Consider the following 57671-nt stretch of genomic DNA (forward strand, 5'->3'; position numbering starts at 1 on the left):
TCACCGTCAGCTCCCGGAACCTCACTCCCCACGAGGTATCCTCCCCCTCCAGGAACTTGACGGTGAGCAGGTAGACACCGTAGCAGGCAAGGCCCGCCGAGACCGCGGTGGCGAAGTTTATCCTGAAGGCGATGCTGCCGATGGGGAGGAAAGTGAAGGGCTTGGCGTAGTTGATGAACAGCGGGTACCCCGGGGAGTGCGCGGCGCCGAGGGACGCGATGGCGGTCAGGAACTCGCCGCTGTCGAAGAAGGTCACCGTGGGGGCGAGTGTCAAAAGGTAGATGAACAAGGGGATGCTGAAGGACAGGATGGCGAAGTGGTCCAGCCTGCCGAGGATTCCGTTATTGTTCACGCAGTTGCTCCTGGGAGGTATTTTCGACGTTCCTGATGGAAAGCTTGTCCCGCCAAAGGCAGCAGAGTCCGGCGACGGTGACCGGGAAAAAGCCCATGGCGTGGAGGACGATGGCTATGCTCAAGGCACGCTCGCTCCCGATCTGAAAGGCCGACAGGGCGGTGACGCAGGCAAGGTGATAGGTCCCGATGAACCCCGGGGAGGCCGGCACCATGACCGCGAAGACGAGGAACACCATGATGAACATGGACGCCGTCGCCGGGAGGAAGACGCCGAAGGCGCGCAGCATCAGGTCCACCGGCCAGATGGCGGTGAACCAGACCAAAAGCGAGCTGACCAGGATGCCGACCACCCCGCGGACGTCGCCGGGCAAGCGGATGCCGGAGATGAAGGAGCGAAGCACGGCCTCCATCTTCTCCCCAAGGCGCGGCGCGACCGGGCGCAAAAGACGCGCGATCAGACCGAGGGTGAACTCCGTGTGCCGCCTGAGCAGGAAGAGAAAGGTGAGCACGGCCAGGTACAGGGCGAAGGTGACGTAGCCGCCGGTGACCAGCCCGCGCTGGATCCCTTCCATCCCGGCCGGAAGTTTGATGGTGAAGAAGGTGACCAGAAGGACCAAAAGGACGGTGAAGCCGTCGCAGAGCCGTTCCAGGACCAGGGAGGCGAAGACGGCGCTGGTGCCGATCCCTTCCTTGTTTCCCAGGGAGTAGGCGCGCACGAGCTCCCCCAGCCGCGCCGGCAACAGGTTGTTGGCCATGTAGCCGATCAGGGTGGACGTGAACAGGTTGCCCATGCCGGTTTTCTTGATGGGGAGCAGCAGGAATTTCCAGCGCACGGCGCGCAGGTAGTAGCTGACGAAGGTGAGTAGCAGCGCCGGCACCAGGTAGGCGTACTCCAGCCCGGCAAAGGCCTCGGCCATCTTGTGGAAATCGATCTTCCGGAAGAGGAAGAAGAGGCAGAGTGCGCTGATGGCGAGGCCGAGCAAGAGCTTTTTATCTAGTTTTCCTGTGAACATATCTGGCTCCTGTCTCCGGGTCTTGCCGGTTATTGCGGGGTGCCCGCGCTCGGCCGGGCGATGCAGTCCCAGTCGCCGCCGCTCTCCGACGCCACCGGCCGGGCCTCCCGGAGTATCTCGCGGCAACGCTCCACGTCGGCCGCGATGGCGGTTTTCAGTTCGTCGAGGCTGGCAAACCTCTTCTCGCCGCGCAGCCGCTCGATGAAGAACAGCGTGATCTCTCGCTCATACAGGTCCCCGTCGAAATCGAGCAGGAACACCTCGATGGAGAGGCGGTCGTTGCCGAAGGTCGGGTTCGGGCCGACGTTGCAGGCGCCGTCCAGGAGCCGGTCTCCCAGGCAGACCTTGACCGCGTAGACACCGACCGACGGGATCAGGTCCTTCTCGGTCTCGATGTTGGCGGTGGGAAAGCCCAGGCTGCGCCCGCGCTCGTGGCCGTGCACCACCTTTCCGGTCACCGAGAAGTGCCGCCCCAAAAGGAGCGAGGCGCCGGAGACGTCGCCGGCACTCACCAGCCTGCGCACCCCGGTGGAACTGTAGACCGTGGAGCCGTCGGAGATGGGCTGCAGTTCCTCGACGCTGTAGCCAAAGCGCGTCCCGAGTTCCCTCAGAAGTCCCACGTCCCCTTCCCTGCCCCGCCCGAAGGCGTAGTCGTAGCCGATAACCAGCCGTTCCAGGCCGATAGCGTCGACCAGGACCCGTTGCACGAACTCGGCCGCGGGTATCGAGGCGAAGGCCTTGTCGAACGGGATCTCCAGCAGGTAGTCGATGCCTGAGCCCTCGATGAGAGCCTCCTTCTCCCTGCTGGTGGTGATGAGGCGCACCTCCCTGTGGGCCGCCACCACCTTCAGGGGGTGCGGCACGAAGGTGATCACCACGGAGACGCCGCCGATCTCGCGGGCGAGCTCCCTCACCCTGCGAAAGATCTCGCGATGCCCGAGATGCACGCCGTCGAAGTTGCCGATGGTCACCACCGGGCGGCGCAGTTTTCCCTTTATGTCGGAAACGTTTTTAAAAATGACCATGAACGGCTTCGATCCTCAGGCCTCGACCGGCTCGACGTCCGCCTTGGGAACCTTCTTCTTCCCGAAAAGGAGTGCGACCCAGATGCTGATCTCGTACATGAGATAGAGCGGGATCATGATGACGAACATGGTCACCAGGTCCGCATGGAAGGCGGCGACGATGGCGCTGGCCAGAAGCGCGTATTTCCTGCGGGTGGCGAGCATCCGGTAGTTGACGATGCCGAAGCGGGCCAAAAGAAGCGCGAGGATCGGCAGCTCGAAGATGAGCCCGAACATGAGGATCAGGCGCAGACAGAAGTTGATGTAGGCGGAGATGTTGTACCAGCTTTGCAGCCCGCTCGCCTCGTAGGAGAGAGAGAAGTTGATGATCACCGGCCAGATGATGATCAAAAAGAACATCGCCCCGGTGCAGAAGGCGAGGGAGGCCGTGGTTACGAAGGGAACCACCAGCCGCCGCTCCTTGCGCGTCAACCCCGGCGCCACGAAGAGCCATAACTGGTGGAAGAGGACCGGGAGCACGATGACCAGGCCGGCCAGCATGGAGATCTTGCACTGCACGAAGAACGGCTCCAGCGGCGCGCTGTAGTTCAGCATGCGAGGCTTTTCCGCGACCGGGTGCTCCTCGCCCAGCTTCATGCGCTGGTACGCCTCAGGGTAGCTCTGCTTCACCTTTTCGTAGAGGGATTTCTTGATGTCGGACAGGTAGGTCTTGCCGGTGAGCGGCTGCTCCACGAACTTCAATAGGTCGGTGGAAAAGTTCCAGGCGACCCCCATACCTATGATAATGGCGAACACGCAGACGATAAGCCGCTTCCTGAGTTCAACCAGGTGCTCCATGAACGGCAGTACCTTTTCTTCAACCATAAAACGCGTTTCTCCTAATTAATGCCGGGGTAGAGCCAAACTAATTCTATACCACAGCGAAGAAAGGCAGCGCAACAGCTTTCAGCGCCGTCTGGATTTGGGGCGTTTACCCTTGATCGGGATGCGCTGGTAGGCGTTGCGCACGTCGGCGATCGGCTCGATGGGACGCTTTTCCAGGGTGCCGACCAGCGCGAATTCCACCTGCTTGCGCGGCTCGTTAACCGCGGCCACCTTCACCCTGATCTTGTCGGCGATGCGGTACATGGCCCGGCTTCGTTCCCCCACCAGGGCATGGCTCTTCTCAAGGTGCACGTAATAGTCCTGGGGGAGCGTGGCGACCGGGACCATCCCCTCGACGAAGAGATCGACGAGTTCGACGAAGAGGCCGAAGGGGGCGACGCCGGTGATGTAGCCGTCGTACTCCTCCCCGATCTTGTCGCGCATGAACTGCATCTTCTTCAGGTCGACCATCTCGCGCTCCGCCTCCATGGCGACGCGCTCCCGCTTGCTGGTGTGCAGGGCTGTCTCCGGGAGTCGCGCCTCCAGGCGGTCCTTGTCCACCCCCTTCATCTTCCCGGAGAGCACCCGCTTGAGGATGCGGTGCACCACGAGGTCCGGGTAGCGCCTTATGGGGGAGGTGAAATGGGTGTAGGACGAGGCGGCCAGGCCGAAGTGGCCGAGATTCTCGGCGCTGTAGCGGGCCTGCTTCATGCAGCGCAAAAGCACCTCGTTGATGAGCCGCTCCTCCGGTTTTCCCGCCACCTCGGCCAGCAGCTTCTGCAGGGCGGCCGGGTTCACCTTCTCGTCCAGCACCGCGAGGGTGTAACCGAAGCCGAAGACGAACTCGGAGAGGTCCTGCAGCTTGACCGGGTCGGGGTTCTCGTGCACCCGGTACAGCGAGGGGACCGGCGTCGACTCGAGGAAGTGCGCGACGGCCTCGTTGGCCGCAAGCATGAACTCCTCGATGATCCGATGCGCGAGGTTCCTCTCCGCGCGCACGATGGCCGTGGTCTCCCCCTGCAGGTCCAGAATGATCTGCGGTTCCGGGAGGTCGAAGTCGATGCTCCCCCTCCCCGCCCGCACCGCGTTAAGCCGGAGCGACAGCTCCTCCATCACCTTGAGATCGGCGACCAGGTGCCGGTTCGCCTCGATCGCCTCGGCGTCCTGGTCCACCAGTATCTTCTTCACCGTGGTATAGGTGAGCCGCGCCGCGCTCTTGATCACGCTGGTGTAGAACTTCTGGTCCACCCGGGCCCCGGCCGAGTCGAAGAGCATCTCGGCGGTCATGGTGAGGCGCTCCACCTGGGGGTTAAGCGAGCAGATGCCGTTGGAGAGCTGTTCGGGGAGCATGGGGATGCAGCGGTCCGGGAAATAGACCGAGGTCCCGCGCAGGTATGCCTCGGTATCCAGTCGAGAGCCTTCGGCGACGTAGTGCGACACGTCGGCGATGGAGACCCAGAGCCGGATCTTGTCCCCCTCGCGCGCAACGGAAACCGCGTCGTCGAAGTCGCGCGCGGTCTCGCCGTCTATGGTAACCGTCAGCCGGTCGCGCAGGTCGACGCGTCCCTGCCGCGCCTCCTCGGTCACCTCCTGGGGCTGATTTTCCGCCTCGGCCATCACCTTCTCGTCGAAGACGTGGGGGAGTTCGTACTTCTTGATCACGGTGAGGGCTTCCACCTCCGGGTCGTTGGCCTCGCCCAAGACCTCGACGATGCGCCCCTCGAGGGGACGGGCACCCGAAGGGTACGAGGTGATCTGGGCCAGAACGATCTGGCCGTCCTTCGCCTTGGAGGCGCCGCCGGACGGTCCCGGGGTGACGAACAGGTCGCGCCCGAGCTTTGGATCGTCCGGGATCACCCGTCCCGCCTTGCCGACCGCCTCGAAGCGCCCGACGATCTCGGTGACGCCGCGCTGCACGAGCGCCGTGATGCGCCCTTCCCTCTTGCCGTCGCGCCTGGTCGACACGACCTGCGCCTCGACGATGTCCCCGTTCATGTATTCCGAGAGGTAGCGCGCCGGGACGAAGAGGTCCTCGCCGCCATCCACGGGCATGACGAAGCCGTAGCCGTCCCGGTGGGTGGAAAGCTTGCCGCGCAGGGTGTCACTGGCACCGGCCACGGTGTAGATGCGGCCGGGAAGCTTGGCGATCTCCCCGGTCTCGACCAGGTAATCGAGCATGTCGTCCAGGCGCCCTCGCTCGTGCCGGGATACGTTGAGGGCCTTGAGCATCTGCCGGTAGGGTACCGGCTCCCCCTTGCCGAGCAGCCTCAGGATCGCGTCTTTACCTTTGCGCATAGAAGAACCTTTTCGGGAACAATAGTGATATCAACATCGTTGGATAATGCAGAAGGGTCGATAGAAAGTCAAGGAGAGGCGGGAAAAGCAATGAATCAATTACTTCCCTGAAGACAGAGTATTCCGCCAAGCGGGTCCACATCCCCTCTCGCGTGGGGAGAGGGATTACCGGGGTCCACATCCCCTCTCCCGTCGGGAGAGGGTCAGGGTGAGGGAGCCGCCAGGGGCGACATGACAGCAGCCGGCACGACCCCTCACCCGCCCTCCGGGCACCCTCTCCCAAGGGGAGAGGGACTAACCCGGGGAAAGGGACTACCCCAGCGGGAGAGGGACTGGAGTGGGATTGACCCGGGGAGAGGGGATTACCGGAAGATCATGCATTGCAACGGTTGCTTTTGAATTGCCTTTTGCGCTCCGGTTCGGTACAAATACGGGGTTAGCCTTTGCAACGACAGGGAGTAGCCATGTTTTGCCGTACCATTGCAGCAGCAGCGATCGTGTTGTACGCCACCCTTCCCGCCTCAGCCGTCAACCTCAACAAGCCCGACGTCTCGCTCAGCGCAGCAGCCCAGCGCATGCAAGTCAAGGATTTCCGTGGCGCCCGCGAGGCTGCCCTTTCCATCAACGACCCGGCGCTTCGCTCCTTCATGGCCGGGATGGCCGCCGCCAAGATGGAACAGTGGGAAGAGGCAGCAGCGCAGCTCCCCGCCGCAGCCGAGGGATACCCGCTGCTGGCCGATTATGCGCTCTACTACCAGGGGCTCGCACTTTCCAAACTGCAGCGCCACGACCAGGCTCTCCCCCCCCTGTACAAACTGCTCAAGGAGCACGCCGACAGCCGCCTGGCGCGCCAGGCCCTTATCCTCTACGCCGACACCCTTGCGGCGGCAGGCTACCCCAAAGAAGCGCAGCAAAGCTACGCCACCTTCGTCGAGCGCTACCCCTCCGGCAACGACTCCATCTCGGCCATCTTCGGTTCCGCACTCTGCAGGATGAAGCTCGGCGACACAACAGCTGCCGCGGCCGTGCTGCGCAACATCTACCTGGTCTACCCCGCCTCCCCCTACGCCGACAAGGCAGCGATCGAGCTTCAGAACCTCGCTGCGGCGGGCATCAAGGCCGAACCCTACAGCGGCGCCGAGCTCTTCAAGCGTGCCGGCACCCTCTACGACCTGGGTCGCCACCTGAAGGCGGCGGAGGCCCTGGCCGAGATTCCGTTGAGCGGCGAAAGCGAGGAGTTCGTCCGCAAGGTGAAGTTCAAGAAGGGGCAGGCACTGTACAAGTCGAAGCGGTACCAGCAGGCCCAAAGCACCTTCAGCTCGTTACCGGCAAACGCCGAGGCCGATCTCTGGCTGGCGCGGACCTTGGACAAATCGGGCAAGGGCGACGAGGCCTTCCAGCTCTTCCTGAAGCTGGCCCAGGACCCCAAGGGGGGCGTCGTGGCCCAGGAGGCGATGCTCGAGGCCGCCTACCTGAAACGCTTCCAAAGACTCTGGAGCGAGGCGGTGCCGCTGTTCAAGAAGTACCTTGTCATGGCGCCCAGCCAGAAAAACGGCAACGTCGTGTGGGAGGCCGCCTGGTGCAGCTACCAGGCCCGTGACTACCAGGAGGCGGCCGCACAGTTCAGGAAGCTGGCCGAGCGGGAGGACCTCCGAGACAAGGCCCTGTACTGGCTGGCGAAGACTCTCACCCTGACCGGCGACGACAAAGGGGCGCAAGCGGCATTGACCGCCCTGGCCTCAGAATTCCCGACCGGATACTATGCGTTGATCAGCAACCAGTTCCAAGCGGGAGACGCGCTGCCGCAGCCCCCGAAGAACATGGCGGAGCTGCTCCCCCTGCCGTCCGGCTTCGAGCGCGAAAAGGCGCTGATCACCCTTGGGCTCTACGAGGAGGCCGCCCGCGAACTTTCTCTTTCTAAGAAGGGGAAGAACCCGGCTGGGATCGCCAGGCTGTACCTGGAGATGGGCAACTACAACGGCGCCTACCATACCATGGCCAACGAAAAGCCCAGGCGCGGCGACAAGGACAGCGCCACCCTCCTCGGCGTGACCTACCCGCTCGCCTTCCGCGACGATGTCGCCAAGAATGCGGCAGCGCACGCGGTCCCGGAGAGCCTGGTGTACGCGGTGATGCGTACCGAGAGCAACTATTTCCCGGCCGCCCTCTCGCCCGTGGGCGCCGTCGGCCTGATGCAGATCATGCCCTCCACCGCCGAGGCGATGTCCAAGGGTGATTCCAAGCGGCTCACCACCCCCGACCTGAACATCAAGCTGGGGACGCAGCATCTGAAGGACCTGCTTGAGCTGTACGGCAGGAACCTCACCCTGGCCGTCGCTGCCTACAACGCGGGCTCGGGGAACGTGAAGCGCTGGCAGAAAGGCTACGGCGACCTTCCCGAGGACGAGTTCGTGGAAAGCATCCCCTTCAGGGAAACACGCGAATACGTGAAGAAAGTGGTGAGCAGCATGCAGATGTACCAGAGACTGTATCGCCTCCCCCCTTTCAAACAGCCCCCCCAGCAGAAGGTGGCGCCGAGGGAAAATCAGGGGAGCAGTCGGCAAAAGATTGCCATGCGCTAGGCTGGACAATAATGAAGGGTGGCAGGTAGTGCCACGCAAGGTAAGTATCAAAAGGGGCGCCTACCGCGGAAGGCGTGATCACGCAGGCGGGGCGACTTCAGCGAGGCTTCTCTTCATGGGCTGGCAGTAGCATAGGAAGAGTGAAATAGAAGGTGCTTCCTGCGCCTTCGCAACTTTCAGCCCAGATCCGTCCCCCCAGTTTTTCGACGATCTGGCGGGTAAGAGCAAGCCCAAGCCCGGTCCCCCCGTGCCGCCGGGTCAGGGACGAATCGACCTGGGTGAACCTGCCGAAGATCCTCTCCAGCTGGTCATCCGGAATGCCGATCCCGGTATCGCGCACCGAGAAAAGGATCATCCCCTCCTCCCCCGCCGCTCCCGCGGGGCTCACCTTCAGCTCTATCTCGCCCTGCTCCGTAAACTTCAGCGCGTTTCCCAGCAGATTCACCAGCACCTGCCGCAGCCTCCCCTCGTCGCCGGTTATCACTTCAGGCAGCGTCGGGGTGATCTCTGAAATCAGGCGCAGCCTCTTTTCTTCAGCCACCACGCAGACAACTTCCAGCGCCGACTTCACTACTCCCTGAAGCGAAAAATGTTTGTGCTCGAAGGTCATCATGCCGGCTTCCATACGCGAAAAGTCGAGGACGTCCGAGATGATCCTCACCAGCGAATCTGCAGAGCGCTTCGCCATCTCGAGCAGGTTTCGCTCCTCAGCTCCGATATCCATGTCCAGAACCAGCTTCATCATCCCCAGCGCCCCCGCAAGCGGCGTACGCATCTCGTGGCTCATGTTGGCCAGAAACTCGGTCTTGGCCCGGTTGGCGGCCTCCGCGTTTTTCTGAGCGACGGCCAGGCGCTTCCCGGTCTCCAGCAGGGCAGCCTCGTACTGTTTCCTCTCCTCGATCTCAAGCAGCAACAGCTCGTTGCTCTCTCTCAGGGCCGCGGTCCTGTCCTTCACCTCTTGTTCGAGCTGTTCCTGTTGACTCCTGAGCTCCTCCTCGGCGATGCGCCTGGCGGCGATCTCGCCAATCAGTTGCACGTTCAGTTGCTCCACCTGTTCCTTGGAGCGCTCCAGCGTCTCTATAACCTCCCTGTTCTCGTATCGAAGCAGCAGCGAAGTGCGGTTGATCCCGTAGTTATGCAATGAAATCCGCCACAGCAACGCGCCGAACAGGACGACCATGGCGGCCATGACAAAGTGGAAGGTGTCGTTCATCAGGACGAAGTGCAGGGCCAGAGGCGTGAGGGTCGGGACCGCGAACGCGGGGAAAGCAAGCCGCACCGTTGCGAAAGTCGACGATGCCCCGGCAGCCATGCCACCGAGCACGAAGGCGAGGAATACCTGGTGCGCCAGTTCCCCGTTGGTATAGGGAAGCGCCCCGATGCTCCCCCAGCACCCGCCTGTCATCAAAAGCCCGACCAGGAACCTGTTGGCCCAAAGACGAGCCTGCGACGGCTCGCGTCTACTTTTCAGGTAGCCGAAGATGAGAAAGGCTCGCGAGAGCGTGACCGCGAGGATCATCGTCAACCAGATGACCAGGTGGCCTAGCCGCATAACGTCCTTCAGCACGAAAAAAACCAGCACTGAGTTCACGGCCGTCGCCAGCAGTCCAGCAGGCGCAAGCCGGTACAGTTGCTGAACCTGTTCGGGGAAGATCTGCTCCTGGAGCCGATCAAAGTTTTGCAAGCGACTGGAATCCATGTCATTCGCGCCATCTTTACTCATGCGAATTACCTCTGTGCCCTGCAAGAAACCACGAGTATCAAGCCACGTTAACATACCATAATGAACGGCAAATTAAACCGCGGTGACATGGAACCTTGTCGCCCGAAGCCGGAGACACACCTCACGGAGTCCCTGTCGGACAAAAACCAGGTGCGGCGAAAGAGTATGCTTTCCAGGTGATTTGCCGAGGCGTCCCTCCCCCGGAGAGTCGAGGGGCGCCGACCGCCACTTTAGCGCCTGGAATACGACGCGTTACGGACTGTGCCGCTGAAGAGGAAGTGAATGAAAGTTGGTGAGTAACGTGGTGGAGGTAACTTGGGAGGGTCACTTCGTTTGCGGCGGGTAGTCCTGTTCCAGAAATGACAGCAGTAAATCGAGGTTTAACGGCTTGGAGAGGTAGTTGTCCATCCCGGCATCAAGGCATTGCTGCCTGTCTTCCTCAAGGGCATGGGCAGTGAGGGCGATGATCGGGATATGCCCTCCTTTTACCGCTTCCTTCCCTCTGATGATCTTTGTGGCGCTCAGTCCGTCCATCCCGGGCATCTGTACATCCATGAAAATAAAATCGAAACCGTCCTGCTCCCACTTTCCCACGGCTTCGCGCCCGTTGTCGACACCCAGACAGTCGTGGCCCAGCCGCGACAGCAGTGTAACCATCATCTGCCGTATGGTCGGGTCGTCTTCTGCGATCAATATCCGCATGCCGACCTCCTGAACAGGAGCAGAAATGAAGATTTCCAGCCCGTTACAAGATAACATCGGCGCCGCAAAAGTAAAGAACGCTAATTAAGCCCAGCAGGCGGGCAGTAGTCGACTGAAGCAGGCAGGGCTATCTCTGTCACTTCTGATTTTTCGTGAACACCACGGTCATTTCGTCCTTCAGCTCCAACTTGATACCAGGGATCGCCTTCACTGCTTCCCTTATTTCATCGAGAGACTCGAAGCGCATCTGACGCAGTTTTTCCAGGTCGGACGGTTCAGTGCTGCCAAGCCGGGCCATATCCATCTCGAAAACGGTGAGACGGTTGCCGTCGCGATGAGTCGCGTCCGTGCTGAGTATAGTGCCATTCACCTCGACCGCGAGACTGAACTTCATCCCCATGAACATTTCAACAAGCTCCCTCGTCTTCTCGTCTGGTTGACCGGGGGGAGAGTAGATTTCCGGGGCATCCTCCACATCCGAAGCGGTCTGCAAGGGGGGAGTGAAAACTTCAGGAGGATTTTCAGCAACGACGGTCACTTTTTCGGATTGGGCCGGGGACGGCGCTGCATGGACAATGGCAGAGTTTTGTGACTTGGCGAAAACCATGGTCAGAGTCGACGTCGCTCCCTTCTTGAAGTGGAAGCTGACGAAGGGGGTGCCCGGCTCACTGCCGGCTCCGCCTGCACCGAAACCGCTGTTCTTTCGGTGCGGAAGCTTCAGGGCGTTGATATCCCTGAAATTATAGGTTGCCTGGTATCCCTTGTACTCAGGGGTCTCCACACTCTTACCGGAATGGTACGTTACCCCCTTCCCCATAGCTTGCGCCTGTTTCCTGAGGGCGTCGGGTTGGAACACATCGAAGGGGTTGCTCTTGCCGGCGCCGCCACCCAGGCCGCGCATGGCTTCGTCAAGCTTGGCGAGCACCTTTTTGCTCAGCAGCATGGTTTCTTCAACCGTGCCGCTCCCGTCGGGATTAACGCGAACCACCGTACTGACCTGAAAGCAGCCGGTTAACAGAAACAGCATCACTGCTACGATCAGCCGCTGAAATACTTTCATACTTCCCTCCGCTTCAGAAACTGGCTTTACTTCACCTTCCATCATGCCATCGGCTGCCTGACGATCGTTTTCCATTTCTCCGGCGCAGCCCGGCGCATGTCGCTGAGATAAATCTCGTGGTGCTTGCCCACCCTCCTACTGCCACAACTCTCGATAAAGGCATGAACCTTCTCGATGGTAGGCCCTTCTTCAGAGAACGGGCCGACGTGCATGATCTGAGCGACTCTCCCCTCTTCGAGGGCCTCAAGCCGCACCCGAGGCAGGGCTGCAACCTTCTTCTTCCGCTGCACCTCTTGCGCGGCCTCTTCTACCGATGTCGGGGTGACAAGCTCGGGCTGCATGATCATTGCAGTCCATTTCCAGGCTCCCTTGTCCCCCGTGATGAATGCAGACATATCGTCTGCCCACCAGAGAGCCTGGAGCGGCAGCACTCGGTAATCAATGGCACGGGGTCCCTTCTTGACCATGAACTTGAGCGTGTAGGAAAGCGTGAACAGCGCTTCCACTGCCTCCTTGAAAGCCAGCGAGGTATTCGGGTCGCCTGCACCGTCGACCATGAGGTAGTTCAGGGCCGGTACCTCGACAATCTCCACCTGCTTTGCGGAAGGGGCGTAGAGATGCTTTAACTGTTTCAGGTAGTCGATCTTTGGCATTGCGATCTCCGTTGTCACAGTTGTTCCGGCTCGGCAAAAGAAGAGCCGTGCGACGGCTGTAATGGTATCAGACTTTTTAACCGAACATCACACCGCTCTGCTAAAAAACCACTAAGATAAGAGGCATATTTATCAGTATGCTGAAACACCGTGCAGCAGCCTCGACCACGGTCTTGGTCCGGCTGTGCAGGCCCGGTTTGGGTTATTGACAGCATACTGATTATATGCATAATGATCACCCTGCCGCAGGTTCATTTTGCACGGCAAATCATGCCGTTAAGCAGCAACCGTTACGAGGGAAGAGCCATGGACGAAACGAAGTCCCCCCCCATCGATATCGAAAAGACGGTCGGATTCCTGTTGGCGAAGGCATACCAGCGTGCCTGCCTCATCTTCAAGGAACACTTCGAGGAACACGACCTTACCCCGCAGCAGTTCGGCCTTCTTGGCTTTCTCTGGCGGGAGGACGGCCTCAGCCAGGCGCTGCTTTCAGCAAAAAGCCAGATAGACCGTACCACTATGGGCGGTCTCATCGACCGGCTCGAAAAGGAGGGGTTGGTGGTCCGAAAGACCGACCCGGTCGACCGCCGCGCCTACCGTATCTGCCTCACCGAAAAGGGGAAGGCACTGGAACCGCTCCTGGCCCCCCTCGCCTTGCGGGCCCAGGAGATGTTCATCGCCAAGCTCGAGCCGCAGGAGGTGGAGACCTTGAAATCCCTGCTGGAAAAGATCCGCAATTAGATTTTGGAGCTTTCATGCATTTAGTCATTGTTCTGCTGGCTCTGCTCTGCTGTGGGGAAGCCAACACGGCCCATGCCCAGACCCTCACCCTCAGGGAGGCCCTCGACCGCGCCGCCGCCACCAGCCAAGGGCTCAAATCGGCCTCGCACGAGGTGGAGATCGCCCGCGAGCAGGTGAACGTGGCCCGCTCCACGAGACTGCCACGCATCGACCTGCAAGGGGGCTACGTCGCCCAGGCCAAGGCCCAGGCTTTCAAGTTCGGGACCAACTCCCAGGAGACCCAGGACCCTCGCTATCCCTTCTTCAACTTCAGCGTCTACCAGACCCTGTACGACTTCGGCCGCACCAGGGCCAACGAGGGTATCGCCAGGATGCGCGGCGAGGCAGCGCGTTACTCCTATTCGGGGAACGAGCAGGAGCTCTTCCTGCAGGTCGTGCAGGCGTACTACGGGATCATGACCGCGCAGAAACTGGTGCAGGCCGCCTCAGACGAGGTGGTGCAGATGGAATCGCACCAGAAGACGGCCCAGGCGCTCTTCGACGAGGGGGTGGTCACCAGGAACGACCTGCTGCAGGCGGAGGTGCGCGTCGCCTCCAGCCGCCAGAACGTCCTTAGTGCGCAGAACGAGGTGGAGAACGGTTGGCTGCTCCTGAACTACCTCACCGGCGCGGCACCCGGTTTCCGGGCCGAACTGAAGGACGAGTCGCAACTCCCGCAACTGCCGAGTACGAGCGCTCAACCCGACCTCTCCAGTCGGGGGGAAATCGCCGCGCAGAAGGCTCTCCTCGGCGCAGACGAGTTCGCCGTCACGGAGGCCAAGACCAGCCACTACCCCGAATTCTTCGCCAAGCTGGGCGTGGACTACCTCTCCAACAGCAAGGTACGCGAACAGGCCATCACAGCGGTGACCGTCGGCTTCAAGGTGAACCTCTTCGATGGCCCCGCTTCCGCAGCAAGGGTGAGGCAGGCGGTCCAGGCCCGTTCCAGGGATGAGGAGAGACTGAGGGATCTGGAGGATAGGACGAGGCTCGAATACGCCATGGCAGTGAACGATCTGAAGGTCGCCGACGCCCGGATCAAGGTCGCCGAGAAGGCCATCACCCAGGGGGTTGAGAACCTGCGCATCACCAAGGACCGCTACCAGGAGCACGTCGGCACTGCGACCGAAGTGGTGGATGCCCAGACGCTGCTGACCAAAACCAGGACCGACTACTACCGCAGCGTGTTCGACCTCCAGGTCGCCGCAGCCAGGGTCAAGAGGGCGACTGGCGAGCTGTAACCGCCCCACCAACACCATCGACGGGACTGCGACCCGATGCTCGGCCGCACCCGGTACCGGAGATACGCACATGGCAGATGAAACAACTGAACCGACAACGGCACCCGCAAAGGGCGGACTGAGCAAGAAGCAGCGCGGCGGCATCGTCCTTTTGATACTCATACTGGTCGGCTCCCTCTTCGGCGTCCGCCAGTGGGTGCGCAGCAAAACCCACATAGAGACCGACAACGCCTTCGTAGAGGCCCACGTCCACTCGGTCGCCAGCCGGGTCCCGGCCCTTGTGCAGCGGATCGCCGTGGTGGACAACCAGTTCGTGCACAAGGGGGATCTCCTGGTCGAACTGGACCCGGGCGACTACCAGGCACGACTGAAGAGCGCTGCCGCCTCCCTGGAGATGGCCAAGAACGAAACCTCCGGCGACTACGCGGAGGTGGAGAGTGCGCGCGCCAACGTGGGGCTCGCCGCTGCCCGCCTGGACCAGGCGAACCTCGACCTGAAGCGCGCCGAGGCGCTCTACGCGAAGGAAGTCATTCCCAGGGAGCAGTTGGACCGCGCCCGGACCGCGCAGAAGGTGGCCCAGGCCCAGGTCAGGGAAGCGCAGGAATCGGAGAATCGCGCCAAGGCCATGATCGGCATGTCCGGCAGCGGTTCAAAGGACGCCCGGGTCGCGCAGAAGCAGGGGGATTTGGAGACCGCGAAGCTCAATCTCTCCTACACCCGGATCGTGGCTCCCAGCGACGGCTACGTGACCAGGAAAGGGGTGGAGGTGGGGAACTACGTGCAGCCCGGGCAGGCGCTCATGGCAATCGTCCCCCTGGAGGACGCCTGGATCACGGCGAACTACAAGGAGAGCCAGTTGACCAACGTGCGTCCGGGACAGGAGGTCGACTTCACCGTGGACGGCTGTCCCGGCCGCCACTTCACCGGGAAGGTCGAGAGCCTCATGGCGGGTACCGGAGCGGCCTTCTCACTGCTCCCCCCTGAAAACGCCACCGGCAACTACGTGAAGGTGACCCAGAGGATACCGGTGCGCATCGCCATCGACAGGAAGAGCGACCCCGAGCATCTGCTGCGCGTCGGCATGAGCGTCGTCCCGACCATTCTCACCGGGAAGACCTTCGGGCAGGTGGTCGGGTTCGGGCAGTAGGGGCATGAACAGGGTGAACATCCTCTGGCGGTTAGATGAAGACTTCTGAAGAAAAAAACATCAACAAGTGGCTGATCACCATCACGGTGATGCTTCCCGCCATCATGGAGATCGTCGACACCTCGGTGGCCAACGTTGCGCTCCCGCACATGCAGGGAAGCCTCAACGCCGGGACCGACGAGATCACCTGGGTGCTCACCTCCTACCTGGTGAGCAACGCCGTCGTGCTCCCCATGACCGGGTGGCTGGCGCGCATGTTCGGCCGCAAGCGCTTCCTGATAACCTGCATCACCCTCTTCACCCTCGCTTCCCTCATGTGCGGCGCCGCTCCCTCGCTTGGGCTGCTCATCTTCTTCAGGGTGCTCCAGGGAGCAGCCGGCGGCGCGCTGATCCCGATGAGCCAGGCGATCATGATGGAAACCTTCCCCCCCTACCAGCAGGGGATGGCGATGGCGATCTTCGGCGTCGGCGCCATGTTCGGCCCCATCATCGGCCCGGCCCTTGGGGGGTGGATCACCGACAACATGAGCTGGCGCTGGATCTTCTACATCAACATCCCGATCGGCATCATCGCCGTGGTCATGGCCACCTTCTTCATCTACGACCCGAGCTACCTGAAGCGGGGCAAGGTCAGCATCGACTATTGGGGCCTGGCGCTTTTGACGGTGGGGCTCGGAGCGCTGCAGATCGTGCTGGACAAGGGACAGCAGGATGACTGGTTCAATTCCGGCTTCATCGTCGCCTGCTCGGTGCTCACCGCCGTCTCGCTGGCGGCGCTGGTCTACGTCGAACTCACCCACCCGCATCCGATCGTGAACCTGCGCCTGTTCAAGAACGTCTCCTTCTCCGCCGGCAACCTGGTGATGTTCGCCGTCGGCTTCTGCCTGTACAGCTCGATCATGCTGATACCCCTCTTCCTGCAGACGCTCATGGGGTACAACGCCACCATGGCCGGCATGGTCCTCGCGCCGGGGGGGATCGCCACCCTCATCTGCATGCCGTTTGTAGGGGCGATCATCCAGCGCTACGACGGCAGGAAGGTCGTCTTCACCGGGCTTATCATCGCCGCCTACTCCATGCACATCATGCAGGGGTTCACCCTGGAGGCCGCCTACCCGGACTTCGTCTGGCCGCGCGTGGTGCTCGGCATCGGGCTGGCCATGATCTTCGTGCCGCTCACCACGGTGACCCTGGCCACCATTTCCAAGGAGGAGATGGGGAACGCTACCGGGATTTTCAGCCTGCTGAGGAATATCGGCGGCAGCGTCGGCATCGCCATTTCCGCCACGCTGCTGGCGCGCTACTCGCAGTTCTACCAGACCAGCCTGGTTGCCCACGTGAATCCGTACAACCCGCAGGCGCAGTCGCAGATCGCCATGCTGAAGGGGGCCCTGATGGGGCGCGGCATGGACCAGATGGCAGCGGAAAAGGGAGCCTTCGCCATCATCTACGGCAAGGTCGTCAGGCAGGCCTACATGCTCTCCTACAACCGTATCTTTTTCATCGTCGGGATCGCCTTCGTCGTGATCATTCCGCTGCTGCTTCTGTTGAAGAAGCCGCAGAAGCACCTTCCCCCCGGCGCGGCGCATTAAAGCAGGATAGCGCTCTATCCCTCACCCCTACCCTCTCCCAGAGGGAGAGGGAGGATGGACAGCCCCCCTCACATCACACGCTCCATAGCTTCTATCCCCTCTCTCCCGGGAGAGGGAGGATGGGCACCGGGAGAGGGAGGATGGGCACCCCTCACACGCTTCCTTGCTTCTATCCCCTCTCCCTCCGGGAGAGGGTGCCCGAAGGGCGGGTGAGGGAGATGCCACCACGCGTGCGGAAACAACTACCGATCGGCAACCATAAAAAAAGGCGGGGGAACGCATCCCCCGCCTTTTCTATTTTCACCTGGCCTTGCGGCCGCTATTTCTTCTTATCCGCCTCTTCGGCCAGCCGTTTCTCCTGGGCCTGCCTGGCCTGATCCATCTCGGCCCAATGCGCGTCCCAGTCCTTTTTCCTGATGAAGTACAGACCGACGCTACCCAGCACGATGCAGACCCCGAAGAAGAACTGCATGACCTTGAACCCTTCGGCCACTCCGTAGACCATGCACCCCACGCCGACCAGGCCGAGCAGGAAAGGAGCACTGAAGATGAGGCTGACCAGGGACTGCTTGTCTTTGTTTTCCGCCATTGCTTCCCCTTTTACGTTCTTTGGGCGAGGTTTCTAGTCCTTGCGGCTCATCACCTCGATCAGGTGGTAGCCGAACTGGGTCTTCACCGGGCCGAGCACCTTGCCGACCTCGCCGCTGAAAACCACCTTGTCGAACTCGGCGACCATCTGGCCGGGGCCGAACTCGCCCAGACGTCCCCCCTGGTTCCCCGAAGGGCAGAGGGAATTGGCGCGCGCCACCTCCCCGAACTCCTCTCCCGCTTCGATACGGCTCTTCAAGGCAACGCAGGCTTCCTCGGTCGCCACCAATATGTGACGTGCTGTAGCTCTCGCCATCTCCATCTCCTTTAGTTGATCTGTTGGGGACCGGCTCCTCAGGTGCCTGTCCCCTTAGGTTGCCTTAGGCGTAGCGTACCAGTTCGGACATGTCGCGCACGGCGCGGTCAAGGCCGACCAGGATGGCCCGGGACATGATGGAGTGGCCGATGTTGAACTCCTCGATGCCGCCAATGGCCGCCACTTTCTTCACGTTGGTGTAATTCAGGCCGTGCCCGGCATTGACCCCGATGTCGAGCTTCCTGGCCAGTTTCACCGCGTTCTCGATCTTGATCAGCTCCAGGTTCTCTTCCTTCCAGGTGGGGGCGTCGGAGAAGGAACCGGTGTGGATCTCGATGTAATCGGTGCCGATCTTGTTGGCCGCCTTGATCTGGTCCGGGTCCGGATCGATGAACAGACTGACGATGATCCCCCCCGCCTGCAGCTTCTCGATGGCGACCTTGAGCGCTTCCTGGTGGATCCTGACGTCGAGTCCCCCCTCCGTGGTCAGCTCCGCCCTCTTCTCCGGGACCAGGGTGCAGCATTCCGGCTTAACCGCCAACGCGATGGCGACCATCTCGTCGGTGGCAGCCATCTCCAGGTTCAGCCTGGTCTTCACGGTCTGGCGCAGGATCTTCAGGTCGCGGTCCTGGATGTGCCTGCGGTCCTCGCGTAGGTGAATGGTGATCTGGTCGGCACCGGCCAGTTCGGCGATGGCGGCGGCAGCCACCGGATCCGGCTCGACCCCACCGCGCGCATTGCGCAGGGTTGCCACATGGTCGATATTGACTCCCAGTCTAGCCACGGTTCTCACCTCCCAGGGCATCGGACGCGGTCTGCGCGATCTCGTTGGCCCAATTGCGGATAGTCGCCTCGTCGTTGCCTTCCAGCATGATGCGCAGGAGCGGTTCGGTGCCGGACCAGCGGATCAGCACCCTCCCCTCCCCTTTCAACTTCTCCTCGACGTCGTTGATCACCTTGGCTACCTCGGGGATCTGCATCACGTCGGTCTTCTGCGGCAGACGCACGTTGACCAGCACCTGCGGCAGGGAGTGCATCACCAGGGCGAGCTCGGAGAGGCGCTTTTGGCGGCGCTGCATGATGGCGAGCACCTGCAGCGCGGAGAGGATGCCGTCTCCGGTAGTGTTGTGGTCCAGGAAGATCATGTGCCCGGACTGCTCGCCCCCGAGGTTGTAGCCCCCCTTCAGCATCTCTTCGACGACGTAGCGGTCACCAACGGCGGTCTTGATCACCTCGCCGCCGGCACGCTTCATGGCGATGTCGAGCCCCATGTTGCTCATCACCGTGGCGACCAGGGTGTTCTTGTTCAGAGTCCCCTGCCGCAGCATCTCGGTGGCGCAAATGGCCATGATCTTGTCGCCGTCCACCACGTTGCCGTACTCGTCCACGAATATGACGCGGTCGGCGTCACCGTCGAGGGCGACCCCCAGGTCGGCGCCGTGCTGCTTCACCGCCTCGCTCATCACCTCGGGGTGCAGCGAACCGCAATCCGCGTTGATGTTGGTGCCGTTGGGCTTGACGCCGAGAGAAATCACCTCGGCCCCGAGCTCCTCGAACACCGCCGGTGCCACCTTGTAGGCGGCGCCGTTGGCGCAGTCGAGCACGATCTTCAGCCCGGAGAGGTCGAGGTCCTTGGGGAAGGTGCTCTTCAAAAAGACGACGAAACGCCCCTGGGCATCGTCGATGCGGTAGGCCTTCCCCACCTCCTTCGCGGTAGGGCGCAGGGAGTCGATGCGCTTTGAGAAGATCAGTTCCTCGATCATCAGCTCGGTCTCGTCGGGGAGTTTGAAGCCGTCGCGCGAGAAGAACTTGATGCCGTTGTCCTCGAAGGGGTTGTGCGAGGCGGAGATGACCACGCCGGCGTCGGCGCGCATCGAGGAGGTGATGTTGGCGATGCCGGGGGTCGGCAGCGGGCCGACCAGGAGGACGTCCACTCCCATGGAGCAGATGCCGGCCATGAGGGCGCTCTCCAGCATGTAGCCGGAGAGGCGGGTGTCCTTGCCGATCACGATGCGGTGACGCTTCTTGCCGTTTTTGAATATGTACGCGGCGGCGCGCCCGATCTGCATGGCCATCTCCGCCGTCATCGGGTAGACGTTGGCCACTCCGCGGACACCGTCGGTACCGAAAAGCTTCTTCATCAGTTTCACCTCTAATTGATTTGTTTGCAGTTACTCGTCTCCCCTCTCCCGTAGCGGGAGGGAGAGCCGGTAGAGAAGCAAGTGACTATTTCTCCCTGGCGGCCAGCACGAAGCTCGCCGTGGCCGGCGCCACGTGTACCACCTTGATCTCCGGGTCCAGGTTGAACTCGGCCTCTTTCAGCAACACCTGCTGCAGCCCCGGCTGCGCACCCGCCAGGTCTATGTCGCAGCGGGTCTGATGGAAGGGAAGCAGGAACAGCAGAATGCGCGGCCCGGCCACCACCACCTCGACCTCGGCGGGGGCCGCCCCGTCCAGCTTCAGCCCGGCCGGCATCCGGTGCAGATTGACGGGCAGCACGAGCAGCATCTCGCCCGGACGCTCCAGGATCACGCTGAGCCAGATCAGCACGGACAGGAGCACCGAGAGGACCTTCACCCCCTTGAGCCATTCGCGTCCCTTGACATGCGCCGTCATTTAAGCCACCTCGGCTCGACCAGCCTGCGCAGGGTCTTGCCCAGCGAGGGCATGTCGATCACATCGGTCTTCTTGCCAGCCACGATCACCGAGGCGGTGCCGGTCTCCTCGGAAACGACCACGACCACGGCGTCGACCAGTTCGGTGAGCCCGATGGCGGCGCGGTGGCGGGTCCCGAGGCTCTTGCTCACCTCGAGGTTCTGGGTGAGCGGCAGGAAACACCCCGCCTTGGTCAGCTTGCCGTGCTGTATGATCACCGCGCCGTCGTGGATGGGCGAATACGGCAGGAAGATCGAAGAGATCAGCTCGCTGGTCACCTTGGCGTCGATATCGGTGCCGACCGCCAGGTAGCTGTCCACGGAGATGGCCCGCTCGATCACGATGAGCGCCCCGATCTTCTTCTGGGCCAGTCCCGCCACCGCGAACACCAGCTCGTCGATCACGTCGGACATCTCGACGTCCTTCTCGGTGCGGCTTCTGGCCAGCGTAGCGAACGCCCTGCGGATGTCGGTCTGGAAGATGACCGCGAGCCCCACGACGGACGATGCGAGGATGAGGTCGACGATGAGCCGGACGGTCTGCAGGGAGAAGAAGCGCGCCAGAAGATGCAGGGCGACGAGGCCCGAAAGGATGGCGAGGATGCGCAGCGCGAGCACCCCCTTGAGCAGTCGCGCCAGCCTGGAGACGATCAGTATCGCTAGCGACAGGTCCAGAAGGTCCCGCAGTATGCCTATGTTTTGCAGGAAAGAATTCATCCGCACCGGTCGGGAAGCTGAGCTTCCGGTTTCCGGGTGCGGCTACATGAGCGCCCGCGTCATCAAGGCGACGTCCCTCATGGCAGCCACGTCATGCACCCGTACGATGGTGGCCCCGTGCACGATCGACATAGCGACCGCTGCAGCGGTGCCAAATACCCTCTCTACCCCGTCCCTGCCGGTGACGGCCCCGATGAACGACTTACGGGAAGGACCGACCAGTATGGGACGTCCCAGCGGCAGGAACTCCTCGAGCCGCTTGATCAGTTCCAGGTTCCCCTGGACGCTCTTGCCGAAACCAAGCCCCGGGTCGATCACTATCCGCGCCTCGGGAACTCCCGCTTTCCTCGCCAGGGCGATCGACTCTTCCAGGTACGCCCTGACATCGGCGATCAGGTCGTCGTAGCCCGTGTCCTTCTGCATGGTGTCGGGCATGCCCCGGGTGTGCATCACCACGACTCCGGCATCGGCTGCCGCCACCACGGCGGCCATCTCGGGATCGAACATGAGACCGGTGACGTCGTTGACGATCTCCGCCCCGGCGGCGCAGGCCGCCTCAGCAACCCCGGCCTTGTAGGTATCGATGGAGATCGGAGCGGTGATCCGGCCCTTCAGCGCCTCTATAACGGGAAGCACCCGGTCCAGTTCCTCCTGCAGGGTGACGGCGGGAGCGTTGGGCCGGGTGCTTTCGCCCCCGATATCTATGATGTCGGCACCCGCCCGCTCAAGCTCGCAGGCACGCTCCACGGCGGCCTCGAGGGAGAAGAAGCGCCCCCCGTCCGAGAAGGAGTCCGGAGTCACGTTCAAAATGCCCATGATCTGCGGACGCTCCAGGGACAGGGTGCGGCGGGACAGTTCCCACTCCTGCGCCTTGATCATCAGTCGGCTGCGACAGGCTCGGAAGCGATCTCTTTGCCCTCGATGATGCGGTCGACCTCCTCGCCGGTCAGGTTTTCCTTCTCGATGAGCGCGTGGGAGATGCGGTGCAGGGAGTCAAGGTTCCCCTTCAACAGTTCCTGCACTCGCGCGTAGTTCTGCTCGACGATGAGCCTGATCTCGTGGTCGATCTCGATGGCGGTCGCCTCGGAGTAGTTCTTCTGGTGTGCCATGTCGCGGCCGAGGAAGATCTGCTCGTCCTTCTTGCCGAAGGAAACCGGGCCGAGCTTCTCGCTCATCCCCCACTCGCACACCATCTTGCGGGCGATGTCGGTGGCGCGCTCGATGTCGTTGCCGGCGCCGGTGGTCATGGAGTTGAAGATGATCTCCTCGGCAACGCGGCCTCCCAGGAGGACGGCGATGCGGTCCAGCAGCGACTCGCGGGAGTAGCTGTGCTTGTCCTCGATCGGGAGCTGCATGGTGACGCCCAGGGCGCGACCGCGCGGGATGATGGAGACCTTGTGCACCGGGTCGGCGCCCGGGATCAGTTTCGCGACCAGGGTGTGACCCGCCTCGTGGTAGGCCGTATTCTTCTTCTCCTCGTCGGAGATGACCATGGAGCGACGCTCGACCCCCATGAGGACCTTGTCCTTGGCGTCGTCGAAGTCGATCATCTCGACCATGCTCTTCTCCTTGCGGGCGGCGAGGAGTGCTGCCTCGTTGACCACGTTGGAGAGGTCGGCGCCGGAGAAGCCCGGTGTGCCGCGAGCGATCACGCCGAGGTCGACGTCCGGTGCGAGCGGGGTCTTCTTGGTGTGCACCTTGAGGATCATCTCGCGCCCCTTCACGTCGGGACGCGGTACCACTACCTGGCGGTCGAAGCGGCCCGGGCGGAGCAGCGCCGGGTCGAGGACGTCGGGGCGGTTGGTCGCCGCGATCAGGATGACCCCCTCGTTGGATTCGAAGCCGTCCATCTCCACCAGGAGCTGGTTCAGGGTCTGCTCGCGCTCGTCGTGACCGCCGCCAAGCCCTGCGCCGCGGTGACGGCCGACTGCGTCGATCTCGTCGATGAAGATGATGCACGGTGCGCTCTTCTTGCCCTGCACGAAGAGGTCACGCACGCGGGAGGCCCCCACGCCGACGAACATCTCGACGAAGTCGGAACCGGAGATGGAGAAGAAGGGAACCCCGGCCTCACCCGCGATGGCGCGGGCCAGGAGGGTCTTGCCGGTGCCCGGAGGGCCCATGAGCAGGACCCCTTTCGGGATGCGGCCCCCGAGCTTGGTGAACTTCTTGGGATCCTTCAGGAAGGAGATGATCTCCTCCAGCTCGTCCTTGGCCTCCTCGATGCCGGCCACGTCCTCGAAGGTGATGCGACCCTGGGCCTCGGTGAGGAGCTTCGCACGGCTCTTGCCAAAGGCCATCGCCTTGCCGCCGCCTCCCTGCATCTGGCGCATGAAGAAGATCCAGACCGCGACCAGGAAGATGATGGGGAACCAGGAGACCAGCAGCGAGAACCAGGAGAAATGCTCCTCCTCGGGGCGGGCGGAGACCGCGATCTTCTTCTCGATCAGCTTGTCGGTCAGGTTGGCGTCGGCCGGCTTGAAGGTCCTGAACTCCTTGCCGTCGGCGAACTTGCCGAGGATCTCGTTACCTTGGATGACCACGGAGGCCACGGGGCGGTTCACGTTCTTCACCTTGCCGGTTTCCACCGCTTCGATGAAGTCGCTGTAGTCCAGTTTTTCCTGGGTCGGCTTGGGCTTGTTGAACAGGTTGAACAACAGGATCATCATCAGACTGATAACAAGCCAGAGCGCCAAGTTCTTATAAAATTGATTCAAGTTTCCTCCCGATCAATCGGTATGCTGCAAAGACACGATCTGACGCTGGTTTACCACGACATAGAGCGCGCGTTGCTTGGTTGAACGGTCGCCATTGCCGGCTTCCTTATGAGAACGAAGAAAAAAGCGTTCAAATGAGTAAAAAGGATTACCATAAAGGGTGCAGGTTGACAAGAGCTTTAAGGTGTAATATCAAGAATTTCGACTCGTAAAACCGCGCCAGTCGTGGAGGTTACCCGTCCCTTCTGTGCGACTCTCACCCCTGCCACCCAGACGATCTCCCCCTCGCTGAAAACGAGCGGCACCCGGCTGCGCTCATGAAGGGGGAGCTTTTCATTGATGAAAAGCTCCTTCACCTTCTGCGAGCCAGTCATGCCAAGCGGCGTGAAACGGTCGCCGGGGGTGAAGGGGCGCACGAGCCAGGGAAACGGCGCCGCGTCCGCCGAGAGGTGGACGATCCTTTTCGACCCGGTTGCCAGGTCGTCGGGACGCTCCACCCGGCGCACCGTAAGCGTCATCCCGTTTTCCAGTCGGTAGCTCCCCTCGCCCGGCACGTCCTGTTCCCATTGCATTGGAGCCGACGGTGCGGCACAGGTGAAGCTGAGCCTGTCGTAGCAACGCTCGACGCGGAGGTCGCCGGGGAGCTTCAAGCCGGCGTTGGGTCGACATGAACAAGCGAGGCGATCGATCGCCTCGAGGTGCGTGAGCGCGATGCACATCAGGTCCCCGCGCAGCTCGTGCAGCCCGTGGCGATACAGGCGCAGTCGCAGCCCCCGGTGCTCCTGAAGCAGCGCCTCGATGCCGAAAACCACCTCATCGTTTGCCGAGGAGGCGAGCCGGTCGAAGGAGCTGACGGTGAGGTGATCCAGGAGTTCCTCGTCAGCGGCGAGTATCTCCGCGGTGGCGGCCAGCCGTTCGGTGACCCTCGGGTTGTACTTTTTGAGGACGGGAACCAGTTCGTGGCGGATGCTGTTGCGCAGGATCGCGGTGTCGGAGTTAGTTTCGTCGGTACGCCAGGTTAAGCCGCGGCCGTTCAAGTACAGCTCAAGCTCCTCGCGGCTCACCTTGAGCAGCGGACGCTTTACCAGGTTGGCCCCACTGGGCTTCATGGCGCTCAGGCCGGTGGCACCTGCGCCCCGCAGCAGGCGGATCAGGACCGTCTCCGCCTGGTCGTCCAGGTGATGGGCAACCGCGATACCGGTGGCGCCACGGCGCCTTGCCACCTCGTGGAAGAAGGCGTAGCGCGCCTGGCGCCCGGCGTCCTCGAGCGAAAGTCCTTCGGCGGCGGCAAACGATGCGACGTCGACCCGGATGGCAACGAAGGGGAGACGGTAGCGGGTGGCGAGGTCAGCCACGAATTTCTCGTCCGTATCCGACTCGGCGCCGCGCAGGCAGTGGTTCAGGTGGGCGACGATCAGCTTGAGGCGCTCGTCCGCGAGCCGGGTCATGATATCGAGGAGGGCCACCGAATCAGCCCCCCCCGAGACCGCCACAACCACGGTCTCGCCGGGAGCAAAGAGATGTTGGTTACGGACGATGGCGACGAGGTCTTTCAAGCAGTTCGGGCTCCTGGAATCGAAGTGGCGAGTGCAGTCATGGTGGCGGGTTGGGCAGGGCGAATGATTATTCGCCCCTACAGGGGCGGAGGTTGTTTGGTGTCTCGGGAGATGGTAAGGAGAGCCCCCCCACATCACGGCGCCTATATCGGGGAGTCGTCGGCGCTGCCGGGCGACTGTAGGGGCGAATAATATTCGCCCAGCCCAAGGCGGCACCTACTGATATTGCCACTCCCGGCCACCCAACTGCCGCACCGTCGCCACCCAAAGAACGTAGAACGTAGAGTTCGTGGTTGGCGGCGCTGCCGGGCGACTGTAGGGGCGAATAATATTCGCCCAGCCCAAGGCGGCACCTACTGACATTGCCACTCCCGGTCACCCAACTGCCGCACCGGCACCCCCAAAGAACGTAGGACGTAGAGTTCGTGGTTGGCAACGCTGCCGGGCGACTGTAGGGGCGAATAATATTCGCCCAGCCCAAGCGGCACCTACTGACACTGCCACTCCCCGTCACCCAACTGCCGCACCGGCACCCCCAAAGAACGTAGAACGTAGAGTTCGTGGTTGGCGACGCTACCGGGCGACTGTAGGGGCGAATAATATTCGCCCAACCCAAGCGGCACCTACTGACATTGCCACTCCCGGTCACCCAACTGCCGCACCGGCACCCCCAAAGAACGTAGAACGTAGAGTTCGTGGTTGGCGACACTGCCGGGCGACTGTAGGGGCGAATAATATTCGCCCAGCCCAAGCGGCACCTACTGACATTGCCACTCCCGGTCACCCAACTGCCGCACCGGCACCCCCAAAGAACGTAGAACGTAGAGTTCGTGGTTGGCGACGCTGCCGGGCGACTGTAGGGGCGAATAATATTCGCCCAGCCCAAGCGACACCTACTGACATTGCCACTCCCCGTCACCCAACTGCCGCACCGTCGCCCCCCCCAAGAACGTAGAACGTAGAACGCGTTTCAGTCCTTGAGCGTGCACTCCCGCTCCCAGGTGTTGTACCCGTCCCCCACGATGTCCCAGAAGGACTCGATGCGCCCGGCGTAGTAGTCGAGTTCCGAGCACTCCGCCTCGATGGCCTGGAGGAACTTGAGCGAGATGAGCTGGTGGCCGAACAGGAAGCGGTAGAATTCGCGGACCCCCGCCAGGTACCCCTCAATTTCGCTGGCCAGCGGTTCCATGGTGTTGACGATGTACCAGTTGCCGGCGAACTGGCGCACGATCCCGGGGCGTTCGTCGAAGATGCTGCGTCCCTTGATGGAGACCACGAAGTCGCGGGTGAAGTAGTCCGCCGCGCCCGCGAGAGCCGTCGCCTGCTCCGGCGTCATGCCCGTTTGTTGTATCTCCTCGTAGAAGCGGTGCAGCAGGTCGCTCACCAGCTTATCCACCCGCACCTCGTCCTCGAGGGTCGTCGGCACGAAGTCCCTTTTATCAACCTTCAATACGTCGAATGCTTCTTCGCAAAGCTCGGCCATGTGCTCCTCTTGTCTTAAACATGTTCTACGTTCTATGTTCTACGTTCTGCGTCAACGGCTCCGACGTTCAGCATCCTGCCGCAGCGGCCCTACGGAATCAGGCTGCAGCCGGCACGAGATCGAAAAACGTAGAAAGCAGAACGTTTTCTAGCCTTGTTGCCTTCTCGGGTCGAGCGCGTCGCGGATCCCCTCCCCTACCAGATTGTAGGAAAGCACGGTGACCAGGATGGCCACACCGGGAAACAGCGACAACCACCAGGCGAACTCGATGTAGTCCTTGCCCGAGGTCAGGATGTTGCCCCAGCTCGGCGTCGGCGGCTGCACGCCTATCCCCAGGAAAGAGAGGGCCGACTCGGTCAGGATGGCCCCGGCCACGCCGAGGGTCGCGGAAACCAGCACCGGCGACAGGGCGTTGGGAAGGATGTGCCGGAAGATGATGCGCGAATCCGACGCACCCAGCACCCGCGCAGCCAGGATGAAGTCGCGGCTCTTCAGCGAGAGCACCTCAGCGCGCACCAGGCGCGCCACCCCCATCCAGCCCGTGAGCCCGATGATCACCATGATGTACCAGATGGAAGGCTCCAGCATGGCGATCACGGCGAGGATCAGGAAAAAGGTCGGGAAGCAGAGCATGATGTCGACCAGCCGCATCAGCACCGAGTCGACCCAGCCGCCGTAAAAGCCGGCGAAGAGGCCGATCACCGTGCCGATGACCACCGCGATGCCGACCGCGACGAAGCCGACCTTAAGCGATACCCGGGCGCCGTACACGACGCGGGTGAAGACGTCGCGCCCCAACTCGTCGGTGCCGAACCAGTGGCTCCCGGAGGGGGGGAGCAGCACGTGCCATGCGTCGATGGTGTCGGGGCTGTACGGGGTCACCAGGCCTGCCGCCACGGACAGCAGAAACAGGACCGCGATCACGACCAGCCCCGCAGTCGCGAAACGATTGCTGGCGAAGCGTTGCCAGAACTCCCGGTATGGGCTGCTCACCTGGTCACGCATGGCACCCCCGGCCACCGAACGTGGTTGCCGTTCTCAATCTTAATCTTAATCTCAATCTGCCGTTCAGCCTCATCATCCCCTCCCGTGCCTGATGCGGGGATCCGCCAGGGCGTAGCAGAGGTCGGCCAAGAGGTTGCCGATCAGGGTAAGGCAGGCGCCGATCACCAGGATTCCCATCACCAGCGGGTAATCGCGCGCCATGACACCCTGGTAGAAAAGCTGCCCCATCCCGGGGATCGAGAAGATGGTTTCGAAGATGACGCTGCCGCCGATCAAGGCCGGAAGCGAGAAGCCGAGCAGCGTGATCACCGGGAGGAGCGCGTTCTTCAAGGCATGGCGGTAGATCACCACCCGCTCCCGCACTCCCTTGGCCCGGGCCGTGGTGATGTAGTCCTGCGACAGCACCTCTATCATGGTGGAGCGCATGTAGCGCGACAGCCCGGCCAGGCTGCCGAAGGTGGCGATGGCGATGGGGAGCACCAGGTGCCTGGCCAGGTCCAGGGTGCGCCACCACCAGGACCACTGGTCGCTCCCAAGCGAGTGGATGCCGGAGATGGGCAGCCAGGAGAGCTTGACGCCGAAGAGGTACATGCATAGAAGTGCCAGCCAGAAGGTGGGCACGGCGAAGCCGACAAAGACGAACACGGAGATGGCCCGGTCCAGCAGCGTGTCCCGGTGCACCGCGGCCATGATCCCGATCGGGAGCGCCAGGCCGAACTCGAGGATCAGGGCGATCACGTTGAGCGAGATGGTGATCGGGATCCTTTCCTTGATCTTGTCCAGCACCGGACGGTTGTCCGGCGCGAAGGAGCGGCCGAAGTCAAGCCGCGAGAGGTTGGAAAGCCACATGCCGTACTGTACGTGCAGCGGCTTGTCCAGCCCGTAGAACTCGCGCAGCCGTGCCCTGGACGCGGCGGAAGCCTTGGGGCTCATGGCGGTCTGCATCTCCACCGGCTCGCCCGGCGCGAGATGAATCACCGTGAAGGTGATCAGCGTGATCCCCAGCAGCAGCGGGATCAGCATCAGTATCCTTTTGATCAGGTAGTTGGCCATAGGTGTCTGAAGTGTTGGATGAGCCCGTCGAGTTCCGGTTGGCCGCTCCACAGCGGCACGTTATGTCACCGTTTCGGTTGTCGTCGATCGTGCACCGCTCAGGCGGTGCTGCCGCCAAATAATATCCTCGTCAAACCCGCGAGAGCATGTCTATTCCGGTTCCGAGAACCGGTCAGTCCACATACCACTTGATGAAGTTGTGCATGATCCCGGCAGGAGCCGGCTCGATCCCCTTGATCCTGGAAGTCACCACCGGCAGCGCGTCAGGCACGTAGAGGAAGGTATAGGGCTGGTCCTTGGCCAGGATCTCCTGGATCTGGTAGTAGCAGTCGCGCCGCTTGCCCATGTCGAAGGTGCCCCGACCCTCTACGATGAGCCGGTCGAGTTCCGGGTTCAGGTAGTGGATGAAGTTCAGTTCCTTGGGCCCGGTCTTGGAGGAGTGCCAGACGTCGTACAGGTCGGGGTCCTGGGAGATGGTCCACCCCATGAGCACCACCTCGAACTTTCCTTTGTCGATGAAGTTGGTGAGGAAGGAGGCCCACTCCATGACCCGGATCTTCACGTCGATCCCCACCTTTTTCAGGCGCATCTGGATGATCTGGGCGCATTTAAGACGCTGATCGTTCCCCTGGTTGGTCATGATGGTGAAGCTGAGCGGCTTGCCGTCCTTCTCAAGGATGCCCCCCGCCCCCATGCGGTACCCCGCCTCCTGCAAAAGCGCCTTGGCGCGCGCCGGGTCGTACGCCGGATCGTTCTCCACCTTGGATTTGTAGGCCCAGGTGCCGGGCTTGTAGGGGCCATGCGCGATCTGCCCCATGCCGAGCAGCACACCCTGGATGATCTCTTCCTTGTTGATGGCGCAGGTAATGGCCCGGCGCACCCTGACGTCCTGGAACATCGGCAGGCGCAGGTTATAGCCCATGTAGGTGTAGGCCGACGCCGGGTAGCGGTACTTGTTGAAGCGCGCCAGGAACTCCTTGCCGGTGGTCTGGCGCTGGTACTGCACCGGGGAGAGCCCCATCATGTCGACCCCGCCCGCCTTCAGTTCCATGTACATGGTGGAGTTGTCGGGGATGATGCGGTAGACGTAGCGGGCCAGGCGCGGCGCCCCCTCCCAGTAGTTCGGGTTCGCCTCCAGCACGAGCCTCTGCCCGGGGACCCACTCCTTGAAGATGTAGGGGCCGGTACCGACCGGGTTGCGCGAGAGCGGGCTTTTGGTGATGTCCTTCCCCTCGAGGAGGTGCGCCGGCAGGATCGGCATCCCCCACGAGGCGAGCGCAGGGGCGAACGGCTTCGCATAGGTGACCTGGAAGGTGTACTGGTCCGGGGCCTGGGCGCTTTGCACCTGCTTGAAGTCCTCGGCGTAAGCGGTCGGGGTCTTGGGATCGACGGTGACGCGGTAGGTGTAGAGCACGTCGCGCGAGGTGAAGTCGTGGCCGTCGTGCCACTTCACCCCGCGCCGCAGGTGGAAGGTGATCCGGAGGCCGTCAGGGGAAACCTCCCACGACTCGGCCAGGTCCCCTTCGAGCTTCAGATTCTTGTCGTAGCGCACCAGCCCGTTGTACACAAGCCCCGAGATGTCGCTGGAGGAGCTGTCCGAAGCGAGGATCGGGACCAGGTTGGAGGGTTCCCCGATGCTCCCGGTGACGAACTGCGATCCCCCCTGCACCTGCGCCTTATTCCAGGGTGCATCCTGCCCGCAGGCGGCGCAGACCAGGAGGAGGAGCAGGAGGCAGACAGCGCGGGCAAGGCTCATTTTTCACCGGCTTCCTGGCGGCAATGCTTGATCTTCTCGGCGAGCTCGGCGCTCTGCTCGGGCTCCATCTTCTGCAGCTTCTTGTAGAGCGGCAGCGCCTTCTTGAAGGCGTGGGTGGCGCAGTAGACGTCGGCCAGGTGCCCAAGCACGGTGGCGTCGCCGTCGGAGAGCTCCGCGGCCCGCTCCAGTTGCGCGATCGCCTCGTTGTAGCGCTTGAGCTTGAAGTAGGTCCATCCAAGGCTGTCCAGTATGAACCCGTCGTCGGGCCTCAGGTTCACCGCCTTTTTCAGGTAGTTCAGCGCCTCCTCGAGGTTCGTCCCCATCTCGGCGTAGGTGTAGCCGAGGTAGTTGAGCGCCTGGGGATCGTCGGGAGTCGCCTCGAGCACCTTCTTCATCATGGTGACGGAGAGTTCCTTCTGCCCCATCTTGTCGTAGAGGATGCCGAGCCGGAACAGCACGCGCGGATCGGACTGCAGCTTTGGATCCATCGTTTTCAGCGTGTCGATCCCGCGCTGGTACTGCTCCATCGACTCGTAGAAGCCGGCCAGGTGCAGGTAGGGCTCGATGCGGGAAGGCTCGTCCCCGATCTCCTTAAGGAGCAGGGTGACCCCCTTCTCCGGCTGCCCCTTTTCCTTGTACAGGTAGGCCAGGTGCCCAAGGGAATCCAGGTAGTAAGGGGACTCACGCGAGATCTTCTTGAACTCGAGGATGGCCTGGTCCACGTCCTCCTTCTCCTCGAAGGCGGAGGCGAGGTAGAAGCGGACCTGCTGTGCGTTGGGCTCGACAGCGAGGATGTCCTGGAAAGTCTTGATGGCCTCGTCGTAACGCTCGAGTTCGAGCATCAACAGGCCGATCTTGCGCGAGGTTTCCAGCGACTTCCCCCCCTTCTGCTGCAACAGGGCCAGGGCCTCCTCGAGGCGCTTCTGCTGGATGTAGAGCTGCGCCAGGTGCTGGATCACGTTGGCGTTGTTGGGGTTTATCTCGAGGAGATCCTTGTAGCTGTCGATGGCGTCCGGGATGAGCCCCTGGGTCTCCTGGGAGATCCCCATCTCGATCAGGGCCTGCTCGAAGTCGGGCTTGAGTTCGACGGCCTTCTTGTAGTAGACGAGCGCCTCTTTGGGGAGCCGCATCTGTTCGTAGGTCTTGGCGAGGTAATAGTACCCGAGCGCCGACTCCGGGGACGCCTTCACCAGCGCCTTGAGCGTGTCCACCGCCTGCTCGTACTCGAAACTTTTCAGGTAGTAGATGGCGATGTGCAGGTAGACCTCTTCCTTGGACGGGTCGAGTTCGATCACCTTCTTGTAGTACTGGACCGCCTCCTTCTCGCGCTGCAGGCTCATCAGGATGTTGCCGCACAACTGCTGCGCCGGGAGCGAACTGGGCTCGATGGCGATGGCGGCCTGGCACTCGGTGAGCGCGTCCTCGGGACGGTTCTGCTGCAGGTAGATCTGCGCCGAGGCGTTGTGCAGAAAGGCGGAGGTGGGATCGGCGGCGATCGCCTCACGCAGCAGGAGCAGGGCGCCATCCTGGTCGCCTTCGGACGCGCGCAGCCTGGCCATGGCGAAGAGCGACAGGTTCTTCGCTTCCCCGGGGGGAGGAGTCGGGGCGATGACGGCGCCCAGTTCGGTCAGCGGTGACGAAACCGAAGCTTGCTCGGTGGCGCAGGCGTTGATCAGCAGGGGCAGGAAAAGGAGCGCTAGACACTTCTTGGTCATGGGTTACCTGTGGCTTCGGTAGATTTCGGGCAAAATCTAAAAAACGCGGCACCCCGGTGGGATACAGTATCCGGGGTGGCGCGGTTAACTACATGAAAGCTAGCATAAATAGGTAGCAGCGTCAAACAACATTTAGCTCCATTTTAGACTGTTGCAGCTCAAACTCGGTATGGTACTATTCTCAAGTGAAATCATCGGCTTACCGGCAAAACGATGGATGAAAAGCTTATAAAATCGTTACTTGAAGCAGCGGCCTACCCAGAGCCGACGGCAGCGGTGCGCCTTGTCGAGACCCACGTCTCCTTCATCTTCATCACCGACCACTTCGTATACAAGGTGAAAAAGGCCGTAGACTACGGCTTTCTCGACTTCACCACGCTGGACCGGCGCCGCTTTTACTGCGGCGAAGAGGTACGCCTGAACCGGCGCCTCTGCCCCGAGGTCTACCTGGGGGTCGTGGAACTGCGCGAGACGGCAGAGGGCGCCGGTTTCTACGGTGGCGGCAAGGTCGTCGACTACGCCGTCAAGATGAAACGTCTCCCCCAGGAGCGCATGCTGGACCACCTCCTCGGGGAGGGAGCCGTCTGCGCCGCCGACATGGTCCGCATCGCGCAGGCCGTGGCCTCCTTCCACGCCGGCGCCGAGCGCGCCCCGCAGATCGACGCCTGCGCCTCGCCCGGCGCGATCGGCGAGAACTGGGAGCAGAACTTCCGCCAGAGCGCCCCCTTCGTGGGGAGCACGCTGCTGGCAGGGGAGCTGGCGGAAATCCGCCAATGGGTCGACGCGTTCCTCTCCGGCAACAAGACGCTGTTTCATACCCGTATAGCCGGCGGCTTCATCAGGGACTGCGACGGCGACCTGCACTCCGGCAACATCTGCCTCACCGACCCGGTCTGCATCTTCGACTGCATCGAGTTTAGCGAGAAGTTTCGCTACATAGATACCGCCGCCGACCTCGCCTTCCTGCTCATGGACCTTGAGTACGCAGGGCGCGCCGACCTCTCCCGCGCACTGCTGGCGGCCTACCGCGAGGCGAGCGGCGACCGGGGCATGGCGCCGCTGCTCGACTTTTACAAGGCGCAACGGGCCTTCGTGCGCGGCAAGGTGACCAGCCTGCGCCTTGCCCAGCCCGGGCAGAGCCCGGAAGAGTCGGCAGCCGTAAGGAGCGCGGCGCGGCGCTACTTCCGCCTCTCCCGCGGCTACACGCTCAGAGACCGGCTTACCCCGACGCTCGTCCTTACCTGCGGCCTGAGCGGCAGCGGCAAGAGCACCCTGGCCGCCGAGCTCAGCCGGGAGCTTGGGCTGGACCTCGTCCGCTCCGACCTGGTGCGCAAGGCCCTCGCGGGGGTGCCCGCCGTCGGCGTCGAGCCGAGCGCAGCCTACCGGGAGGGTATCTACAGCGAGAAGATGGACCGGACCACCTACGGCACTCTTCTCGTCGAGGCCGAGCGCTCCCTGTCCGGCGGCAGGGGGATCGTGGTCGATGCCACCTTCCGGCGGCGCCAGGACCGGGAGCGGTTCCGGCAACTGGCCGCGCGGCTTGAGGTCCCCTTCCTCATCCTGGAGACCCGCTGTTCGAGCGAGGCCGCCCGCGAACGCCTGGAGCGGCGGCGCCACGATCCCGCCGAGGTCTCCGACGCCCGGTGGGAACAGTACCAGCGGCAGCAGGCCGAATTCGAGTTCCCCGCCCCCGGGGAAAGTCTGCTTATCGACAGCGCCCTCCCGGTTTGGGACGGGGCGGACCGGGTGCTCGCCGCCATGGGGTTACTGGCATGAAGAACAACCTAAAGCAAATCGTGCTGCACCGGCTCAAGCTGAAGGACACCTGGGTGATCTGCTTCGTCCTCGGCATGGTGATGATGAACTACCCCTTCATCAGCATCTTCAACAAGCCGACCCTCCCCTTCGGGATCCCGCTTCTCTACCTTTACCTGCTGGTCGGCTGGGTCTTCTCCATATTCATCGTCTACCTGTTCAGCCGGGCGGCACGCAAGGACAGCGACACCAGGGGGCATATGTAATGCTGGATGTCAACTGGGTCTGGGGCACCGCCCTTCTCTACATAGCCTTTCTGTTCCTGGTCGCCTACTACGCCGACCAGCGCCAGAAGGCCGGCCGCAGCATCACCGCCAACCCCTGGGTCTATGCCCTCTCCATAGCCGTCTACGCCACCTCCTGGACCTTCTACGGCTCGGTCGGCAAGGCGGCCACCACCGGCATAGACTTCCTCCCGGTCTACCTGGGCCCCACCCTCACCGCCTTCACCTGGTGGTTCCTGCTCAAGAAGATGGTGCGGATCTCCAAGGAAAACAACATCACCTCGATCGCCGACTTCATAAGCTCCCGCTACGGCTCGTCCCAGTGGCTCGGCGCGATCATCACCGTGATCACCCTCATGGGGGTGATGCCCTACATCGCCCTGCAGCTCAAGGCCGTCTCCACCTCCTTCACCATCATCACCGGCTACCACGACTTCCACGTCGGCTTCATGGAGCGGGTCTACATCCCCTCCCCCCACCCTGGGCTCTTCACCGCGCTCTTTCTGGCCGTGTTCAGCGTCCTGTTCGGGGCGAGGCACCTGATCTCCACGGAGCGCCACGACGGCCTGGTGGCGGCGATCGCGCTCGAATCGCTGGTGAAGCTGATGGCCATGCTCACCGTCGGCCTCTGCATCACCTACTTCGCCTTCAACGGCATGGCCGACATCTTCCAGCGCGTGCACCAGAAGGACCCGCAGCTGCTGGTGCGTCTCACCACCCTCAGCGACCACGGCGACAACTCCTACGCCTCCATGTTCAGCATCCTGACCCTTTCCATGGGGGCCGTCATGCTCCTGCCGCGCCAGTTCCAGATCATGGTGCTGGAGAACGCGCACGAGTCGCACCTGAACACGGCGTCCTGGCGCTTCCCGGCCTACATGTTCCTGATGAACCTGTTCGTGATGCCCATCGCCCTGGCGGGGGTGCTCATGAACGGCAGCAACGTGGGGGCGGACTACTTCGTGCTCACCCTCCCCATGCAGCTCGGCTACCCCTGGCTCGCGCTGGTGGCCTTTTTGGGCGGCTTCTCCGCCTCGGCCGGGATGGTCATGGTCGAATCCATCGCCGTGTCGACCATGCTCCTGAACCACGTGCTATTGCCGGTGGTGATCAAGCTGAAGCCGCGGGCCTGGTTCCCGCAATTGCTCATCAACCTGAAGCGCTTCGGCATCGTGCTGGTGATCCTCCTTGGCTACCTGTACCAGAGCGTGGTGGGGGAAAGCTACATGCTGGCCAACATGGGGCTCATCTCCTTCTCCGCGGCGATCCAGTTCGCGCCTGCCCTGGTCGGCGGGCTCTACTGGCCGCGCGGCAACAAGGCGGGCGCCATCGCGGGGCTTTTGGCCGGGTTCGCGGTCTGGTTCTACACGCTGCTGCTCCCCTCGCTGCTGCGTGCCGGCGGCTGGCAGAGCGATTTCCTCATGAACGGCCCCTTCGGCATCGCCCTCTTGCGCCCCCAGGAGTTCTTCGGGCTGAGCGGGCTCGACCCGTACACCCACACCCTGTTCTGGAGCATGTTCGTGAACATCGGCGCCTACCTCTCCCTCTCCATCCTCCTGGGCCAGGGGGAGAAGGAGCGCGAGCAGGTGGACCGGTTCGTCCGCGTCTTCGCCCCCGAGAGCGCCACCCCCCAGTGGGAGACCAAGCGCCTCTCCAAGCCGGTCACCATCGTGCAGTTCGTGAACCTCATGACCAAGTTCATCGGGGAGCAGCAGGCCAACGTCGCCATCACCGACTACCTTGGGGACCGCGAGATCGACGGCAAGGGGGGGGTCTCCGAGTTCGAGCTCCCCAACCTGAAGCGCTTCGTGGAGAAGACCCTGGCCGGCTCGCTCGGCGGGGCGGCGGCGGGCGCCGTGGTGGAAAGCTTCCTCTCCGACATCGGTTCCCGCATGGAGCCGGTCTACGACATCTTCTCCACGGTGCGCACCTCGCGCGACCAAAGCCGCGAGGCGCTCTTCGTCAGGCTGCGCGCCTCGGAGATCATGAACCGCTCGCTGGAGCTGGACATCATCATGGGCGACCTCCTCGAGCTCTTGCTGCGCGAGTTCAAGCTCGACCTCGCCGTGATCCGCCTTTTGAACGAGGAATCGGTGCTGCAGGTGCGCTGCTACCGCGGCATCGGCGGCGACAGGCTCACCGCCGAGGACCGCCTCCTGGAGATCGACACCCACGTCGGCGAGGCCTTCCTCGGGCGCCGCACCGAGTTCTTCAACGACACCGCCTTCATCACCAAGCCGATCGCCAAGGAGATCTTCCGCAGGGAGGGGATCAAGTCCTTCGCCCACATCCCCATCGCCAGCGAGGGGTCCCAGCCGGTGGGGATCCTCTCGGTCTTCTCCCGCTCCATCGTGGGGCTTTTCACCGAGCAGTTCGTGGAGCTCCTGGAGAGTCTCGCCGGCCAGATGGCCCAGGCGGTGCGCATCGTCGAGGAGCGCGAGGCCAAGGAGAGGGAGCGGCGCCAGAAGGAGGCCGCACTCTTGGAGAACGCCAGGGTGACCCGCGACCTGGAGCTCGCCAAGCAGATCCAGCTCTCGCTGCTCCCCGAAAGCCCCCCAACCCTGCCGGGGGTGCGCATCGCCAGCCGCTGCGTCCCCGCGGCCCACGTGGGAGGGGACTACTACGACTTCTTCGAACGGGACAACCAGGTGGTGGACCTCGTCATTGCGGACGTCTCCGGCCACAGCGTAGGCGCCGCCCTCATCATGGTGGAGACCCGCAGCGTACTGAGGGCGCAGATCAAGGAGCCGCGCTCGGCCCGGGACCTCCTTACGCTTTTGAACGAGCTCCTCTACGACGACCTCACCGGCGCCGAGCTTTTCATCACCATGTTCTGCGCGAGATACGACAGCGCGACCCGCATCCTCAGGTACGCCAACGCCGGACACACCCGGCCGCTGCTGTTCCGCGCCGGGAACTGGATGGAACTGGACGCCGAGGGGCTCATCCTCGGAGTCGAGAGGAACGTGGTTTTCGAGGAGCAGCGGATCGAGCTGCAGGCGGGGGACCTTCTCTTCATCTACACCGACGGCATCATCGAGGCCGAGAACGCAGAGGGCGAGCTCTTCGGCATCCCGAGGCTTTGCGGGCTGCTCGGGCCCCTGTCGGACCTTGAGCCCGAGGTGCTGATCGAGAAGGTGCTTTCCGAGGTATCTTCCTACGCCTGGCCGCAACCTTTACAGGACGACATATCCATGGTAGTGATGAAAGTTGCCTGAACCGGGGGCGGCGCCACTTGCTAAATGTCGGCGCTTATTGCACAATGAACCTGGCTGTATGCCGTACGGACCTCACAACAAGGAGATGGTCATGAACCTAGCAAGCGAGACGAGAAACGACGTTGTAATCATATACGTCAAGGAGGAAAGGCTGGACGCGCACAACTCGACCGAGCTGAAAAGCGCGGTGCAGAAGCTATTCGAGGACGGCACGAAGAACGTCCTGGTGGACCTGAAGGATGTACGTTTTATCGACAGTTCCGGGCTGGGCGCGCTGGTCTCGGGTTTCAAGAACGCCATCTCCCACCAGGGTAACCTGAAGCTTTCCTCTTTGCAGTCCCAGGTCAAGTCGATGTTCGAACTGACCCGCCTGCACCGGGTCTTCGAAATCTTCCCTTCAACAGTGGAGGCGGTGGAGAACTTCCAGTCCTAACTGATCGGGCGGCACAAAGCGAGGCGTCAGATGGAAGGAAACACGATCGAGGTCGACATAAAGGTCCCCAACAAGACGAAGTACCTGAGTCTTATCGGGAAGATCGGGGAGGACATCGCCCGGGAGCTGGAGCGCTACAGCGGTGACAAGGAGGTCCTCGCCTACCATCTGAACCTGGTCCTCACCGAGGCAATGGTGAACGCCATCAAGCACGCCGGCCCGAAGGAGCCGGAAAAGCTCGTGCGCATAGTGATCACCCTGCACCGGGACGACCTGACCATCAAGGTCTACGACGACGGGCAGGGGTTCGACATCAACGCCATCCCGGCCCCCAACTTCGAGGAGTTGGAGGACCGGGGACGGGGGATCTTCCTGATCCGGACCCTGATGGACTCGGTGGCCTACCGGAAAAGCTGCAAGGAAAACATGCTTGAGATGAAGAAGAAGCTCGCCTGAGGTTACCCCCGCCTGCAGCGGTAGCATACCATCGCCGCTCCCAGCAGGAACATCGGCAAGCTCAACATCTGCCCCATCGAAAATCCCCCCCACAGAAATCCGATCTGCTCATCGGGCTGCCTGACAAACTCCACCAGGAAACGGAACAGTCCGTACAGCGCGATGAAGGACCAGACCACCACCCCGTCACGATGCACCCTTTTCGAGAGCTGGTACAGGATCAGGAACATCAGCGGCCCCTCGAGGAACGCCTCGTAAAGCTGCGACGGATGGCGCGGCAGCGGGCCGCCGGTCGGGAAGACGATCCCCCAGGGGACGTCGGTGACCCGGCCGTAGAGCTCGCCGTTTATGAAGTTGCCGATCCGGCCGAAGCCAAGCCCGACCGGGGCCGCCAGGAAGCCGATGTCGGCCAGCGGGTAGAAGCGGAGGTTGAACTTCCTGATGAAGTAGAGGCTCGCCAGGAGCGCCCCGATCAGGCCGCCGTGGAAGGACATCCCCCCTTCCCAAACCGCGAACAGTTTCAGGGGGTGGGAGAGGTAATAGGAGAAGTTGTAGAACAGGATGTAGCCTAGCCGCCCCCCGAGGATCACCCCCACCGCGACGGTGAAGATCAGGTCGGCGACCTGGTCCTTGTTAAGGGGAAGCCCCTTTCTCCTCACCCCCGAGAGGATGATGAAGTAGGAGGCGACGAAGCCGCAGATGTACATGAGACCGTACCAGCGGAATTCCAGCGGCCCCAGGCGCAGGAAGACCGGGTCGATGTTCGGGAAGATCATGCTGCATTCTCCAAGGTGATATTTGTATGCCCGGTCCGGGACCCGCGGCAGGCGCTCGGGGCCCCGGACAGAGGATGGGAGCTACTTCTTGAAATCGGGTGGGACGCCGGCATGGTCCGCGCTTTCCCGCAACTGGTCGAGCTTTTTCTGCTGTGCCTGGACCCGGTCCTCGGCGTACTTGATGCTGTTCTGGATGGCGAGATACTCGGAACGGGTCATGCGCGAGGTGTCGGCGAGCCTCCCCTTGAGGGTGGCGAGGTCGGACTGCGCGTTGTTGAGGTTGGACTCGGCCTGCAGGAATTCCCTGCGCCAGGCCGCCTCGTCCTTGCCGCCGTAGAGCTTCTTGCCCACCTGGGCCCCGTCCGGCTTCGCCTTGGCGGGCTCCGCCGCGCCCCCTTCGATAACCCTGGGTCCCGGTTCCTCTTCGCCCAGCCTTCTCGCTTTCTTGCGGTACTTCTTGGGGACCTGCCCCAGGTCGTCGGCGAAGTTGACCGTACCCCTTTCGTCGGTCCACTGGTAGGTTTCCGCCGCTGCGGTCAGCGGGTAGAGCAAGAGCAACAACACGAGCAATCTCTTCATTTGGGCCTCCTTTTGCGTGCCTACAATGATCTGCACCTCACACCGGCCTCCCGGCCGCGCGGGGACCGCTAGCCCGGAGGCCACCCCAGCTTGCGCCCTGCCAGCAGGTGGAAGTGGATGTGCCATACCGACTGTCCGGCGCCGGCGTTGTTGTTGTTCACCAGGCGGAACCCCTCCTGGTCGAAGCCCCGCTCGCGTGCGATCGCCGCGGCGACCCGGTGCACGCCCCCGATCAGCTGGTCGTCCGCCGGGGTCAGCTCCAGGGTGTTGACCAGGTGCTTTTTGGGGACGATGAGGATATGGACCGGGGCCACCGGGTTTATGTCCTCGATGGCAAAGAGGTGCTCGTCCTCGTAGACCTTCTTGACCGGGATGGCACCCTCGGCCATCTTGCAGAACAGGCAATCACTCATGGTTTCCTCCAGTTACAGAATAAGAGTTCGAGCCGTGGTCAGGCATCCGCCAAGACCGGAGACTCGCCCCCGCTTCGCTTTTGCAGGTGGATCAGGAACTCCTTGTTCCCTTTGGGCCCAAGGATCGGGGACTCGCAGACGCCCAGGACCAGAAGCCCGAGTCCCTTGGCCAGTTCGGTCACGTTCTCCACGACCTCCTGGTGCTTCTTCTCGTCCCTGACCACCCCCCCCTTCCCCACCTGTCCGCGTCCCACCTCGAATTGAGGCTTGATCAGCGCCACGATGGTGGCGTCTTCCCTGATCAGGCGCAGCGTCGGGGGGAGCACCTTGTCCAGCGAGATGAAGGAGGCGTCGATGACGGCGATGTCGGGGGCTTCGGGGAGGGACTCCAGGTGTCGGATGTTGGTCTTTTCCAGGTTCACCACCCGCGGGTCCTCGCGCAGTTTCCAGGCGAGCTGCCCGTAGCCGACGTCGACAGCATAGACCCTGCGGGCCCCGCGTTGCAAGAGGCAGTCGGTGAAACCGCCGGTAGATGCCCCCACGTCGACGGCACAAAGCCCCTCCACTGTGATGGCGAAGCGGTCCAGCCCTTGGGCGAGCTTCAGGCCGCCGCGGCTCACGTAAGGGAGCGGTTCACCCTTGAGGCGGATCTCGGCCTCGAGCGGCACCATGAGTCCAGCCTTGTCGGCCAGATGGTCGTCCACCACCACCTGTCCCGCCATGATCAGCGCCTTGGCCTTCTCCCGGGACGGTGCGAGCCCCCGCTCCATGACCAGCTTGTCCAGTCTTTCCTTTGCCACCGTTACTCCATTATTCCAAAAGAACCAAAGCAAAAGCCTTAACGCAAAGGCGCGGAGCCGCAAAGGCGCAAAGGAAAGCAGGGATGGATATCTAAAGCCTTTGCAGTTCGCGTATTCGCGTTAAATATCAAGCTATTTACAGCTCCAGAATTAACGCTTTGCTTGCCGCTTCCTTGCGTCTTGGCGCCCTTGCGTCTTTGCGTTGAAGCCTTTGCTTTTAATCAATACAACCCGTGCAGCGCCCCGCCCGGGGCGGCGAGCTCGTCCACCTTCCGCTCCACCGCCGGGTCCTCGACAAGCGGCGGGGCGTGGTGCGGCTTCACCCTGGCGTCGATGACCAGGGGACCGCTGCACCCCCACTGCTTGCAGCGGATGGCGGCGCCCACCCCGTAGATGTCTGCGGCGGGGTCGGACCGGGTGAAGGTGACCCAGAGGAAGTTGTTCAGCTCCGCCGAGACGAAGCGGCTGTCGTCGCAGACCACGACCAGCGGGAAGGCATCGAGCCCCTCCACGCCGTTCAGCGCCTCGCACAGGGCCTCCATCTGCACGTCCTGCTCCCCCTTCGCGGTGCGGCAGACGGGCCCCTGCACGGCTATCACACCGGGAAGGCAGAGGGCGGGCTGCGAGAAGCCGGGGGCGAGCCTCAGTGCCGCGGGAAGCTCGGTCCCAAGCGTGCGCCGCTTTTCCCCGATGGCCGCGAAGACCACCTTGGAGCCGCTGTTTAGCCCCGACCCGGAGTAGTCCAGGGTATCCATGGTGGTGGCGGTCTGGAAGTGGAGGTCGCGGCGCAGGTCGATCCGCTCCAGCACGTGCCGCAGGAACGCGGGGATGTCGTGGATGTCGAGCCCCGGCGCGTCCTCGTGCGCGGCGATCATCAGGTACTTGGCCAGGGAGAGCTGCCCCTGACCGAGCACCGCGTTGGCGATGGTGAGAAGCTCCTGCGGGGTGCGCCGCTCGCCGTAGGGGACGTAGCGCTCGCTCCCGACGGCGAGAAGAAGCGGATGCACCCCCGCGGCGTCCACCGCATGCACCGCCTTCACCCCGGGAATCACGGTGGGGATCAGCGGACCGGTCAGCTCGTGGATGAAGGCGCCGAAGGAGGTGTCTTCCTGGGGCGGCCGCCCCACCGTGGTGAAGGGCCAGATGGCGCCATCGCGGTAAAAGACCTCCTCCACCCGGAGCACGGGGAAATGGTGGGCGAGGCTGTAGTAGCCGAAGTGGTCCCCGAATGGTCCTTCCGGCAGGGTCTTGTCGGGATCGATGACGCCGGTGATGCAGAAGTCCGCCTGGGCCGGGATAGGAAGCCTCCCTTCGCGCTGCACCATCTCGATGCGGTGCCCGGCCAAAAGCCCCGCGAAGGAGAGTTCGGGCATCCCCTCGGGAAGAGGCATCACCGCGGCCACGGTCATCGAGGGGGCGCCCCCCACGAAGATGTTGACCCGCAGCGGCACCCCCTTCTCGATCGCCTCGGCATGGTGAAAGCCGATGCCGCGGTGGATCTGGTAGTGCAGCCCGATCTCCTCGTTCACCCGGTACTCCCCCCCGGAGAGCTGGACCCGGTACATGCCCAGGTTCGAATGGCGCACTCCAGGCAGCGCGGCGCTCTCGGAATAGACCTGGGGGAGGGTGATGAAGGCGCCGCCGTCGTCGGGCCAGGATTTCAACTGGGGGAGCTTGTCTATGGTGGTGCGGTTTTTCAGGATGGGGCCGTCGCTTACGCTTTTGGGGAGCAGGTGCCAGGCGGCGGGAACGGCGCCCAACAGCGTCGCGGGCTCGCGCAGCGCGCAGCGCGGGTCCACCTTGAGCTTTACCAGGCGCTCCACCGCCTTCAGGGTGTCCCTGAAGATGTACCTAGTCCGTTCCAGGGTGCCGAACAGGTTGCCCAGCATGGGGAATGGGCTCCCCTTGACCCTGGTGAAGAGAAGGGCCGGCCCTCCCGCCTGGTACACCCGGCGCTGAATCGAGCCGATCTCGAGCTCCGCGGAAAGTTCACAGTCTATCCTGACCAGGGCGCCGGTACGCTCCAGGTCGGCCACGCAAGATGCAAGGTCTTTATATCCCAACAATTCCTCCGCCACGGTCAGCCTTATTACCGCATTACTTTTAATGCACCCCCGCAGCCAAGTCAACACAAAAGACCCCCGCCCGCGGCCGCGCAAAGGAACGCTGTTCCGGACGCCCTTTTTGTGCTAACCTGCGGACCTCACTACTATGCGGGGGAGCCCTCTTGCCACGTTTCACCATCTTCAAAAAGATCCTGGTCATCACGCTGCTGCTCTCCCTGCTGCCGCTGCTGGTCTCCTCGGCGATCCTTTTGGCCAACCTGCAGTCCACCAGCGCCAGGCTTTCCGCCGAGATCAGCGAATCCGACGACCGGCAGGCGGTTGAGTCCCTGCAGATGAAGGCGCGGGACCTGGCGGAAAACATCAAGGACTTCCTGCACCAGTGCGAGTGCGACCTCCTCTTTCTCTCCCGCTCCCCCCTCTCCCGCACGGCACTGCTCGACTTCTACCAGACGAGACTCTCGGAGGTGTGGCAGCGCGGCGGCAGTTCCACCGCGTCCCAGGGGACCCACGAGTTCCTCCCCATCTACCGTTCCATCGCCCTCATCGACAGAGACGGCAAGGAGCAGATGGTGATCCGCAACGGCCGCTTCGTCCCGGAGGGGGAGCTCACCGACGTGTCTGTCCCCGCCAACACGGAGTTCAAGGGTGAGACCTACTTTCAAAAGGTGCGCACCCTTAAGCCGGGGGATATCTACGTCTCCCACCTGACCGGCTTTCACGTCGGCAAGCAGGAACAACTGGCCGGCGCCCCCGACCCGGAGAGCGCCTACGACGGCAAGATGTACCAGGGGGTGGTCCGGTTCGGCGCTCCCCTCTTCGACAAGAAAGGGCGTTTCAACGGCATGGTGCTCCTCTCCCTGGACCACCGGCACCTGATGGAATTCACCCAGCACATAGACCCGGGCAAGAACGCCTCCGCGCTCTTTCCCTCCTATCAAAGCGGCAACTACGCCTTCCTCTTCGACGACGAGGGGTGGATCATCACCCACCCGAAGTTCTGGGACATCCGCGGTGTGGGCCCCGACGGGAACCTGGTGCCCCCTTATACCGCTCGCTCCACGAAGGCGGACATAGAGAGCGGGCGCATCCCCTTCAACCTCGATCAAGCGGGATTCGTCCATCCTGGCTACCCCAAGGTCTCCGCCGCGGTGCGCGCCAAGCAGGAGGGATACGTAGACATCACCAACGTAGGCGGCGCAAAGAAGATCATGGCCTTCGCCCCCATCTTCTACGACACCGGCGACTATGCGAAACACGGCGTCTTCGGAGGGGTGACCATCGGCTTTCAGGTAGACCGCTTCCACGAGGCATCGCGCAAGGGTGGCAGGCTCATCGACAAGCAGCTCGGCGAGCACCGCCGCACCAGCGCCATCATCATCTTCCTGACCGCGCTCGTCTCGGCCCTCTCCGCCTGGCTCCTCTCCCGCGGCATCAGCGTGCCGCTGCGGCAGTTGACCGAAAACGCGGGGAAGCTGGCGGCGGGCGACTCAGCGGTCCGGGTAGCGGTCAATTCGGCCGACGAGATCGGCGTTCTGGCCCAGACCTTCAACAACATGGCCGACGAGCTGGACCGGCGCAAGGTAAGCCTCCTCTCCACCCTGGAGGAACTCAAGAAGTCGCGGCTGGAGATCATGGACGAGCGCAACTTCAAGGCCAGCGTCCTGGAAAGTATCTCAAGCGGCATCGTCACCTTCTCCCCGGAGGGGTTTCTCACCTCCATCAACCGCACCGGGAGGCTGTTCCTGGGCGAGGAGGTTACCGAGGGGATGCACTACCGCGAGGTCTTCAGGGAGTGGTACGGGCTCTGCGAACGCATCGCCGCGGTCTTCGCCAGCAACTCGGGGTACGGCAGGGAGACCTTCCGCTTCGACCACGGCCCGGGCAAGACCCACTTCGACGTCGGCTTCTTCCCCATCGGGCACGACTCCGAGCACGGGCTCACCGTCACCCTGCGCAACGAGACGGAGCGCGAAAACCTGCACGAGGAGATGATGCGCCTGGACCGGCTCGCCTCCCTGGGCAAGCTCTCCGCCGGCATCGCGCACGAGGTGAGAAACCCGCTCACCGGCATCTCGCTCCTATTGGACGACCTGCACGACCAGGCCACCTCCAACAGCGCGGACAAGGAGCTGATCAAGAAGGCCCTGGCCGAGATCGAGCGGGTGGAAAAGCTCGTCAACGCGCTACTTAACTACTCCTCCCCTGTGCGCGCCGAATTCAGGGAGTGCGACCTGAACCGGCTGGTGAACGACACGGTCCTCCTGCTGAGGCGCCCCTGCGAAAAGCAGCAGGTGCAGCTCACCGTCGAGGAAGAGGCGGTTCCCCCCTTCAGGTTCGACCCGGAGAAGATCAAGCAGGCGGTACTCAACATCATCAAGAATGCCCAGCAGGCCCTCCCGGACGGGGGGCGCATCAGGGTCGCCACCTCCGTGCAGGACGGGTATGCGGTGATCGACATCAGCGACGACGGCCCCGGGATCGCCGGCGACGACCTCCCCCTGATCTTCGAACCCTTTTTCACCAGGAAGGGTGCCGGCACCGGGCTCGGCCTCTCCATCACCCAGCGCATCATCGAGGAGCACCAGGGGAGGGTCCGGGTGGAAAGCGCGCCGGGAAACGGAACCCGCTTCACCGTCGAACTGCCGCTTGGGCAATGTCCCGCCAGTCCCTCTCCCTCCGGGAAGGAGTGCCCGAAGGGCATGTGAGGGCGCACCTCTGCTAGCTACCCCCTCTCCCCCCGGGAGAGGGTGCCCGAAGGGCGGGTGAGGGCGCTGCCTGCTGCTGCAATTTTGCCACTTGCAACGCCCTCCCCCTGCTCCTCTTCCTCCGGAGTGAGAGGGGATGCGGTTAGGAAAAGGAACGTATGGAAAAGATACTGATCATAGACGACGAAGCCTTCATCTGCGAAAACGTGCAGCGCATCCTCTCCAGCGAGGGGTTCCAGGTCCTCACCGCCAACTCGGGACAGCAGGCCCGCGACCTGGTCGCCTCGGAGGAGATCGACCTCGCCCTTTTGGACCTGAACCTTGGCACCGAAGACGGCATCGACGTGCTGAAGGGGCTGAAGGAGATCGACCCGGAACTGCTGGTGATCATCATCACCGGCTACGGATCGGTGGAGAGCGCGGTGGAATCGCTCAAGCTCGGGGCGTTCCACTACATGAAGAAGCCCTTCAAGGCGGACGCGCTCAGGCTGATCGTGAAGCTCGCCCTGAAGACGCAGACCCTGAAGCGGGAGGTGAGAAAGCTGCGACACGGCGACGGCTCCCTCCCCGGCCCGTCCCCCATCATCGGCAGAAGCGACGCCTTCAACGAGGTGGTGGCCCAGGTGCGCGAGATCGCCCGCATCCCCTCGACCGTGCTCATCACCGGGGAATCGGGCACCGGCAAGGAGCTGGTGGCCCGCGCCATCCACGACCTCTCCGACCGCAGGGACGCCTCCTTTGTCGCCATCAACTGCGCCTCGATTCCTGCGTCCCTCCTTGAGAGCGAACTTTTCGGACACGAGAAGGGATCCTTCACCGGCGCCGCGGCCCGGAAGAAAGGGCTCTTCGAGGAAGCGCACCACGGCACCATCTTCCTGGACGAGATCGGGGAGATGGATATGGCCGTGCAGGCCAAACTGCTGCGGGTACTGCAGGAGAAGACCATCCGCAGGGTCGGCGCGGTGAAAGACATCGACATCGACGTCCGGGTCGTCGCCGCCACCAACCGCGACCTTTTGCAGCGCATTGCCGAGAAGAGCTTCCGGGAGGATCTGTTCTATCGCCTCAACGTCTTCCCGATCCACATCCCCCCCCTGAGGGAACGGACCCCGGACATCGCCGCCCTGGCCGCCTATTTCCTCGACAACTTCAGCCGCGCCTTCGGCCGCCAGTTCCGCGACGTCTCCCCCGAGGCGGAACGGCTCATGGCGCAGTACGCCTGGCCCGGGAACGTGAGGGAGTTGAGAAACGTCATCGAGCGCATCTGCATCATGCGTAGCGGCCCCACCCTCCTGGCCGAGCACCTCCCGCAGGAGATCAGGAGCGGCCATTACAGCGACGCCGCCGCCGGCACTCCCGCCAACGCCATAGCGATCCCGGAAGGGCTCGGGCTCGAGGAGGCGATCAGCAGCATCGAGAAAGCCCTCATAGAGAAGGCGCTGCAACAGACCGCGGGCAACGTGCTGCAGACGGCAGCAAACCTGAAGATCCCGCGCGGCACGCTGCGCTACAAGATGGAGAAATACGGGCTGTAGCATCTCCGCGCAAGCCCCCTCCCGCGCCGACCCAAGGGGGGGCCCCCTACCGCCGCCGTTATCAGAACATCGGTGCACGGCACCATCCCCCTGCACGCCCCGCACGATTAACCCACACCAACCATTATTCCGGCAGCATCCGCACACGCCCCCGACGTTCTAATGCAACGGCGACCGAACCTTTTGGCAGATATCCGCCATCACCGTGGCGGATTCCCGCCATCTTCGTTTCACTCAACCGATATTCTGACCTAAGCGTAGCATCAATTTCAGCAACTTACCCGGACCAGCAAGTGGCACCTCTGTTGCATTAAAACGATGTATCGTATACGCGCAAGCGGAACGGGGGACGATGCACCAGCCCCTCCGTTTAATTATCGAACACACACCGACGCAGCACACCACCCAAGGAGGAGCATCCATGAAACTCAAAGATTGTTTGAAAGCCCTGGTCACCGTGGCGGCGCTTGCCCTACCGATGACCGCAGTCGCTGCGCCCGCACCGATCGTGATCAAGTTCAGCCACGTCGTCGCTCAGCACACCCCGAAAGGACAGGCCGCCGACTACTTCAAGAAGCTCGCCGAGGAGCGCACCAAGGGACGAGTGAAGGTGGAGGTCTATCCGAACAGCCAGCTTTACAAGGACAAGGAAGAGATGGAAGCGCTGCAGCTGGGCGCGGTACAGATGCTGGCGCCGTCGCTGGCCAAGTTCGCTCCGCTGGGGGTCAAGGAGTTCGAGGTGTTCGACCTCCCCTTCATCTTCGACAACTACCAGGAACTGCACAAGGTGACCCAGGGGCCGGTCGGGGCGAAGCTCCTCAAGAAGCTGGAGCCCAAGGGGATCCTGGGCCTCGCCTACTGGGATAACGGCTTCAAGGTGATGAGCGCCAACAAGCCGATCAAGAACCTCGCCGACTTCAGGGGACAGAAGATGCGCATCCAGTCCTCCAAGGTGCTCGACTCCCAGATGCGTTCGGTCGGTTCGATCCCGCAGGTCCTCGCCTTCTCCGAGGTGTACCAGGCGCTGCAGACCGGCGTCGTCGACGGCACCGAGAATCCCCCCTCCAACCTGTACACCCAGAAGATGCACGAGGTGCAGAAGTACGTCACCCTCTCCGACCACGGCTACCTGGGCTACGCGGTCATCGTGAACAAGAAGTTCTGGCAGGGGCTGCCGGCCGACATCCGCACCACACTGGAAGGGTGCATGAAAGACGCCACCAAGTACGCCAACGACGTCGCCAAGAAGGACAACGACGAGGCCCTTGCCGCCGTCAAGAAGTCCGGCCGCAGCCAGCTGATCGCACTCACCCCGCAGGAGCGCGCGGCCTGGAAGAAGGCGATGGACAAGGCGCACAAGGACAACATGGGTCGCATCGGCGCGGACATCGTCAAGGAAGTCTACGCAGCAACCGGCTACAACGCGAACTAATCTCTACAAACCTGTACGTCACGGCCGCCGCGGCTTCGCGGCGGCCGTTCACACGAGTTCCAGGAGAAGCCCATCATGATGAAGTATCTTGACCATCTCGAGGAAATCATCATCACCTTCCTCATTGCCGCCGCCACGATGATCATCGCCGTTGCCGTCGGCCATCGCTACCTGTCCGGCCTCCCCATCCCCGGGCTGCAGGACTGGCTGCTTAGCATTAACATGAGCTGGGCGCAGGAACTCTGCATCTACATGTTCGTCTGGATGGCGAAGTTCGGCGCCGCCTACGGCGTCAGGAGCGGCATCCACGTCGGCGTCGACGTCCTGGTCACCCGCCTTCCCGACTCCTGGCGCAAGGTGACCGTGGTGCTCGCCATTTTTGGGGGCGCCCTCTTCACCGGCATGATCGGCTCGCTGGGAGCCAAGTTCGTCTGGGAGAACGGCATGCACTACGCCGTATTCAACAAGCTGGGGATGGATGTGGCCGAACTGATCGAAGGCCCCATCACCCCCGACCTCGAGTGGCCCACCTGGATCGTCTACTGCGCGGTGCCGCTGGGCTCGTTTCTCATGTGCTTCCGCTTCCTGCAGGTCGGCCTCGCCTTCCTGCGCACCGGTGAGCTGCCGCACCACGACCACGCCCACGTCGAAGGTATCGAAGAGATAGGTACCCTGGACTCGACCGAGGCTCTGGAGGAGTACGAGCAGCACAAGTTCAACCACAAGGAAGCCAAGGGGGGTGTGAAATGAGTACCGCTGTAGTCGGCTGGGAACAGTTTTCCAAGAAAAAGGCGGCGACCTGGCTGCTCGGCATCGCCGTGATACTCGGAGCGATAGCGACCCTCGGCAGCACGGGCGTCGTCTTCGCCCTGCTGCTCGCGCTGATGTTGACCGGCATGCCGATCTCCATTGCCCTCGGCCTCACCGTCCTCACCTTCCTCTTCTTCTTCTCGGAAGTGCCCACCGAGGCGGTCGCCATGAAGCTCTTCACCGGGATCGAGAAGTTCGAGATCATGGCGATCCCCTTCTTCATCCTGGCGGGCAACTTCCTGACCCACGGCGGCGTGGCGAAGAGGATGATCAACTTCGCCACCTCCATGGTCGGCCACTGGCACGGGGGACTGGCACTCGCCGGCGTCATGGCCTGCGCCCTGTTCGCCGCCGTCTCCGGGTCGAGCCCCGCAACCGTCGTCGCCATCGGCTCCATCATGATGCCCGCCATGGTGCGCGCCGGCTACCCCAAGCGCTTCGGCGCAGGGGTCATCACCACGTCGGGCTCGCTCGGCATCCTGATACCGCCATCCATCCCGATGGTGGTCTACTGCGTCGCCACCAATTCCTCGGTCGGCGCGCTCTTCATGGGGGGCGTGATCCCCGGCCTCATGCTGGCCACCCTGCTCGGCCTGGTCGCCTGGTGGAGGGCGAAGAGCGGCAACTTGCCGCGCATGAAGAGGGCGACCTGGGGCGAGCGGGCCAAGGCGCTGCGGGAGAGCATCTGGGGGCTCTTCCTGATCGTCATCGTCCTCGGGGGGATCTACTCGGGGATGTTCACCCCCACCGAGGCGGCCGCGATGAGCGCCGTCTACGCCTTCGTCATCGCGGTCTTCGTCTACCGCGACGTCCCGTTCAGCAAGGTTCCCAAGGTGCTGCTGGACTCGGCCAGCATGTCGGCCATGCTCCTGTACATCATCACCAACGCCGTGCTCTTCTCCTTCCTGATGACGCACGAAAACATCCCGCAGCTCATGGCGGACTGGATCCTCGGGCACAACCTGGGCGTGGTATCCTTCCTTTTGGTCACCAACGTGCTGCTTCTTCTGGCGGGCAACGTCATGGAGCCCTCCTCCATCATCCTGATCCTCGCCCCGATCCTGTACCCGGTCGCCATGAAGCTCGGCATAGACCCGGTGCACTTCGGCGTGCTGATCACGGTGAACATGGAGGTCGGCATGTGCCACCCGCCGGTGGGGCTCAACCTCTACGTCGCCAGCGGCATCACCAAGATGGGGATCTCGGAGCTCACGGTGGCCGTCTGGCCCTGGCTCATGGCGATGCTCGGCTTCATGCTGCTGGTGACCTATGTGCCAGCCATCTCGCTCTGGCTGCCGCGCGCGCTGGGGTACTGATCCCGCACACCATTCCGGCGAAACAAAAGGGCCTGTCGATCCGACAGGCCCTTTCTTTACCGCATCCCCATTTATGTCTTTACCCTCCGGCGTGGATGCGTTATCAATGGCAAGTTCCACCACGCCTCTTTCCCTAAGGAAGCCCGCCGATGCTCTCTCTACTCGTTGCAATTTTTCTTGTCGCCTATGCCGCCATTGCTCTTGAGCACCCCATCAAGGTGAACAAATCGTCCTCCGCCCTCCTTGGCGCCGGCCTGCTCTGGTCGGTCTACGCCCTCCTCGGCGCAGACTCACACCAGGTCGTGCAACAGTTGAACGAATCGCTCGCCTCTACGGCGCAGATCGTTTTCTTCCTGATCGGAGCAATGACCATCGTGGAGGTGGTGGACGCCCACAACGGATTCGAGGTAATCACGGCGCAGATCAAGACCAGGAAGCTCTCCACGCTGATGTGGCTGGTGGGCTGTGTCACCTTTTCCCTCAGTGCAGTTCTCGACAACCTCACCACCACCATCGTGATGATCTCACTGATGAAGAAACTGCTCGACCGCCAGGAGGACCGCCTCTTCTTCGCCGGCCTCATCGTTATCGCCGCCAATGCCGGCGGTGCCTGGACCCCGATCGGCGACGTCACCACCACCATGCTCTGGATCGGGGGACAGATCACAACCCTGGCAATCATGAAAGGCGTGCTTGCCCCCTCCCTGGTAAACCTGCTGCTGCCGCTGTCCGTGGTGGCATTCCAGTTGAGAGGACGCGAGGTGGTAGCTCCGGCCATCCGCGACAACGGCGACCTCCCCCAGACCACGAACTTCGAACGCAACCTCATGTTCTTTCTTGGGATAGGGATCTTGGTCAGTGTCCCCGTGTTCAAGACCGTCACCCATCTCCCCCCCTTCATGGGAATCTTGCTGGGGCTGGGCATCCTGTGGCTGGCCGGCGACCTGGTGCACCGCAACAAGGAGGAGATGGACAAGCGGCATCTGACCTTGGCCCACGCGCTCGAGAAGATCGACATGAGCTCCATCGTCTTCTTCATCGGGATCCTGCTCGCGGTGGCGACCCTGGAACACACCCACATCCTCGCCGCGATCGCTAAGTGGCTGGACCACGCTGTCGGTCGCCTCGACCTGATCGTGACCCTGATCGGGATGGTGAGCGCCATCGTGGACAACGTGCCGCTGGTCGCCGCATCGATGGGGATGTACGACCTGGCTCAGCACCCCACCGACAGCTTCTTATGGGAGTTCATGGCCTATTGCGCCGGCACCGGTGGCTCCATCCTGATCATAGGATCGGCCGCGGGGGTGGCCGCGATGGGGCTTGAAAAGATACACTTCTTCTGGTATGTCAAGCGGATCAGCGGCTTGGCTCTCTTGGGCTACTTCGGGGGCATCGGGGTATACCTGCTTCAGGTCAGGATACTCGGCTAAGGTACAGACGCCGATCGCTCTACCAGGTCCTGAACTGTCCCGAATCGATGTGAACGAAGCCCGACTGCGGGTAGTAGCCGACCCCTCCGGCGGCGAGGGCGGTGGCGGTGCGCCTGATCCGGTCAAGCCCGACGCTGGGGATGGCGAGGTCTATGGCCATCCCCTTCATGTGCAGGCTGTCCTTGGCCACCCCTTTGGACCTGCTCCTCAATCGGGCGTTGTACTCGGGAGAACGGTAGCCGGAGATGATGTGGATCTCGTTGTCGCCACCGAGGCTGTTGTCCAGCCGGTTCAGGTACTCGAGCACGCGGAGGTCCATTTTGGTGGTTTCGTTGGTAAGGTGGCAACGGAAGATCCAGTTGAGGGCCTGGATGGCCTCGTCGCAGTATTCGCCGAGGCTGTTGCGGTAGGTGACGGTGAGCCTTTCGTTGCAGTTGACGTTGTAAAGGGAGAGCTTCCCCTCGGGCGCCCCTCCCCCTTCCACGAATTTGGCAAACGCCGATTTGGCTCCCAGAACCGTGGCGGCGAAGAAGGCGGAGGACTTGAGGAACATCCGGCGGCACAACATTTTATCTTTCACATAAACCCCTATAAATCAGAGAGTTAGCGCCGCAACGCTATCCTTTGCTACCACAAAGAGTGCGTCCCTGTCAACCCCTCCCCCTCTCCAGCGGGGTATTTAACTTGCTAATGTGCCCTCCTGTGCTTTGCTCTTTTCTGTCGGCACCCACCACCTCCAGCAGGGGGCAGGCCATGAAAATACCCTACGCGACCAACACGACGGCGCTTTTGTCCGGGGTAACCTTGGCGGTCATGCTTTCGACCGGCGAGCACCTGACCGGCCCGGTGAGCGCCCTCTGCACCGTGACCGGCGCCATCTGGTTCCCGGTTTCCATCGCGGTCTTCGTTCACGGCAAGCAGACCATCGAGTACAAGATACAGTCGCTGCGCGGAGAGCGTCCCTACCTCGACATCCCCAAGGACATCACGCCACGGGCGCTGATCTGGTTCTCCTCGACCCTGGCCACCGCATGGGCCCTCAGCCTCCTCTACCAGACCCCCTGAACGCAAAAAGGGGAGTCCGGTGACGAACTCCCCTTCCCTTCATGTGCCGGGATCCCTTCTTTTCGTGCGGTCAGATCACAGCTGGAACGGCGGCTCGGAGTCTGACTCAAGCGCGTTCCTGATCGCCTTGATCATCTCCACGGGTGAAAACGGTTTCTGGATCAGGTGGAAATCCTCCTTCGCCTGCAGGTGGTCCGGCCGGTAGCCGCTCATAAAAACCGCTTTCGCCTTCGGGTTGACCTTCTTGATCTCCTTGAAGCAGCTGATGCCGTCCTTGCGCGGCATGACGACATCCATGATCACCAGGTGGATCGGTTCGTTCTCCTTGTATTTCTCGAGGGCATCCTGTCCGTCTTCAGCAGTGATCACCTTGTACCCGTAGCTGGCAAGAAAGTCGGACAGCATCTCGCGGAGCTGCCTTTCGTCGTCGACGATGAGGATCGTCTCCGACCCCTGGTAGCTATTGTTGATCTTGTTCATCATGATCTCCATGCTACTGATCCAGTCTATCTTGGACCCCTCGGTCCTTAGCCGGTCCGGTGTATTGATCTTCAGGATGAATTCGGTTTCGTAGATGATACTCGAGGCGGAAGTGTTGAGGGCACTGGCTAGGGCAAAGATGGAGACCAGGCTGGGCTGCTGCTTCCCCCCTTCGATATTGGAGATAAACTTACGGTCCAGGCAGCTTGATATGGATAGCTTGTCCTGGGAAAGGTTCCGCTCCCTTCTCAATCTGCGGACCACAATGCCAAAAGCTTCTTCAATAGTCATTAATCACCCTCCACATGGGAAGCTTTTATAGCAAATATTCACATAAATTACTGTAGACAATTACCCCCACAAATTAGAGCCAGTTGTGAACAAAATCCCCCCCGGAAAAGGTACGCCCAAAAGCGGCCTGCAGAGCCCGATCCGCCAATCGGCCGCACAGCCGACTAGACGTGTTTCCGCAGGTTTCGGCACCACGTATTCAATGTGTACTTCAAAGAGGAGTCAGGTCAAGACATTCCTTCCCACGCGCCACGATTATAGCTCTTCGTCAGGGGGACACGGATCTTGAACATGCCTCTCTCTTCGGCACGGATATATCCAAAGGTATAGATAATTATGCCCCCGAGTATATTCAAATCTTCCCAAGTATCGCGTATCAATAGACCATCTACCATCAGCTACAAAAGCCTGCATCGGCACGGCTTTCGGATGTGCCATAACGATAGATTTTTCATTGATTCGCACGTGACATTACAGAAGGAGGATCTGGAGATGAGAAGAGAAATACTTTCAGCGATCTTTTGCATACTGATGGCATCGACCGCACTGGGGGGGCAGACCTGCAAGGTCATACCGCAAGTATCTCCGGATAACCAGGACGTCGCCGAGAAGGACGCCCGTGGTCTTGCCACCGTCGTCAAACTGAACGCTTCTCCGTCGAAGGACACCACCGGCTACCTATGGGAACAGACGGCAGGCCCCGCGGTCACGCTCAGCGATCCGACCGCCGCCCAGCCCACGTTCTCCGCTCCCGAAGTCGGCCCCACGGGGGCCACCCTTGTCTTCAAGCTCACCGCCAGCGGCTGCTCACCGCTGCAGCGCGAGAGCCTGACCACAACCGTCAACGTGAAGAACGTTGCCACCAACCAGGCGCCGATAGCGGCCATCTCCGTGACACCTAGTGCGGTATACGAAGGATCCCAGGTCACCCTTGACGGCAGCGGCTCCTCCGATCCCGACGGCAATCCCCTGAGCTACAGCTGGTCGCAACTGAGCGGCCCCGCGGTCACCCTGACCACCGCTGGCGCCGGGGCGACCTTCAGCGCCCCCAGTGACGTTCCCTTCCCCAACGGCACCTCGCTCAGCTTCAGGCTGACCGTCTCGGACGGCTCGCTTACCGGCAGCTCGGACCAGATCGTCAACGTACTATGGGTGAACGATCCCCCCAAAGCCGGGCTCTCCTGCCCCGACTCAGTGAACGAGGGGGCCCAAGTCACCCTCGACGGTTCCGGTTCCACGGACAGCGATGACGGTATCGCCGGATACAACTGGAGCCAGGTCCTCGGCACCCCCAACGCCACCCTGCCCAGTTACGACCAGGCGACCGCGAAGAGCCTGACCTTTGACGCACCTTACCTTGATTCCGCAAACGACACCATGACCTTCAAGCTCCTGGTCAGCGACGTCGGCCTCCTTACCGACAGCAGGCAGTGTTCCGTGAAGGTGCTAGACATCACCGCACCGGTGATCTCCGACCTTCCCTCGGACATCACCGCCGAAGCGACCTCGGCAGCCGGTGCCGAAGTAAGTTTTACGCTCCCAAGCGCCAGGGACAACGTCGACGGCAACCTCGCCGTTGCCTGCGCCCCCGGTTCCGGCAGCAGCTTCCCACTGGGAACCTCCACCGTCACCTGCAGCGTCTCCGACACGGCCCACAACGGGGCCAGCGGCAACTTCTCCGTAAAAGTCCAGGATACCACCGCCCCGGTCGTCACCCCACCGTCCCCGGTCACCAAGGAGGCCACCGGTCCCGGCACCGAGGTCGCCATCGGGACGGCGACCGCAACCGATGCGGTCGGCGTGAAGGCCATCACCAGCGATGCACCGCCGACCTTCCCAGTAGGTATCACCATGGTCACCTGGTCCGCCAGCGACGACGCCGGCAACGTCGGCAAAGCCACCCAGTCCGTAACGGTCCAGGACACCACAGCGCCGGTGGTGACCGCCCCCCTCGCGGTCGTAGTCGAAGCGACAGCCCCCCTCTCTCCCGTAGCCATCGGGACCGCCACCGCAACCGACGCTGTCGGCGTGAAAGGGATCAGCAACAACGCTCCCGCCCTGTACCCCGTTGGCACCACGGAGGTAACCTGGTCGGCTGACGACCAGGCGGGCAACGTGGGCACAGCGAAACAGATCGTGACCGTGAAGGACACCACGGCACCGGTGGTGACCCCTCCGGCATCGGTCACCGTTGAAGCCACCGGCCCGACCATGAGCGTCACCTTCGGGACCGCTACCGCCAGCGACGCGGTAGGCGTCACCAGCCTGACCAACGACGCCCCCTCCGTTTTCCCGGTCGGCACCACCGTGGTCACCTGGACCGCCAAGGATGCCGCAGGCAACACCGGTACCGCCGCCCAGTCCGTCACCGTGAAGGACACCACCGCTCCGACCCTCAACGGCGTGCCCAAGTCGCTCACCCTGATCACCGGTCAGGCCGCGACCTATGACCCGACCGCCACCGACCTGGTCGACGGCACCGTTGCGGTCGTCTGCACCCCGGCCTCCGGCAGCAGCTTCGTCCTCGGGACCACGGCGGTCTCCTGCAGCGCCAAGGACGCCCACGGCAACGGCGTAACCGCCAGGTTCGACGTCAACGTACAGTACGGCTTCAACGGCCTGCTCGCCCCCTACGACGCGAACAAGGCGTACAAGATCAAGAGCGCCATCCCGCTTAAGTGGCAGTTCACCAACAGCAACGGTGCGGTCCTCGCAAGTGCCGGCGCGCAGCCGAACGTCACCATCTACCACGTAAGCGACAGCGCCGACACCGACGCCGCCATCACCCTGGACGACGCTGGCGCCAGCGGGCTTCAGTACGACAGCCTGACCAACACCTGGCAGTTCAACTGGAAGACCACCGGCCTCCCTGCAGGCATCTACAACGTCTACATCCAAAGCGACCTCACCGGTCAGAAAAGCGGCCCCTTCCCGGTAAAGCTCGTAAGGTAGACGGAGCGCCAGACAGATCAAGAGGAGGCGGGGGATTCCCCCGCCTCCTTTTTTGTATCGGCTTGCAGTGATCGGCTACTCGCGGGGGATGGCGACGTTTATCTGCGGGGCGCTGTCTCCGGCGAACATGTAGTGCCCGGCGGAGCGAAAAGACGGGGCGAATGTATATCCAAAGATATAGAAAAATATTCCCATCGGCCATACGGAAATATACCGATCCGGTTATTGTCGTTTTGACTGATATATCTACAATCGTCAAACGTAGAGGAGGGGCAGCCCAT

General features: G+C 62.5%; 49 protein-coding genes (2 of these 49 only partly in view). 19 read left to right on the top strand and 30 right to left on the bottom strand.

The genetic code is table 11. From position 1 onward, the window contains the following. From KOM00_RS06995 to rnr, 5 genes are all read right to left on the bottom strand, one after another. Window positions 1-352, bottom strand: partial view of a glycosyltransferase family 117 protein gene (locus KOM00_RS06995; protein ID WP_216498194.1) — the 5' portion only. The gene continues 1505 nt to the left of window position 1, outside the view; 352 of the gene's 1857 nt are visible here — the first part of the coding sequence; it begins with the start codon at window positions 350-352; the stop codon falls past the left edge of the window. Then, window positions 342-1367, bottom strand: a complete 1026-nt coding sequence (locus KOM00_RS07000; protein ID WP_216498196.1) for a lysylphosphatidylglycerol synthase transmembrane domain-containing protein — start codon at window positions 1365-1367, stop codon at window positions 342-344. The genes KOM00_RS06995 and KOM00_RS07000 overlap by 11 nt, the downstream gene beginning before the upstream one ends. Before the next feature lie 29 nt (window positions 1368-1396). Beyond that, window positions 1397-2392 (bottom strand): bifunctional riboflavin kinase/FAD synthetase, encoded by a 996-nt coding sequence (locus KOM00_RS07005; protein ID WP_216498198.1) that lies wholly within the window; start codon window positions 2390-2392, stop codon window positions 1397-1399. A 15-nt stretch (window positions 2393-2407) separates the two neighbouring features. Further along, window positions 2408-3256: a twin-arginine translocase subunit TatC gene (gene tatC, locus KOM00_RS07010; protein ID WP_216498199.1), complete on the bottom strand. Its 849-nt coding sequence runs from the start codon at window positions 3254-3256 to the stop codon at window positions 2408-2410. An 81-nt stretch (window positions 3257-3337) separates the two neighbouring features. Next, a complete protein-coding gene (gene rnr / locus KOM00_RS07015) occupies window positions 3338-5551 on the bottom strand; it encodes a ribonuclease R (protein WP_216498201.1) in 2214 nt (737 codons plus the stop codon). A gap of 464 nt (window positions 5552-6015) precedes the next feature. Between rnr and KOM00_RS07020 the strand changes: the two genes are divergently transcribed. Further along, on the top strand, window positions 6016-8133 hold the full coding sequence (locus KOM00_RS07020; protein WP_216498202.1) for a lytic transglycosylase domain-containing protein: 2118 nt from the start codon (window positions 6016-6018) through the stop codon (window positions 8131-8133). Window positions 8134-8230: 97 nt separating this feature from the next. Here KOM00_RS07020 and KOM00_RS07025 read toward each other — a convergent pair whose 3' ends face one another. The 4 genes from KOM00_RS07025 to KOM00_RS07040 all read right to left on the bottom strand — a co-directional run bounded on the left by KOM00_RS07025 (window position 8231) and on the right by KOM00_RS07040 (window position 12271). Then, window positions 8231-9817: a sensor histidine kinase gene (locus tag KOM00_RS07025; protein ID WP_236026791.1), complete on the bottom strand. Its 1587-nt coding sequence runs from the start codon at window positions 9815-9817 to the stop codon at window positions 8231-8233. Window positions 9818-10180: 363 nt separating this feature from the next. Further along, window positions 10181-10558, bottom strand: a complete 378-nt coding sequence (locus KOM00_RS07030) for a response regulator (protein ID WP_216498204.1) — start codon at window positions 10556-10558, stop codon at window positions 10181-10183. A 136-nt stretch (window positions 10559-10694) separates the two neighbouring features. Then, the gene (locus KOM00_RS07035; RefSeq protein ID WP_216498205.1) at window positions 10695-11693 is read right to left on the bottom strand and encodes a hypothetical protein; all 999 of its coding nucleotides are present in this window, start codon (window positions 11691-11693) and stop codon (window positions 10695-10697) included. Further along, a complete protein-coding gene (locus tag KOM00_RS07040; protein WP_216498206.1) occupies window positions 11660-12271 on the bottom strand; it encodes a GyrI-like domain-containing protein in 612 nt (203 codons plus the stop codon). Before KOM00_RS07040 ends, KOM00_RS07035 begins: the two co-directional genes overlap by 34 nt. Window positions 12272-12577: 306 nt before the next feature. Here KOM00_RS07040 and KOM00_RS07045 point away from each other — a divergent pair, with 306 nt between their 5' ends. The 4 genes from KOM00_RS07045 (at window position 12578) to KOM00_RS07060 (ending at window position 17031) form a co-directional block, all read left to right on the top strand. After that, window positions 12578-13012: a MarR family winged helix-turn-helix transcriptional regulator gene (locus KOM00_RS07045; RefSeq protein WP_216498207.1), complete on the top strand. Its 435-nt coding sequence runs from the start codon at window positions 12578-12580 to the stop codon at window positions 13010-13012. Between the two features lie 14 nt (window positions 13013-13026). Further along, the gene (locus KOM00_RS07050) at window positions 13027-14292 is read left to right on the top strand and encodes a TolC family protein (protein WP_216498208.1); all 1266 of its coding nucleotides are present in this window, start codon (window positions 13027-13029) and stop codon (window positions 14290-14292) included. A 70-nt stretch (window positions 14293-14362) separates the two neighbouring features. After that, window positions 14363-15439 carry an HlyD family secretion protein gene (locus KOM00_RS07055; protein ID WP_216498210.1) on the top strand — a complete coding sequence of 359 codons (1077 nt, stop codon included), beginning with the start codon at window positions 14363-14365 and terminating at the stop codon, window positions 15437-15439. A 35-nt stretch (window positions 15440-15474) separates the two neighbouring features. Continuing rightward, window positions 15475-17031, top strand: coding sequence for a DHA2 family efflux MFS transporter permease subunit (locus KOM00_RS07060; protein ID WP_216498211.1), 1557 nt, complete (start codon window positions 15475-15477; stop codon window positions 17029-17031). A 319-nt stretch (window positions 17032-17350) separates the two neighbouring features. Here KOM00_RS07060 and KOM00_RS07065 read toward each other — a convergent pair whose 3' ends face one another. From KOM00_RS07065 to KOM00_RS07130, 14 genes are all read right to left on the bottom strand, one after another. Then, a complete protein-coding gene (locus KOM00_RS07065) occupies window positions 17351-17620 on the bottom strand; it encodes a hypothetical protein (RefSeq protein WP_216498212.1) in 270 nt (89 codons plus the stop codon). A 33-nt stretch (window positions 17621-17653) separates the two neighbouring features. Beyond that, window positions 17654-17935 (bottom strand): peptidylprolyl isomerase, encoded by a 282-nt coding sequence (locus tag KOM00_RS07070; RefSeq protein WP_216498213.1) that lies wholly within the window; start codon window positions 17933-17935, stop codon window positions 17654-17656. A 64-nt stretch (window positions 17936-17999) separates the two neighbouring features. Next, window positions 18000-18719, bottom strand: coding sequence for a pyridoxine 5'-phosphate synthase (locus KOM00_RS07075; protein ID WP_216498214.1), 720 nt, complete (start codon window positions 18717-18719; stop codon window positions 18000-18002). Beyond that, on the bottom strand, window positions 18712-20076 hold the full coding sequence (glmM, locus tag KOM00_RS07080) for a phosphoglucosamine mutase (RefSeq protein WP_216498215.1): 1365 nt from the start codon (window positions 20074-20076) through the stop codon (window positions 18712-18714). The genes KOM00_RS07075 and glmM overlap by 8 nt, the downstream gene beginning before the upstream one ends. Before the next feature lie 85 nt (window positions 20077-20161). After that, window positions 20162-20551 carry a YbbR-like domain-containing protein gene (locus KOM00_RS07085; protein WP_216498216.1) on the bottom strand — a complete coding sequence of 130 codons (390 nt, stop codon included), beginning with the start codon at window positions 20549-20551 and terminating at the stop codon, window positions 20162-20164. Continuing rightward, the gene (gene cdaA / locus KOM00_RS07090; RefSeq protein ID WP_216498217.1) at window positions 20548-21306 is read right to left on the bottom strand and encodes a diadenylate cyclase CdaA; all 759 of its coding nucleotides are present in this window, start codon (window positions 21304-21306) and stop codon (window positions 20548-20550) included. Before cdaA ends, KOM00_RS07085 begins: the two co-directional genes overlap by 4 nt. 42 nt (window positions 21307-21348) lie before the next feature. Further along, complete coding sequence (gene folP, locus KOM00_RS07095; protein WP_216498218.1) at window positions 21349-22185, bottom strand: dihydropteroate synthase; 837 nt, start codon at window positions 22183-22185, stop codon at window positions 21349-21351. Continuing rightward, on the bottom strand, window positions 22185-24023 hold the full coding sequence (gene ftsH / locus KOM00_RS07100; protein WP_216498219.1) for an ATP-dependent zinc metalloprotease FtsH: 1839 nt from the start codon (window positions 24021-24023) through the stop codon (window positions 22185-22187). Before ftsH ends, folP begins: the two co-directional genes overlap by 1 nt. Before the next feature lie 179 nt (window positions 24024-24202). Next, window positions 24203-25579, bottom strand: coding sequence for a tRNA lysidine(34) synthetase TilS (gene tilS / locus KOM00_RS07105; RefSeq protein ID WP_216498220.1), 1377 nt, complete (start codon window positions 25577-25579; stop codon window positions 24203-24205). Between the two features lie 970 nt (window positions 25580-26549). Next, window positions 26550-27062: a hypothetical protein gene (locus KOM00_RS07110; protein WP_216498221.1), complete on the bottom strand. Its 513-nt coding sequence runs from the start codon at window positions 27060-27062 to the stop codon at window positions 26550-26552. Window positions 27063-27209: 147 nt separating this feature from the next. After that, complete coding sequence (opp4C, locus tag KOM00_RS07115) at window positions 27210-28067, bottom strand: oligopeptide ABC transporter permease (protein ID WP_216498222.1); 858 nt, start codon at window positions 28065-28067, stop codon at window positions 27210-27212. A gap of 72 nt (window positions 28068-28139) precedes the next feature. After that, a complete protein-coding gene (locus tag KOM00_RS07120; RefSeq protein ID WP_216498223.1) occupies window positions 28140-29120 on the bottom strand; it encodes an ABC transporter permease in 981 nt (326 codons plus the stop codon). 172 nt (window positions 29121-29292) lie between these two features. Then, window positions 29293-30876, bottom strand: a complete 1584-nt coding sequence (locus KOM00_RS07125; protein ID WP_216498224.1) for a peptide-binding protein — start codon at window positions 30874-30876, stop codon at window positions 29293-29295. Beyond that, a complete protein-coding gene (locus KOM00_RS07130) occupies window positions 30873-32591 on the bottom strand; it encodes a tetratricopeptide repeat protein (protein ID WP_216498225.1) in 1719 nt (572 codons plus the stop codon). The genes KOM00_RS07125 and KOM00_RS07130 overlap by 4 nt, the downstream gene beginning before the upstream one ends. 213 nt (window positions 32592-32804) lie before the next feature. On the opposite strand from KOM00_RS07130, the gene KOM00_RS07135 reads away from it, so the two are divergent. From KOM00_RS07135 to KOM00_RS07155, 5 genes are all read left to right on the top strand, one after another. After that, window positions 32805-34367, top strand: a complete 1563-nt coding sequence (locus KOM00_RS07135) for a bifunctional aminoglycoside phosphotransferase/ATP-binding protein (protein ID WP_216498226.1) — start codon at window positions 32805-32807, stop codon at window positions 34365-34367. Next, on the top strand, window positions 34364-34612 hold the full coding sequence (locus KOM00_RS07140) for a hypothetical protein (RefSeq protein ID WP_216498227.1): 249 nt from the start codon (window positions 34364-34366) through the stop codon (window positions 34610-34612). Before KOM00_RS07135 ends, KOM00_RS07140 begins: the two co-directional genes overlap by 4 nt. Beyond that, on the top strand, window positions 34612-37848 hold the full coding sequence (locus tag KOM00_RS07145) for a SpoIIE family protein phosphatase (protein WP_216498228.1): 3237 nt from the start codon (window positions 34612-34614) through the stop codon (window positions 37846-37848). Before KOM00_RS07140 ends, KOM00_RS07145 begins: the two co-directional genes overlap by 1 nt. A 91-nt stretch (window positions 37849-37939) precedes the next feature. Further along, window positions 37940-38281 (top strand): STAS domain-containing protein, encoded by a 342-nt coding sequence (locus KOM00_RS07150; RefSeq protein WP_216498229.1) that lies wholly within the window; start codon window positions 37940-37942, stop codon window positions 38279-38281. 30 nt (window positions 38282-38311) lie between these two features. Continuing rightward, window positions 38312-38737: an ATP-binding protein gene (locus KOM00_RS07155; RefSeq protein WP_216498230.1), complete on the top strand. Its 426-nt coding sequence runs from the start codon at window positions 38312-38314 to the stop codon at window positions 38735-38737. Window positions 38738-38739: 2 nt separating this feature from the next. On the opposite strand, the gene lgt is transcribed toward KOM00_RS07155, so the two are convergent. From lgt to KOM00_RS07180, 5 genes are all read right to left on the bottom strand, one after another. Continuing rightward, complete coding sequence (lgt, locus tag KOM00_RS07160) at window positions 38740-39513, bottom strand: prolipoprotein diacylglyceryl transferase (RefSeq protein ID WP_216498231.1); 774 nt, start codon at window positions 39511-39513, stop codon at window positions 38740-38742. Window positions 39514-39594: 81 nt separating this feature from the next. After that, the gene (locus KOM00_RS07165) at window positions 39595-40092 is read right to left on the bottom strand and encodes a DUF4124 domain-containing protein (RefSeq protein ID WP_216498232.1); all 498 of its coding nucleotides are present in this window, start codon (window positions 40090-40092) and stop codon (window positions 39595-39597) included. 68 nt (window positions 40093-40160) lie between these two features. Next, window positions 40161-40505, bottom strand: coding sequence for a histidine triad nucleotide-binding protein (locus KOM00_RS07170; protein ID WP_216498233.1), 345 nt, complete (start codon window positions 40503-40505; stop codon window positions 40161-40163). 38 nt (window positions 40506-40543) lie between these two features. Continuing rightward, window positions 40544-41305 (bottom strand): TlyA family RNA methyltransferase, encoded by a 762-nt coding sequence (locus tag KOM00_RS07175; RefSeq protein ID WP_216498234.1) that lies wholly within the window; start codon window positions 41303-41305, stop codon window positions 40544-40546. Window positions 41306-41526: 221 nt separating this feature from the next. After that, window positions 41527-43368: a UbiD family decarboxylase gene (locus KOM00_RS07180; RefSeq protein WP_216498235.1), complete on the bottom strand. Its 1842-nt coding sequence runs from the start codon at window positions 43366-43368 to the stop codon at window positions 41527-41529. Between the two features lie 164 nt (window positions 43369-43532). Here KOM00_RS07180 and KOM00_RS07185 point away from each other — a divergent pair, with 164 nt between their 5' ends. The 6 genes from KOM00_RS07185 to nhaD all read left to right on the top strand — a co-directional run bounded on the left by KOM00_RS07185 (window position 43533) and on the right by nhaD (window position 52602). Then, entirely contained in the window at window positions 43533-46076 is a 2544-nt protein-coding gene (locus tag KOM00_RS07185) for a PAS domain-containing sensor histidine kinase (RefSeq protein WP_216498236.1), read from the top strand. Window positions 46077-46234: 158 nt separating this feature from the next. Continuing rightward, on the top strand, window positions 46235-47611 hold the full coding sequence (locus tag KOM00_RS07190) for a sigma-54-dependent transcriptional regulator (RefSeq protein WP_216498237.1): 1377 nt from the start codon (window positions 46235-46237) through the stop codon (window positions 47609-47611). A gap of 421 nt (window positions 47612-48032) precedes the next feature. Further along, complete coding sequence (locus tag KOM00_RS07195) at window positions 48033-49043, top strand: TRAP transporter substrate-binding protein (protein WP_216498238.1); 1011 nt, start codon at window positions 48033-48035, stop codon at window positions 49041-49043. Window positions 49044-49118: 75 nt separating this feature from the next. Then, window positions 49119-49793 carry a TRAP transporter small permease gene (locus KOM00_RS07200; RefSeq protein ID WP_216498239.1) on the top strand — a complete coding sequence of 225 codons (675 nt, stop codon included), beginning with the start codon at window positions 49119-49121 and terminating at the stop codon, window positions 49791-49793. Then, the gene (locus KOM00_RS07205) at window positions 49790-51169 is read left to right on the top strand and encodes a TRAP transporter large permease (protein WP_216498240.1); all 1380 of its coding nucleotides are present in this window, start codon (window positions 49790-49792) and stop codon (window positions 51167-51169) included. Before KOM00_RS07200 ends, KOM00_RS07205 begins: the two co-directional genes overlap by 4 nt. Window positions 51170-51318: 149 nt before the next feature. After that, the gene (gene nhaD, locus KOM00_RS07210) at window positions 51319-52602 is read left to right on the top strand and encodes a sodium:proton antiporter NhaD (protein WP_216498241.1); all 1284 of its coding nucleotides are present in this window, start codon (window positions 51319-51321) and stop codon (window positions 52600-52602) included. Window positions 52603-52621: 19 nt separating this feature from the next. Here the strand turns inward: nhaD and KOM00_RS07215 are convergent, their stop codons facing one another. Next, a complete protein-coding gene (locus tag KOM00_RS07215; protein WP_216498242.1) occupies window positions 52622-53182 on the bottom strand; it encodes a YcbK family protein in 561 nt (186 codons plus the stop codon). A gap of 173 nt (window positions 53183-53355) precedes the next feature. Here KOM00_RS07215 and KOM00_RS07220 point away from each other — a divergent pair, with 173 nt between their 5' ends. Beyond that, the gene (locus KOM00_RS07220; RefSeq protein ID WP_216498243.1) at window positions 53356-53667 is read left to right on the top strand and encodes a hypothetical protein; all 312 of its coding nucleotides are present in this window, start codon (window positions 53356-53358) and stop codon (window positions 53665-53667) included. Window positions 53668-53742: 75 nt separating this feature from the next. Here the strand turns inward: KOM00_RS07220 and KOM00_RS07225 are convergent, their stop codons facing one another. Next, window positions 53743-54438, bottom strand: coding sequence for a helix-turn-helix domain-containing protein (locus tag KOM00_RS07225; RefSeq protein WP_216498244.1), 696 nt, complete (start codon window positions 54436-54438; stop codon window positions 53743-53745). Between the two features lie 492 nt (window positions 54439-54930). Here KOM00_RS07225 and KOM00_RS07230 point away from each other — a divergent pair, with 492 nt between their 5' ends. Both KOM00_RS07230 and KOM00_RS07235 read left to right on the top strand, forming a co-directional pair. Beyond that, a complete protein-coding gene (locus tag KOM00_RS07230) occupies window positions 54931-57390 on the top strand; it encodes an HYR domain-containing protein (RefSeq protein ID WP_216498245.1) in 2460 nt (819 codons plus the stop codon). 279 nt (window positions 57391-57669) lie between these two features. Continuing rightward, window positions 57670-57671 carry a 2-nt sliver of a PilZ domain-containing protein gene (locus KOM00_RS07235; protein ID WP_216498246.1) on the top strand. The gene runs 373 nt beyond the window's last position, so only 2 of the gene's 375 nt are visible here; only part of the start codon is in view: it crosses the right edge, with 2 bases visible at window positions 57670-57671; its stop codon lies off the right edge, out of view.

Origin of the sequence: Geomonas diazotrophica (genome assembly GCF_018919385.1) — a bacterium.
Taxonomy (GTDB): Bacteria; Desulfobacterota; Desulfuromonadia; order Geobacterales; family Geobacteraceae; genus Geomonas; species Geomonas diazotrophica.

What these genes read in the sequence shown, in the direction of transcription:
- opp4C (WP_216498222.1), bottom strand. Translation starts at nt 28,067, where the DNA reads ATGCGTGACCAGGTGAGCAGCCCATACCGGGAGTTCTGGCAACGCTTC.
- KOM00_RS07020 (WP_216498202.1), top strand. Translation starts at nt 6,016, where the DNA reads ATGTTTTGCCGTACCATTGCAGCAGCAGCGATCGTGTTGTACGCCACC.
- KOM00_RS07150 (WP_216498229.1), top strand. Translation starts at nt 37,940, where the DNA reads ATGAACCTAGCAAGCGAGACGAGAAACGACGTTGTAATCATATACGTC.
- KOM00_RS07070 (WP_216498213.1), bottom strand. Translation starts at nt 17,935, where the DNA reads ATGGCGAGAGCTACAGCACGTCACATATTGGTGGCGACCGAGGAAGCC.
- KOM00_RS07035 (WP_216498205.1), bottom strand. Translation starts at nt 11,693, where the DNA reads ATGGAAAACGATCGTCAGGCAGCCGATGGCATGATGGAAGGTGAAGTA.
- KOM00_RS07110 (WP_216498221.1), bottom strand. Translation starts at nt 27,062, where the DNA reads ATGGCCGAGCTTTGCGAAGAAGCATTCGACGTATTGAAGGTTGATAAA.
- KOM00_RS07125 (WP_216498224.1), bottom strand. Translation starts at nt 30,876, where the DNA reads ATGAGCCTTGCCCGCGCTGTCTGCCTCCTGCTCCTCCTCCTGGTCTGC.
- KOM00_RS07195 (WP_216498238.1), top strand. Translation starts at nt 48,033, where the DNA reads ATGAAACTCAAAGATTGTTTGAAAGCCCTGGTCACCGTGGCGGCGCTT.
- KOM00_RS07040 (WP_216498206.1), bottom strand. Translation starts at nt 12,271, where the DNA reads ATGCCAAAGATCGACTACCTGAAACAGTTAAAGCATCTCTACGCCCCT.
- KOM00_RS07000 (WP_216498196.1), bottom strand. Translation starts at nt 1,367, where the DNA reads ATGTTCACAGGAAAACTAGATAAAAAGCTCTTGCTCGGCCTCGCCATC.
- KOM00_RS07230 (WP_216498245.1), top strand. Translation starts at nt 54,931, where the DNA reads ATGAGAAGAGAAATACTTTCAGCGATCTTTTGCATACTGATGGCATCG.
- KOM00_RS07165 (WP_216498232.1), bottom strand. Translation starts at nt 40,092, where the DNA reads ATGAAGAGATTGCTCGTGTTGTTGCTCTTGCTCTACCCGCTGACCGCA.
- KOM00_RS07155 (WP_216498230.1), top strand. Translation starts at nt 38,312, where the DNA reads ATGGAAGGAAACACGATCGAGGTCGACATAAAGGTCCCCAACAAGACG.
- KOM00_RS07005 (WP_216498198.1), bottom strand. Translation starts at nt 2,392, where the DNA reads ATGGTCATTTTTAAAAACGTTTCCGACATAAAGGGAAAACTGCGCCGC.
- KOM00_RS07050 (WP_216498208.1), top strand. Translation starts at nt 13,027, where the DNA reads ATGCATTTAGTCATTGTTCTGCTGGCTCTGCTCTGCTGTGGGGAAGCC.
- KOM00_RS07170 (WP_216498233.1), bottom strand. Translation starts at nt 40,505, where the DNA reads ATGAGTGATTGCCTGTTCTGCAAGATGGCCGAGGGTGCCATCCCGGTC.
- KOM00_RS07190 (WP_216498237.1), top strand. Translation starts at nt 46,235, where the DNA reads ATGGAAAAGATACTGATCATAGACGACGAAGCCTTCATCTGCGAAAAC.
- KOM00_RS07120 (WP_216498223.1), bottom strand. Translation starts at nt 29,120, where the DNA reads ATGGCCAACTACCTGATCAAAAGGATACTGATGCTGATCCCGCTGCTG.
- KOM00_RS07130 (WP_216498225.1), bottom strand. Translation starts at nt 32,591, where the DNA reads ATGACCAAGAAGTGTCTAGCGCTCCTTTTCCTGCCCCTGCTGATCAAC.
- rnr (WP_216498201.1), bottom strand. Translation starts at nt 5,551, where the DNA reads ATGCGCAAAGGTAAAGACGCGATCCTGAGGCTGCTCGGCAAGGGGGAG.
- KOM00_RS07065 (WP_216498212.1), bottom strand. Translation starts at nt 17,620, where the DNA reads ATGGCGGAAAACAAAGACAAGCAGTCCCTGGTCAGCCTCATCTTCAGT.
- nhaD (WP_216498241.1), top strand. Translation starts at nt 51,319, where the DNA reads ATGCTCTCTCTACTCGTTGCAATTTTTCTTGTCGCCTATGCCGCCATT.
- KOM00_RS07030 (WP_216498204.1), bottom strand. Translation starts at nt 10,558, where the DNA reads ATGCGGATATTGATCGCAGAAGACGACCCGACCATACGGCAGATGATG.
- KOM00_RS07135 (WP_216498226.1), top strand. Translation starts at nt 32,805, where the DNA reads ATGGATGAAAAGCTTATAAAATCGTTACTTGAAGCAGCGGCCTACCCA.
- cdaA (WP_216498217.1), bottom strand. Translation starts at nt 21,306, where the DNA reads ATGAATTCTTTCCTGCAAAACATAGGCATACTGCGGGACCTTCTGGAC.
- KOM00_RS07060 (WP_216498211.1), top strand. Translation starts at nt 15,475, where the DNA reads ATGAAGACTTCTGAAGAAAAAAACATCAACAAGTGGCTGATCACCATC.
- KOM00_RS07085 (WP_216498216.1), bottom strand. Translation starts at nt 20,551, where the DNA reads ATGACGGCGCATGTCAAGGGACGCGAATGGCTCAAGGGGGTGAAGGTC.
- KOM00_RS07205 (WP_216498240.1), top strand. Translation starts at nt 49,790, where the DNA reads ATGAGTACCGCTGTAGTCGGCTGGGAACAGTTTTCCAAGAAAAAGGCG.
- folP (WP_216498218.1), bottom strand. Translation starts at nt 22,185, where the DNA reads ATGATCAAGGCGCAGGAGTGGGAACTGTCCCGCCGCACCCTGTCCCTG.
- KOM00_RS07045 (WP_216498207.1), top strand. Translation starts at nt 12,578, where the DNA reads ATGGACGAAACGAAGTCCCCCCCCATCGATATCGAAAAGACGGTCGGA.
- KOM00_RS07055 (WP_216498210.1), top strand. Translation starts at nt 14,363, where the DNA reads ATGGCAGATGAAACAACTGAACCGACAACGGCACCCGCAAAGGGCGGA.
- tatC (WP_216498199.1), bottom strand. Translation starts at nt 3,256, where the DNA reads ATGGTTGAAGAAAAGGTACTGCCGTTCATGGAGCACCTGGTTGAACTC.
- KOM00_RS07225 (WP_216498244.1), bottom strand. Translation starts at nt 54,438, where the DNA reads ATGACTATTGAAGAAGCTTTTGGCATTGTGGTCCGCAGATTGAGAAGG.
- glmM (WP_216498215.1), bottom strand. Translation starts at nt 20,076, where the DNA reads ATGAAGAAGCTTTTCGGTACCGACGGTGTCCGCGGAGTGGCCAACGTC.
- lgt (WP_216498231.1), bottom strand. Translation starts at nt 39,513, where the DNA reads ATGATCTTCCCGAACATCGACCCGGTCTTCCTGCGCCTGGGGCCGCTG.
- KOM00_RS07140 (WP_216498227.1), top strand. Translation starts at nt 34,364, where the DNA reads ATGAAGAACAACCTAAAGCAAATCGTGCTGCACCGGCTCAAGCTGAAG.
- KOM00_RS07145 (WP_216498228.1), top strand. Translation starts at nt 34,612, where the DNA reads ATGCTGGATGTCAACTGGGTCTGGGGCACCGCCCTTCTCTACATAGCC.
- KOM00_RS07220 (WP_216498243.1), top strand. Translation starts at nt 53,356, where the DNA reads ATGAAAATACCCTACGCGACCAACACGACGGCGCTTTTGTCCGGGGTA.
- KOM00_RS07200 (WP_216498239.1), top strand. Translation starts at nt 49,119, where the DNA reads ATGATGAAGTATCTTGACCATCTCGAGGAAATCATCATCACCTTCCTC.